The following is a 56,635-nucleotide window of genomic DNA, read 5'->3' as shown; positions in this document are numbered from 1 at the left end:
GGCTGATCTGGGACGTGTTAAAAGATTCGCGGCTCCCTGAAATCGTCGAGCGGAACCGAGCCGTATATAATGAAGAAATCCAAGTCAGCGGAAAGGTGATCATGAGCAGCAGAATTCCGATCGTCATGAAAAAGAAGGTCATCGGAGCCGTCGCCATTTTTCAGGACAGGACGGAAGCGGCGAAAATGGCGGAAGAACTGACAGGTGTGAAAAATTTTGTCGATGCGCTCAGAGTCCAAAATCATGAACATATGAACAAGCTTCACACCATCGCGGGGCTGATTCAGCTCGGAAAATCAGAAAAAGCGCTCCAGCTTGCTTTTAAGGAATCATCAGAACAAGAAAGCGTCACTGATTTTCTTCATCAGACCATTCAGAATGACGCCGCGGCGGGGCTGCTGTTAAGCAAAATCAAAAGAGGAAAAGAGCTTGGCATTTCTGTGAAAATTGATGAAAACAGCAGTTTCTCGGCATTTCCGGAGCATGTCGACCAGCATGACATCGTCGTCCTGCTCGGCAATTTAATTGAAAATGCGTTCGGCGCATTCGAAACAGCGGACACGGAGGACAAACATATTGACATCAGTATCGAGCAAAATGATGAAGTGCTTGCTATATTAATAGAAGACAACGGAAGCGGGATTTCCGATCAGCACATCCCGCGCCTTTATGACAAAGGGTTTACCGTCAATAAAACGGGAGGAACGGGATACGGCTTGTACCTTGTCAAACAAATCGTCGACAAAGGGATGGGCGTTATTGAAGTCGACACACGGCAGGGACAGGGAACGGCATTTTCTATATTATTTCCGATGAAGGGGGAGGAATCATTCGATGGACATCAAGGTGCTGCTTATTGAAGATGACCCGATGGTGCAGGAGGTGAATAAAGAATTTATCACCGGTGTTTCGGGGTTCAGCGTCATCGCCACGGCCGCTGACGGAGACGAGGGAATCAGGCTTATAAAAGATCTGCGGCCCGGGCTCGTGGTATTAGACGTATACATGCCGAAAAAAGACGGAATTAAAACGCTCCAGGAAATCAGAAAACAAAAGCTCGAAGTGGACGTCATCATCGTCTCGGCCGCAAAAGACAAAGAAACAATCCAGCTTATGCTGCAAAACGGTGCGGCCGACTATATTTTGAAGCCGTTTAAGCTGGAGCGGATGAGGCAGGCGCTCGAAAACTATAAACAATATAAACGGAAAATTGAAGAGCATGACACCATGTCGCAAGAGCAGCTTGACATGCTGCTTAAAATTCCGCAAAATCCGTCCCGGGATCTGCCGAAGGGGTTAAATCATTTTACGATGAATGAAATTTTGACCTATATGAAACAGCAGACGGAGCCGCTTTCAGCTGAAGAAGCCGCCAAAGCGCTCGGAATTGCAAGGGTGACGGCGCGGCGTTATCTTGATTTTCTTGAGAAGGACGGCCAGATTAAGCTCGACATTCAATACGGGGGAGTGGGACGGCCGGTTAACCGCTATAAATTCGTCCGCTAGCCGAGACCAAAAAGACCAAAATGTCCGTTATGATCATAAGCTTCCCCTCTTTGTATGAAAACGCTATCATTTTTGTATAGACGCAGCGAGAGGCAAGGGGGAGTAGGGATGAAAATTTTCAAAAATCTTACGGTGCAGGTCATCACGGCGGTGATCATCGGCGTCATTGTCGGACTCGTATGGCCTGATGCCGGGAAGCAGATGAAGCCGCTCGGCGATACATTTATCAATGCGGTAAAAATGATTATCGCACCGATCATATTCCTGACGATCGTGCTTGGCATCGCCAAGATGGGAGACATGAAAAAAGTCGGCAAAGTCGGGGGAAAAGCATTTATTTATTTTGAAGTCGTGACCACCATTGCCCTTATTATCGGACTTCTGGTCGTCAATATCATGAAACCCGGTGAGGGCCTTGATTACAGCAAGCTTGAAAAAGGGGATGTCTCTCAGTACACCCAAAACGGGGGACAGGGGATTGACTGGATTGAATTTATCACTCACATCGTTCCGTCAAATATGGTTGACGCTTTCGCAAAAGGCGACATTCTTCAGGTCTTATTCTTTTCTGTTTTATTCGGTGTCGGCCTGGCGGCGCTCGGTGAAAGAGGCAAAAGCATTATTGATTTCTTCGATAAACTGTCGCACGTTTTTTTCAAAATCATCGGCTACATCATGCGCGCGGCGCCGATCGGCGCATTCGGGGCCATGGCCTATACGATCGGGCACTTCGGCCTTGATTCCATCAAGCCGCTGGCGAGTCTGATGCTGTCTGTATACGTTACGATGTTCCTGTTTGTATTTGTCGCTTTGAATATCATTTGCAAACTATTCGGTTTCAGCTTGTGGAACTATCTCCGTTTTATTAAAGATGAACTGCTCATCGTTCTCGGCACAAGCTCTTCTGAGTCCGTCCTTCCGCGGATGATGGATAAAATGGAGCGTTACGGCTGTTCCAAATCGGTTGTCGGCCTTGTCATTCCGACGGGATATTCTTTTAACCTGGACGGCACCTCGATTTATCTGTCCATGGCGACGGTTTTTCTGGCGCAGGTGTTCGGCGTTGACCTTACCATCGGCCAGCAGGTTACGATCATTCTCGTGCTGATGCTGACATCAAAAGGCGCGGCGGGCGTAACCGGAAGCGGATTTATCGTGCTCGCCTCCACTTTATCGGCGCTTCAGGTTATTCCGCTGGAGGGACTGGCGCTGCTCCTCGGCGTTGACCGCTTTATGAGTGAAGGAAGGGCGATCGTCAACCTGATCGGAAACGGAATCGCCACCATCATCGTAGCCAAGAGCGAAAATGAGTTTGACGAAGCGAAAAGCACACAGGCCGTAAAAGAAATGAAAACGGCGGTATAAAAGGAAAGGAACGGCATGCATCAGGCATGCCGTTCCTTTTTTTCGGCCGCCATGAGTAAAAAAGATAAATTTGTTTAAATTTATTAGGAGGTGGACAAAGACCTTAGCGTCATTTTGTTATATAATTTACAATTAGAGAGTGAAAGATGAAATCTAAGGGCTTTTTGTCCTAGCAGGAGTGTATAAATGGCGGCTATTTTTAAATTTTTTCAGCATCCGGGTGTCAGACGTTTTTCCGTTTTTCTTGTTTTGACTGGGGTGTTAGTTGTATTCCGAAGTATGATTAATTTGATTTTGCTTACGTTTATTTTTACTTTTCTGATGGATCGGCTGGAGACTGTCATCCGGCATGTGTTGAACCATTTTTTCCGGATCAGCCAGAGGGTGGTCATCACCATTTTATATATTGCGCTGGCTGTCGGGGCGACTGTCGGAGGCTTTGTCTTTTACCCGATTGTTGCCAAGCAGATTGAACAGCTGATTAAGCAGATCAAGCACATCGCGTATCATCCCGATGTCATTCCGTTTTATGATGAGATATCGAGCGTGTTCGGCGATATCAATATCGGTTCCTATGTAAAAGAAGGTTTTAATGTACTGTATACATACTTGGCCGATATCAGCACTTTCGGTTTGCAGGTCGTGATGTCACTGATTCTCAGCATGTTTTTCCTGTTCGAGAAAAAGCGGCTCACGGAGTTTATGAAAAAATTTCAGCACAGCAAGCTGTCTGTTTTTTACTACGAACTTGCTTATTTCGGCAGCAAATTTGCGAGAACATTCGGCAAAGTGCTTGAAGCCCAATTTATTATCGCGCTGGTGAACTGTATCCTCACCTTGATCGCATTGGCCATTCTGCATTTTCCGCAGCTGTTCGGCCTGTCCATCATGGTCTTTTTCCTCGGGCTCATTCCCGTTGCGGGTGTGGTGATTTCGCTCATTCCGCTCAGCATCATCGCGTATACGACGGGCGGTGCAGCGTATGTCATCTACATCGTGCTGGTCATTTTCGTCATCCATGCGATTGAGACGTACTTCCTTAATCCGAAACTGATGTCAGCGAAAACGGAACTGCCGATCTTTTTTACCTTTACGGTTCTGATTTTCTCAGAACATTTCTTCGGCATTTGGGGCTTGATTATCGGAATTCCGATTTTTGTGTTCCTGCTTGATATTCTGGATGTCGTCAATAATGAGGACAAGGAAAAAAACGGACCGGTCCCGGATAAGACATAACGTCGGCTCCGGCTCTTCACGAATATATGACTAATGTTATAATGCAGACAGTGCCTATGTACGGGCACTGTTTATTTTTTGTGAAAAAGGAGGAAGGCTGTATGACTGAGCCGATTTTACATATTGAAGGCCTTGACAAAACAATAGGCAAAAAGCACATTTTAAAAAACATCAGCATGGATGTCAGGCAGGGCGAGATCATCGGTTTGCTCGGTCCGAACGGGTCGGGAAAAACCACACTTATCCGAATCATCGTCGGCCTTTTAAAGAAAAACAGCGGCACGATTACAATTAACGGCTTTCAGCACGATGCTGATTTCGAAAAAGCGCTTGAATCCGTCGGAGCGATCGTGGAAAATCCTGAATTCTACCCGTACCTGACGGGGTGGGAAAATCTGAAGCACTTTGCCAACATGCACAAAAACATCAAAGAGGACAGGCTTCAGGAAGTCATCGAGCGGGTCGGGCTCACAAATGCCGTGCATGACAAAGTTAAAACGTATTCCCTTGGCATGCGTCAGCGTCTCGGGATTGCACAGGCCATTCTTCACCGTCCGAATCTGCTCATTTTAGATGAACCGACAAACGGGCTTGATCCCGGCGGAATGAAGGATTTCCGCGATCACTTAAAGGAACTCGCGGAGCTTGAAGGGACGAGCATCCTTTTTGCGACGCATTTATTGCGTGAAGTGGAGGACCTTTGCGACCGTGTCATCATCATTCAAAAAGGTGAGATCAAAACAGAGGTTGTTCTGCGCGGCGCTGCGGAAAAAGAAGAAAAAGCCATCCTCGACATTCAGCCGGCTGACGAAGCATTCGAATGGCTGTCCCAGCAGCAATTTGTTCCGGAGAAAAACGGCGGGAGCATTACCGTCACCGTAGCGAAGAAGGACATCCCGGCATTAAACCGTGCGCTCGTCGGACAAGACTTTCTCGTGTATTCCATCATGCCGTATGCGGAATCGCTGGAGGATGAATTCATGAAAGTGACGACGGCGCTTCAAGAGGAGGGGGAGACGAATGTTTAAATTGACAGCGAATGAGCATATGAAACTCTTTAACCGAAAAGTCTCATTAGTAGCGCTGATTCTGATGGCCGTTCTCCAATTTATTATGGCGCTTGTCATTAAACGGCTTGTCATCAGTTCCGGAACGGATGAGAATTTCATCGGCTATATGGCGTACGCGCCCGGGCTGAATATTCTGCTTGAGGCATTAACAATCGTGATCGCGGCAACGATCATTTCCGCTGAATTTGATAAGAAAACGATCAAATTTTTGTTAATCCGCCCGGTAAAGCGGGAGCGGATTTTTGTATCTAAACTCATTACCGTATTTTTGGTCAGCTTGTACCTGTACGCGGCGTACTATATTCTGTCTCTGCTGTTCGGCATGGCTTTCTTCGGAGTGTCGGTGACATCTGAATCAGGGACGCTTCTTATGAACACCCTGAAAGTAATCGGCACGAACTGGGTCGAGGCGTTTGCGATGGCATGCTTTGGCTTGTTGTGTTCTTCTGTATTCCGAAACAGCGCAACGGCCGTCATTTTGTCATTTATCGTGCTGTACGGCGCAAAATCACTCGTGACGATTATGTCGCTCTTCCAAAACAAATGGGGAAGTTTTCTGCTGTTCGCAAATACTGACCTGACGCAATATATGAGCGGGGCGAAGCCGCTGTTTGCGGGAATGACGCCGTTATTTTCCGCAGGCATTATCATTATCCATATCGTATTCTTTTTAGCCGTCGCTTGGTGGAGCTTTTGCAAACGAGATGTTCGGGTATAAAGTAAAGGAATGACATTTTTGTGAAAAAGATCACGATAAATCAATAATTTATGCTATTTTGATTTATAATAAAGGTAATGACGGAGGTGCTCACTTGAGAAATTTTATTACCGCATTACCGATTGTGTTATTGCTTGGTTTTTCCTTTGTGTCATTCATGTTTCAATTCGAACATCTTGTTTATTTCAGGCTTGCGCTGGGTTTGTTTTCTACAGTGGGGCTGTTTCTCTTATATAAAATGAAGACGGGATTCCGTTATTTCATCATCTACCTGTATGCAAGCTGGATCGTGCTTGCGGCGGTTACCGCGTTTGAAGAGCCGATTTTTTCAAGCTTTTTCTTTGGCGGGCTTGTGATGACGATGGGTTATCTCACATATATGCTGATTTATCTCGGGCTCAAGCAGGACCGCGGCCCGGAAGCAGTCTGAACGCGCTATTCCATGGAATAGCGTGTTTTTTTTGTACAGCCTCACAGTTGCGAAACGGGACTTGAATCTCTATAATACTTATTAACTTTATCGGAATTATAATGGGGGGATTCCAGTGTCTTTATGGATACAGAATGAACGGCAGCGGGAATGGATGGAAAAAATCTGCCTGCTTGCAGACGGATTTCAAAAAACAGCCGCGCTTGATGACGAGGCGGGCCGTTTTCCCGCCGAGAAAATTCAAAGACTGCGCGACGCGGGATATACGGCGTTAACGGTACCTGAGGCCTTCGGCGGTGCAGGCATTTCCGTTTATGATATGGTGCTGTTTCAGGAACGGCTGGCGCGGGGAGACGCGGCCGTCGCTCTCGGGATCGGCTGGCATTTATCCGTCATGGGTGAGCTCGGAGAAGGAAACAGCTGGGATGAAGATGTCTTTTCATTTATCACAGAAGAGGTGAAAAAGGGAGCCGTCCTGAACAGGGCAGCGACGGAACGGCAGACCGGCAGTCCGACGAGGGGAGGAAGACCCGGCACCTCCGCTGTCAAAAAAGACGGAAAATGGGTGCTGAACGGCCGAAAAACCTTTACAACCCTTTCGCTGACTTTGGATTATATGCTTGTGACGGCATGGATTGAAGAAAAACAAACGACCGGTGTTTTTCTCATTCATAAAGATCAGGCAGGCGTTTCAGTCGAAGAAACATGGGATATGATTGCCATGAAGGCGACCGGAAGCCATGATCTCCTTTTAGATCATGTCACGGTCAGTGACGAGCGGCTTGTGGAGCTTATCAGCGGGCCGAGAGCGGCGAAAGTGAATGGTTGGCTGCTTCACATTCCCGCTGCTTATCTGGGCATCGCTCAAGCGGCAAGGGACTATGCCGTCCGGTTTGCATCCGAATATTCGCCGAACAGCCTGAACGGACCGATTAAAGACGTGCCGGCCGTTCAGCAGCGTGTCGGGGAAATGGAGCTTGAATTGTTAAAAGCGAGACAGTTTCTCTTCACGGCGGCGCAAATGTATGATGACCCGAAACGCCGCCCTTTCATCAAAAGCGAGCTCGGTGCGGCAAAACATATTGTGACAAATGCCGTCCTTTCTGTTGTTGATAAAGCAATGAGAATCACCGGCGCAAAAAGCCTGGAGCGAAATAATCCGCTTCAGCGGTATTATCGGGATGCCCGGGCCGGCCTTCACAATCCGCCGATGGACGATGCGGTCATCGGCAAATTAGCGGCGGAAGCCTTTGAGCAATAAAAAAAGAGCCTGAAAAAGGCTCTTTTTATGTATGGCTGTTGTGCCGGAGCAGTTTTTGATGCTTGCGGTCAATTCTGTCATAGATCACATTCATCAGCTTCTGATTATTCATAATGGCCGCCTTGTTTTCTTTTATCAGCTGTTCGTATGTTTTTATTTTACGTTTCGCCATGAGCCTGCACCTTCCTTACATATTTGTATTCGCTTTCTAATTCTCCGAGCGATAATTCATATAAATGCCGTTCCGACTTTTTGTATATTCCGTTATTGATCAGCAAATGGATCAGATGTTTTTTTCGTCCTTCAACTGATGATCTGAGCTGAGGAGAAGACCTCATGATTACCCTCCTAATCAAATGATATTGAGAATCATTATCAGTTAATGAAAGTATACAATGGACATATTCATATGTAAAGGAAAAATACCGCCAATTTTTCGACAAAAAGTTTCCCGGGGAATAATGCTGTCGAATATTGCATTTGGTCAGATCAAAGCTGCTATTTTTCCGCTTTTCCATCCATACTATGAATGAGAATGGAGGAGTCCTTACATGAATGATCAAACGGCAAACTTAAAACGGGGCGAAAAAGGCGCGATTCTTAATATCGCCGCGTACCTCATCCTTGCCGCCGTCAAACTGGTGATCGGCCTTATTTATCATTCCGAAGCGCTCAGAGCGGACGGGTTAAATAACGCCACGGATATTGTCGCATCACTGGCTGTGCTGATCGGGCTCCGGATTTCCCAGCGCCCCGCGGACAGTGATCATGCCTACGGACATTATCGGGCTGAAACAATTTCTTCATTAATTGCGTCTTTTATTATGATGGCGGTCGGTATTGAAGTGCTGATCGGAGGAGCAAAGGCGATTGTCAGCGGAACGGAGGCCGAGCTTCATTGCGGCATGGACGGCGCTCGGAAGCGCGATTGTCATGTACGGCATGTATGTATATAACAGCCGTCTTGCGGATCGGGTTAAAAGTTCTGCGCTTCATGCGGCGGCGAAAGACAGCCGTTCTGACGCCTATGTCAGTATTGGGGCGTTTATAGGCGTCTTAACGGCCCGGCTTCATCTGCCGTGGATTGATCCGGTCATTGCTTTTCTGATCGGAATCATCATCTGTAAGACGGCATGGGACATCTTCAAAGATGCTTCCCACTCATTAACGGACGGGTTTGATCTGAAAGATTTGGAGCCGTATAAACACACAGTGAAAGAAATAAAAGAGGTCAGCAGGCTGAAGGATGTGAAAGCAAGGTATTTAGGGAGCACGGTTCATGTGGAAATGGTCATTACGGTAGATCCGGGACTGTCTGTGAAAGAAGGCCATGAAGTAGCCGATGAAGTCGAATATGCAATAAAACATGAACATGATGTGACTCATGTCCATGTTCATGTAGAGCCTGAAGTCATAAACAAAGATCGTGAAACGAATTAAATATGCTGTGATAAAAACTCTGTGACTTCTTCGGGCGTTTTCGCGTTTGCGCTGTGAAGATGCGCTTTCTTTTCGCCGTTTTTAAAGATCAGAAGGCTCGGTATGCCCATTACCTGATATTTGTCGGCAAGCTCAGGGAGCTCGTCTCTGTTCAGCTCATACCAATCATTTTGATTATATTCTTCCAAAATATCGCCGATGAACATATTCATGCGCGTGCAGTCAGGGCACCAGTCAGCGAAAAATTTCACGATGATTTCCTTGTCGGATTGAATAAGTTCATTAAATTGTTCTGTTGTACTGATTTTTTTCATATGACACATCTCCTTTTCCATGCCATTTTAATATAAAATAAAAAGGAATTACATACAAATGCTTTCATATTCAGAATGCCCAAAAATAATTAGATCATTTTCTGAGGAAAGTGATAAGATAGTAAAGATGAATTGTTGTGGGGGGAATATCCATTGAAAACAAGTCTAGGATTGGTGTACGGCGGAAAGTCAGCCGAACACAATGTATCGCTGCAGACAGCATTAGCTGTAACAAAAGCGCTTAATACTGAGAAGTTTGATATACATCCGATTTACATCACTGAAAAAGGAGAATGGCAAAGAGGCCCGCTGCTGACTGAGCCGGTTTCCAACGTGAAAATGCTTCAGCTGGAACAAAACGGTGAAAGTTTCGCTCTATCAGCATTGAACCGGGAAATGTTTCCTGAAGCGTCGCCTGACGAAAAGGCGCCGATCGATGTCGTATTTCCGCTTCTCCACGGACCGAACGGTGAAGACGGCACGATTCAGGGTCTGCTGGAATTGCTGAACGTTCCTTATGTCGGCAACGGCGTGCTTGCATCATCAGCCGGCATGGATAAAGTCATCATGAAGCATTTGTTCGCTCAAGCGGGGCTTCCGCAGGCGAAGTACGCCGCTTTTTTAAAAAAGGACTGGAAACAGACGCCGGACAGCTGCTTACAGCAGGTTGAAGAGGAGCTGGGATATCCGTGCTTCGTCAAACCGGCGAACCTCGGGTCAAGCGTCGGAATCAGCAAATGCCGAAACCGTGAAGAGCTTGAAAAAGCCTTCGAACTGGCTTTTGAGTATGACCGGAAAATTGTGGTGGAAGAAGGAATCGCCGGCAGAGAAATCGAAATCGGCGTGCTCGGAAATGACGAACCGAAATGTTCCGCCGTCGGTGAAATCGCACCGAAAACCGACTTTTACGATTACAAAGCGAAATATGAAGACGGCGACACGGATTTAATGATTCCCGCGCAAGTGACGGATGAACAATATGCGGTAATCAGCGAGATGGCGATTAAAGCCTTCAAAGCGATTGACGGATCAGGCCTTGTCCGCGCCGATTTCTTCCTGACCAATGACGGTCAAGTGCTCATTAACGAAGTGAACACAATGCCGGGCTTTACGCCATTCAGCATGTTCCCGCTGCTTTGGAAAGAAGCAGGCGTAGATTACAGTGATCTGATCGAACAGCTGGTTGAGCTGGCAAAAGAACGCCATGCCGAAAAACAGCTGATTAAACATACATTTTAATGAAGACGGACACTGCCTGAAGGGGCAGTGTCTTTTCCCGTAACAGACAACATTTTCAGAAAGCGAGGTGCCACCTTTGATAAAGCGAACTGTAAAACGAATCGCCGACATGGTCAAAGGCACACTGACAAATCCTGTATTTGAACAAACAATGATTGAGGGCGCCGCAACCGATACGCGGACTTTGGAAAAAAATCAGCTGTTCATTCCTTTAAAAGGCGAGCATTTTAACGGCCACACTTTTGTGCCTCAAGCATTCGAAAAAGGCGTTTCCGCGGTGTTGTGGGACCGCTCTGAACCGAATCCGCCGGAAGAGCGTGCGGTCATCCTTGTCGATGACACGCTGGAGGCGCTGCAGACATTGGCAAAAGCTTATTTGAAAGAACTCGGCACACGGGTTATCGGGGTGACCGGGAGCAACGGAAAAACGACAACGAAAGACATGCTTCACGCCGTTCTCGGCACTCAGTACCGCGTTCACAAAACCGCCGGCAATTTCAACAACCATATCGGCCTGCCGCTGACCGTGCTTGCCATGCCTGAAGATACAGAAATCGCCGTTTTAGAAATGGGAATGAGCGCGAGAGGCGAAATTGATTTTCTGAGCCGTCTTGCTGAACCGGAAGCTGCCGTCATTACCAATATAGGCGAATCCCACATGCAGGATTTAGGCTCAAGAGAAGGAATTGCGGAGGCGAAACTTGAAATTATAAACGGACTTCGGGAAGACGGCGTTCTGTTTTATTTCGGGGATGAGCCGCTGCTCCGCGAAAAGGCGTACACTTGCCGGACAACGACATACGGCGCAGGCGCTGACAATGATCTCCGCCTGAAAGAAATAAAACAGGCGGAAGAAGGCACGTACTTCAATATCGACGGGATCGACCGTTCTTTCTTTATTCCCGTTCTCGGCAGACATAATGTGATGAATGCCATGGCCGCATACGCCGCCGGCATCTATTTCGGCATTACGCCGGAAAATGCCGCTCTGGGACTGAGCCGCCTGAAGGTGACGGGGATGAGATTGGAACTGGTCAAAACGGAAAACGGCATCTCGATCGTAAACGACGCGTATAATGCGAGCCCGACGTCAATGAAAGCGGCGGTCGAATTAATCGAAACGATGAAAGGCTATCGGAAGAAAATGCTCGTGCTCGGTGATATGCTTGAACTCGGTGATGAAGAAAAAGCATTCCACGAAGAATGCGGAGCTGCGATCAATCCGGCGGAAATCGACCATGTATTTACTTACGGCACACTCGGCGCATTCATCGCTGACGGAGCGCGCCGGCATTTTGAAGAAGGGCGCGTCAGCCATTATCTTGACAAAAAAGAACTGCTTTGCGCCATACAGGAAAAGACCGCTTCCGGTGATCTCCTTCTGTTTAAAGCATCAAGAGGTATGAAGCTCGAAGAAATCGTTAAAGATTTATTAGAGAAGAAATGAAAAAATACCGATCAGCATCATAAAAATATACAAAAATGAAGAAACTAATTCAGGGTGAAATAATTCTGTCCGTATGAAAAAGAAAGGCCGCCGGCTGGGAAATCCCGTCCGGCGCGGGGTCCGGCCTCGTTCGCGGGAAGAATCCGGTCAGGCCGCTTCCGGCCGCCTGACCATCTCGCCTTATTGAAAAACACATAGTGTAATGGTAAGATTAAACGTAAAGTAATTCGGGCTTTGTATACGTATGATCCTGTCCTTTGGATGAAAGGGCAGTTTTTAGTGGTAAATCACGACATTACTGAAACAGCAATCAGAAGGAGTTTGAATAATTTGACTATAACGTTTCAAGATTTCCAATTAAGTTCTGATCTCATGAAATCAATCAATCGTATGGGATTTGAAGAAGCAACACCGATTCAGGCACAAACGATTCCGCTCGGACTTTTAAATAAAGATGTCATCGGACAAGCGCAAACAGGTACAGGTAAAACAGCTGCGTTCGGTATACCCCTTGTTGAAAAAATGAACCCCGAGTCTCCTAATATTCAAGCAATCGTAATCGCGCCAACCCGTGAATTAGCCATTCAAGTATCTGAAGAGTTATATAAAATCGGACAAGATAAGCGTGCGAAAGTGCTGCCTATTTACGGCGGTCAGGATATCGGACGTCAGATCCGCGCATTGAAGAAAAACCCGCATATCATCGTAGGTACGCCGGGGCGTCTTCTTGACCATATCAACCGCCGCACGATCCGTTTAAACAACGTGAACACGGTTGTCATGGACGAGGCTGATGAAATGCTGAACATGGGATTCATTGATGATATTGAATCCATTCTCTCAAACGTGCCGAGCGACCACCAAACGCTCTTATTCTCAGCAACAATGCCTGCGCCGATCAAACGGATCGCAGAGCGTTTCATGACTGAGCCGGAACACGTAAAAGTAAAAGCGAAAGAAATGACTGTGTCCAACATTCAGCAGTTCTACTTGGAAGTGCAGGAGCGCAAAAAATTCGATACGCTGACTCGTCTTCTTGACATTCAGTCTCCGGAACTTGCGATCGTATTCGGCCGTACAAAACGCCGTGTTGACGAATTGACGGAAGCGCTGAACCTTCGCGGATATGCGGCTGAAGGAATTCACGGCGACTTAACGCAGGCGAAGCGTATGGTAGCGCTCCGCAAGTTTAAAGAAGGTGCGATCGAAGTGCTTGTAGCGACTGACGTTGCTGCCCGCGGACTTGATATCTCAGGTGTTACCCACGTTTACAACTTTGACGTGCCTCAAGATCCTGAAAGTTACGTTCACCGTATCGGAAGAACGGGACGCGCAGGAAAAACGGGTATGGCGATGACGTTTATCACACCGCGTGAGAAAAACATGCTTCGCGCGATCGAACAAACGACAAAACGCAAAATGGACCGCATGAAAGAGCCGACGCTTGACGAAGCATTAGAAGGTCAGCAGCAGGTGACGGTTGACCGTCTGCGCACGGCGATCAGCGAAAACAACCTGAACTTCTACATGACGGCAGCTGCGGAATTGTTAGAAGATCATGATGCAGTGACAGTTGTGGCTGCAGCCATTAAAATGGCGACAAAAGAGCCGGACAGCACGCCTGTACGCCTCACTGATGAAGCGCCGATGGTCAGCAAACGCTATAAAAACCAGCGTACTTCTAAGCGCAGAGACGGCCAAGGCGGCGGCTACCGCGGCGGCAAAGGGAAAAACAACAACCGTTCTTCCTACGATAAAAAACGCTCAAGCGACCGCCGTTCTTCAGGTGACAGACGCCAGAAAAAATCATACTAAAACACAGGAAGCGGACCCTTTTACGGGGTCCGCTTTTTTTGATATGCCGGAAAGTGAATCTTTTTTGCAAATCAGCCGTATTTGTATGTATGATAAAAAATGGGAGGTAGGTATGTTGAGAGCACAGCCAAAAAATCGAATCAGTCCAAGCGGCTTAAAAGTCTGGCGTCTTCAGGAAATCATCCTGTCCGCCTTCTGTCTTCTGGCCGTTATAGCAGCAGCTGTTTTAAGCCATTTCTTCCATTGGCCGTATTGGATCACCGGAGTCCTCGGCATCATTTGGGTCATCGGTTCAGTGATATCCGTCTATGCCATACCGAAAATCAGGCACAGGATCTGGCGCTATGAGGTCCATGAAAATGAAATTGATATTCAATCCGGCATTTTTATTGTCAAACGGGTCATTGTGCCGATGGTGAGGGTGCAGCACGTAGATACTTCACAAGGCCCGCTCCTCAGAAGGTACCGCCTGGCCTCAGTCAAAATCTCCACGGCGGCAACCGTTCATTCCATTCCGGCGCTTGATATGGAGGAAGCTGACCGGCTGAGGGATTCCATTTCCCGTCTGGCAAGGGTGACGGAAGATGATGTCTGAGCCGAAACGTCTGCACCCGGCGGCCGTGATTTTGAACTTATTCCATATTATTATCGAAACCATTAAAAACATTATTCTGCCATTTTTTCTCGTCTATATTGTTAATTCCAACCACTTCATCCGCTTTTACGGAGGCATTGCGCTCGCCGTCCTGCTTATCTGGCTGATTACGGCAAGTGTGATCGAGTGGAGAAAATTTACATACCGGATTGAGGATGGAGAATTCAGAATTGAAGAAGGCTTGTTTTTTACGAAAAAGAGATACATCTCCATTGACCGGATTCAATCAATGAATACGAGTGCCGGCATCATTCAGCAGCTGTTTAAGCTTGTTAAGCTTCAAATCGAAACGGCCGGCGACGGGAAAAACGCCGAGGCTGTCTTATCCGCCATTACTGTGGAAGAGGCGGAACGGATCAGAGCGGCTGTTTTTCAGCAAAAAGCGGAGCAAGAAGAACGAGGGGAGACCGCAGCGGAGCAGGAGCCGATGCGCGGGGAAGATGTGCAATCCGTTTACCGCCTGTCTGTGGGTGAGCTGCTTATGGCCGCCTCAACATCCGGGGGGATCGGTGTCATCATTTCAGCGGTATTCGCCCTCTTTTCTCAGCTTGATGAAGTACTTCCGATGGACTGGCTCTATGACAGGTTTTCCTTTCTCAAGCATGCGAGCATCGGCATATACGCCGTGATCATTTTCATAGGATTGTTCATCGCCTGGCTGTTAAGCATCGCCGGTATGATGATCAAGCATGCCAACTTTAAGATAGAAAAAAAGGAACACGAATTGGTCATTACGAGAGGAATTATTGAAAAACATCAAGTGACCATCCCGCTCCGTAAAATCCAAGCCATTAAAATGAAAGAAAATGTGATCAGGCAGTTATTCGGATACGCGACGGTTGCGATTGTCAGCGCCGGCAGTGCGGGGAATGAGAAAGAAGGAGCTCAGACGATTCTGTTTCCGATCATCCGCAAATCAAAGCTCGGTGTGATGCTAAATCGTTTCACACCGGATTACGTACTGGAAGAAAACCGGAATCATTTGCCGAAAAGGGCGCTGCGCCGGTATTTATTCCGCTCCGTTATCTTCTCGGTTTTCGTGATCATTCCGCTTTGTATTCTGTTTAAACCGTGGGGATATGCATCGCTCCTTGTGCTTCCCGTCGAACTGGTGCTGGGCTACGCCTCATTTAAGAGCGCGTCATGGTGCTTAAACGGCGGCCGGCTGCAGCTCACCACACGGCTGATCGGGAAGACGACCACGATTATGCTGAGAAGAAGAATGCAGATGTTTGAAGTCAGCCGCTCCTTTCTGCAAAAAAGAAGGCGGCTTGCATCTGTGGCTACCGCAGTGAAATCAGCTCACCACATGGAGCATGTCATGCTGAAGGACGTCAGCGAGGAAGATGCCGAACGCATCGGGCGCTGGTATTCATATGAAAAAGCGGACGGTTAATACCGCCGCTTTTTTTGCTGCACGCATAAAAAGGAAAGCAAAAATCCGCCTGCCAGTCCGAACAAATGCGCCATAATGTTAATATTAGAATTGATAAACGTCGACAGTACCGCGATGATAAGCAGGGTCATAATCATTTTCGACTGATCCCGGCCGATCAGCTCCTTGCGGAAAACAGTCAGAAACACATACACGCCGAAAAGTCCGAAGATCGCGCCGGATGCGCCGACATGCACATAATCAAGCGGTTCGGCAAGATACGTGCCGATATTGCCGATAATGCCCGATGCGATGTACACAATCAGAAAACGGACTTTTCCGAGCATCTGCTCCAGCGGGGGCGCGAATAAAAAGAGAGACATGGAGTTAAACAAAAGGTGAGTGAAATTCGCATGTAAAAACATCGGTGTCACCAGCCGCCACCATTCTCCCGAGGAAACGCCGTAATTATAGCCGGTCACTGCATCTGACCACATCATGACGGAATGAAGCGGCATACTGAAAAACAGCCACAAGAACGCCTGCAGCGCCAAGATACAGCTGACGGCCGGATAACGTCTGATAAAAGTCTGGAAATTTTCCGTACGTATAAACATCGCAAGCCCCTTTGCATCTGATTTGTTACATATATAGTAACACGTTTATGACATAAACCGTTTTTTAGTACGGACTTTTAGGAGGAATTCACATGATTTTCGGAATCGGAATCGACATCGTTGAACTGCACAGAATTGAAAACATGATCAGCCGGCAGGCGAGGTTTCCGCTAAGAATATTGACGGAGGCTGAATACGCCCGTTTTACATTGCTGTCGGACAAAAGGAAAATTGAATTTCTCGCGGGAAGATTTGCGGCAAAAGAAGCCTTTTCGAAAGCATACGGCACAGGTATCGGCAAAGAGCTCAGCTTTCAGGATATTGAAACCGGAAACGACACGGCGGGCAAGCCGGTGCTGACCTGCGCCAAGCTGGACGGCGCGGCGGTTCACGTCTCCATTACCCATACAAAAGAATACGCCGCGGCACAGGTCGTGATTGAAAGGTTGTCACGCTAGTCTGCATATTAGCCGAAACCCCTTCATATATTTGATAGTGCATTAAGGGAGACAAGTTGTTTGAGGCTTTTATGGTACGCGTCCGTCCGTTCAGGGCGTACCGTTAAAGTCAAACAAGCGATTTCTTCCCTTTACATCAATTGAGAAGAAGGGGTTGGAAAAAGGTGAGAAAAAGCTTTGTTTTGCTTTTAACGGGACTGCTTGCCGTCCTTATTCTTTCGGCCTGCGGCCAAAAATCACAGGAAGATATCGTGAACGGTTTAGATAAGAAGGCGAAAGAATACACCTCGTACAAAGCGAAAGCCAAAATGACCATTCAGACGGGGAGTGATCCGCAAGTATACAATGTGGAAATCTGGCATAAAAAACCTTCCCTGTACCGGGTCTATCTGGAAAATCCGAAAAAAGACCAAAACCAAGTCATTTTACGGAACGCCAACGGAGTCTTTGTCCTTACGCCGTCTTTAAATAAGAGCTTCAGGTTCCAAAGCGATTGGCCGAATAACAGCAGCCAAGTATATTTGTTTGAGTCACTTGTAAAGGACGTGCAGCATGACAAAGACGCCGTCTATTCCGCCAAAGATAAAAAGTACACGTTTGAAACAAAAACAAACTATCAGCACAACAAAATGCTGCCGACTCAGGAAATCACTTTCAACAAAAAGGACATGAGCCCGTCGCTCGTCAAAGTGATGGATACAGACCGAAAAGTGATGGTAAAAGTCGAATTCAAAAGCTTTGAATTCAACAAGCCGTTTGATAAAGACTCTTTTGACGAGAAGAAAAATATGACGCTTTCCCAGATGGACGTCGCCACAAGCGCCAAGCCGTCTGATTCATTTGCGGTCAAAACACCGCTTCAAGTGCCGGCCGGCGTCAAAAAGCTTGAAGAGAAAGATATTTCAACGGCGGACGGCAAACGGATCGTCATGACTTACGGCGGAGAAAAATCCTTCACCCTTATTCAAGAAAAAGCCCATATCGCAAAAGCCGCCTCTGCCGTCACGCTGAAAGGCGAACCGGTTAATCTCGGCTTCACGGTGGCCGCATTATCTGATACGTCTTTAACGTGGACATATGACGGAGTCGATTATCTTCTGTCATCACAGGATCTGACAAAAGATGAAATGGTGGCCGCCGCCAAAAGCATGCAGGGACAGTCGTCAAAATAATGTCAAAAAAGAGGCCGCCGCTGTCGGTCTCTTTTTTGATTCCATTTCACTTTGCAGAATAATTTTAGTATGATAATAACAATATGAATTGAAAATAATGCTAGGAAGTGTATCGAATGAACACAGCATCCTTTTACAGAGAAACGTGGGCGGAAATCAACCTGTCCGCGATTAAAAAAAATGTCACGCATATGAAAAAACACATCGGGCAAAATGTCCATCTCATGGCGGTTGTAAAGGCGAACGCTTACGGCCACGGAGATTTGGAAGTTGGGAAAGCCGCGCTTGAAGCGGGTGCCTCTTGTCTTGCCGTAGCCATACTGGATGAAGCGATTTCATTGAGAAAACGGGGCATTACAGCGCCGATTCTCGTGCTTGGCGCCGTGCCGCCCGAATATGTACAAGCAGCTGCCGAGTATGACGTAACACTCACGGGGTATTCTGTTGAATGGCTTCAGGAAGCTGCGCGCCACCTCGGAAGTGCGACATTGCCGTTTCATCTGAAAGTCGACACCGGCATGAACAGACTCGGAGTCAAAACGGAGGAAGAAATCCAAAGCGTGTTAAAAATCCTCAGCCAAAATCCCGGTTTAGTCTGTAAAGGCGTTTTCACCCACTTTGCTACCGCGGATGAGAAAAACAGAGATTATTTCCTCTTCCAGTTTGACCGCTTTAAAACATTGATCGCTCCGCTCCCTTTAAAAGAATTGATGGTGCACTGCGCGAACAGCGCCGCCGGACTTCGCCTTAAAAAAGGCTTCTTTAACGCGGTTCGTTTCGGCATCAGTATGTACGGGCTTCGTCCTTCTGCTGACATCCAAAGCGAAATTCCGTTTCAATTAAAGCCGGCTTTTGCGCTGCACTCTGTGTTATCCCATGTGAAAAAGATCCGCAAAGGGGAAAGCGTCAGCTACGGCGCAACATATACGGCAGAGAAGGATCAATGGATCGGAACGGTTCCCATCGGATATGCAGACGGGTGGCTCCGCAAGCTGAGCGGCACGTCTGTGCTGATCGGAGGCAAACGGATGAACATCGCGGGAAGAATCTGCATGGATCAATTGATGGTCGAATTAGATCACTCTTATCCGCCGGGCACCAAAGTCACCCTGATCGGCAGCCAGAAGGAAGAAACGATCACGATGGATGAAATCGCAGGGCGGCTTGAGACGATTAATTACGAGGTCCCTTGTACCATTAGTTCCCGCGTTCCCCGTATGTTTTTGGAAAATGAGAGTATAATGGAAGTAAGAAATCCTTTACTGCAAGATAATACAAACAAGTAGCCGTCATCCGGAAAAAGAGAATTTATAAAACAGCTTTGCTTGACGTTTGAATAATGGTATCATTATGTCTGGATGGATGAATTGGTCGTATCCGTAAGTTTGGTGGAGGTGTATGTTTTTTGTCTGAATCCAGCGCAAGAACCGAAATGAAAATCAGCTTGCCCGAAAACTTAGTAGCTGAATTGGATGGTGTAGCGATGCGGGAGAAACGAAGCAGAAACGAACTGATATCACAAGCAGTGAGAGCGTATGTCAGCGAACGGACAACTCGCCATAACCGTGATTTGATGAGACGCGGGTATATGGAAATGGCGAAAATCAACTTGAATATCTCTTCTGAGGCTCACTATGCTGAGTGCGAAGCAGAAACGACCGTTGAGCGCTTAGTCAGCGGAGGATAATCATTTTGATTGTAAAGCGCGGCGATGTTTATTTTGCTGATTTATCTCCTGTTGTTGGCTCAGAGCAAGGCGGCGTACGCCCGGTTTTAGTGATCCAGAATGATATCGGAAATCGCTTTAGCCCGACTGCTATTGTTGCAGCCATAACAGCCCAAATACAGAAAGCGAAATTACCAACCCACGTCGAAATTGATGCAAAACGCTACGGTTTTGAAAGAGATTCCGTTATTTTGCTGGAGCAAATTCGGACGATTGACAAGCAAAGATTAACGGATAAAATAACTCATCTGGATGATGAAATGATGGATAAGGTTGATGAAGCCCTGCAAATCAGTTTGGCACTCATTGATTTTTAGTCATATTTTGGTTGCTCATATAGAGCAACTTTTTTTGTTTTCGAAAAACATAAGCGCTATAATAAAGAGATAATCAAACAAAATTTGTTGTTTTGTGTCGGGAGGTCAGTGAAACCCATGTCGAATCAGAAAGTGTATCAGTTCATTATTGATCAGCATGATGAACTGCTTGATACTTGGACAGCCAAACTAAAAGAAGTAGGCAATCAGGAAGACTATCAGCTTACGAATCACATATGTGAAAATATTTGTAAAGACTATATAGACATTCTTTTATTATCGACTAAAAATGACGAGGCTACGGAAGAGCAGATCAGTGAACTCGCACTGCGCGCCGTTCAGCTCGGCCTGTCACTGAAACTTCTTTCAGCCACCCTGTCAGAGTTTTGGAAACTGCTTTACGAAACGATGGTCGACCTTAATATGGCCGATCAGGACAGAGCAGATTTGATTTTGGAAATAGACAGCTTTTTTAATCCGATCAACACGGAAATTTTAAATCAGTATTCTATTTCCTGGGAAAAAACGGTTACTTTGCAAAAAATCGCGCTTCAGGAATTGTCGGCTCCGCTGATCCCGGTATTTGAGCATGTAACGGTCATGCCGCTTGTCGGGACGATTGATACGGAGCGTGCAAAGCATATTATGGAAAATCTGTTAAACGGCGTCGTAAAGCACCGTTCACAGGTTGTATTAATTGATATTACGGGCGTGCCGGTCGTTGATACGATGGTGGCGCACCATATTATTCAGGCATCAGAAGCGGTGCGGCTTGTCGGCGCGAAATGTCTGCTCGTCGGAATCCGTCCGGAAATCGCGCAGACGATCGTTAATCTGGGAATTGATTTGTCGCAGGTTATTACGAAGAATACCCTTCAAAAAGGAATTCAAACAGCGCTTGAAATGACAAATCGAAAAATCGTTTCATTGGGGGAATAACATTGTGAGACATCCAAAAATCCCGATCCTGAAACTGTATAACTGCTTATTGGTATCCATCCAATGGGAGCTTGACGACCAGACAGCTTTGCATTTTCAAGAAGATCTGCTGAACAAAATCTATGAAACCGGCGCAAACGGGGTCGTCATTGACCTGACATCCGTTGACATGATCGATTCATTTATCGCGAAAGTGCTCGGCGATGTCATCACCATGTCTAAATTGATGGGTGCAAAGGTCGTATTGACGGGAATTCAGCCGGCTGTGGCGGTCACATTGATTGAACTCGGAATCTCACTTGAGGAAATCGAAACGGCGCTCGATTTAGAGCAAGGGCTTGAGACATTGAAGCGGGAATTGGGGGAATAGCGATGAACGACCAATCCTGTGTGAAAATCATGACAGAATGGGATATCGTAGCCGCCAGACAGCTTGGCCGCAACGTTGCGAAGGAATTAGGCTTCGGCACGGTGGACCAGGCCAGAATCACGACGGCTATCTCAGAATTGGCCAGAAACATTTACTTATATGCAGGCAAGGGCCAGGTCAGCATAGAACAAGTAAACGACAGAGGGAAAAAAGGCCTTAAAATTATAGCAGAAGACAAAGGACCCGGAATCCCCGACATCCGTAAAGTGATGGAAGACGGCTTTTCAACGTCAGGCGGACTGGGAGCGGGGCTTCCGGGCGTCAAAAGGCTGATGGACGAATTCAGCCTGCAATCTGTTGCAGAGGAAGGAACAGAGATTCAAGCCGTAAAATGGCTTCGGTAGGAGGTTAGAACGTGGATTTCAGGGAGGTTATAGAGCAGCGGTATCATCAGCTGCTTAGCCGATATATAGCCGAATTAACAGAAACATCTTTATATCAAGCCCAAAAATTCAGCCGAAAAACGATTGAACATCAGGTTCCTCCGGAGGAGATCATCAGCATCCACCGAAAAGTGGTAAAGGAACTGTATCCGGATCTGCCGGAAGATGTTTTTCATTCGCTGGATTTTTTAATAGAAGTCATGATTGGCTACGGGATGGCTTATCAGGAACACCAAAGTCTGCGAGATATCCAGCAGGAGCTTCGTTCAGAAATTGAAATTGCTGCAAATGTTCAGCAGACGCTGCTGGGCACAAAAATTCCTGAAGAAGAAGAGCTGGATATCGGGGCGATCAGCGTCCCCGCCAAGCAAATGAGCGGGGACTATTATCACTTTGTCAAAGACAAGGAATCGATTAACATCGCGATAGCCGATGTCATCGGAAAAGGAATACCCGCCGCATTGTGCATGTCGATGATCAAGTATGCCATGGACTCTCTTCCGGAGATCGGCATTCACCCCTCCCAAGTGCTGAAAAATCTTAACCGCGTTGTAGAACAGAACGTGGACTCAAGCATGTTTATCACCATGTTTTACGCAAACTACAATACGAAAAATCACCAATTTACATATGCTTCTGCGGGGCATGAACCGGGCTTCTACTACTCTGAAAAAGAAAAAAAGTTTTATGATCTGGAGGCAAAAGGATTGGTGCTGGGAATATCCCAGGATTTTGATTACAGCCAATATGAACAGCACATGGACGAAGGAGACATGATCGTTCTTTTTTCTGACGGCGTCACCGAATGCCGCACCGAAAACGGTTTCTTAGAACGCAGCGACATTCAGCGCATGCTGGAAGAACATATGGACTGCTCCGCGCAGGATATGGTCAAAAATATTTACGACAGCCTGCTGAGACTTCAGGACTTTCAGCTTCATGACGATTTTACGTTAATTGTTTTGAAAAGAAAGGTTTAAAAAAACAGCAGCACGGGTAAAAAGCCATTAGCACGAGTAAGGATAACTTTCAGAGGTGATACGATGAATTTAACGGTAGATATGAAGGAGAATCTTTCAGATATACAAATCAATATCGCTGGAGAAATCGATGTATACTCAGCTCCGGTGGTTCGTGAAAAGCTGATGCCCCTGGCAAACGAGGGGAAGGACATGAGAATCTGCTTAAAAGATGTAAATTATATGGACAGTACGGGTTTAGGCGTTTTTGTAGGCGTGTTTAAAACGGTGAGCAAGGAAGGCGGCTCTCTGAAGCTTGAGAATCTTTCCGAACGGCTCGTCCGTCTGTTTGAAATTACGGGGCTTAAGGACATCATCGACATTTCGGCAAAGTCAGAAGGTGGCGTGCAATGAGTACATCAGTTGATTATATAGAGATGAAAATTCCGGCCGAACCGGAATATGTAGGAATCGTCAGGCTTACGTTATCAGGTGTCGCAAGCAGAATGGGCTATACCTATGATGACATTGAAGATTTAAAAATCGCTGTCAGCGAAGCTTGTACAAACGCTGTCCAGCATGCATACAATGATGAAAATAAGGGAGAAGTATCCGTGCGGTTCGGTGTGTTTGAGGATCGGCTGGAGGTCATTGTCGCCGATCAGGGAGACAGCTTTGATTTTGATCAGAAGCAGCAGGATCTCGGGCCGTACACACCTTCGCACACAGTCGATCAATTGTCAGAAGGAGGGCTCGGTCTGTATTTAATGGAAACGCTCATGGATGAAGTCAAAGTTCAAAGCAACTCTGGCGTAACCGTGGCGATGACAAAGTATTTAAATGGGGAGCGAGTTGATCATGGCACAACCATCAAAAACTACGAAACTAACTAAAGATGAAGTTGATCGGCTCATACGCGACTTTCAAACACATGATAATAAAGAAGCCCAGGAAACACTCGTCGAGGTGTATACCAATCTCGTCGAAATGCTGGCAAAGAAATATTCAAAAGGAAAAAGCTTTCATGAAGACCTCCGCCAGGTCGGGATGATCGGACTTCTCGGAGCCATTAAACGGTATGATCCCGAGGTCGGCAAATCCTTTGAAGCATTTGCGATTCCGACCATCATCGGCGAGATCAAACGCTTCCTCAGAGATAAAACATGGAGCGTACACGTCCCGAGACGGATTAAAGAACTCGGGCCGCGCATTAAAATGGCGGTGGATCAGCTGACGACAGAGACGCAGCGGTCGCCGAAAGTCGAAGAAATCGCAGCCTTTCTCGATGTGTCAGAAGAGGAAGTGCTTGAAACGATGGAGATGGGAAAAAGCTATCAGGCGCTTTCTGTCGATCACAGCATCGAAGCGGATGCGGACGGAAGCACCGTCACAATTTTAGATATCGTCGGGTCGCAGGAGGAAGGATACGAACGCGTCAACCAGCAGATGATGATCAAAAGCGTGCTTCATGTGCTGTCCGACCGCGAAAAACAGATTATCGATCTAACATTTGTGCAAAATAAAAGCCAAAAAGAAACAGGGGACATTCTCGGAATATCTCAAATGCACGTCTCGCGCCTGCAGCGGAAAGCGGTGAAAAAACTGAGAGAGGCCTTGATTGGAGATCCCTCCATGGAGCTAATGTAATGATTCAGGTTGAAGAAAATGAACATGTTCAAACTCTCGTATACCAATTAAATAAAGAAGGCAAGTCCATATGCGGAGACAGCTTTTTTATGAAGGCGAATGAAGAAGAATTAGTTTGCGCGGTAGCGGACGGTCTCGGCAGCGGATCTCTTGCCAACGAATCCTCGTCAGCCATTAAAGACATCGTGGAAACGTATGCGGATGAGGATGTGGAAAGCATCATTGAGCGCTGCAATCAAGCGATGAAAAACAAAAGAGGGGCGACTGCCTCCATCTTGAAAATCAATTTCATCAAAAGGGAATTGACATACTGCTCGATCGGCAACGTCCGTTTCTTCCTGCACTCCCCATCAGGCGAAGTCTTTCATCCGCTGCCGATTTCGGGTTACCTCTCAGGCAAACCGCAAAGATACAAAACGTATACGTCATCATACGAAAAAGGGGCGACATTCATCATCTACACGGATGGGCTTGAGGTTCCGCATATCCGCACCTGCTTAAAGCAGGGACACTCAATAGAAGAAATATCAAAATCACTTCATCCGTACACAACATCCAGACGTGATGATTTGACCTATATTCTCGGGCAGCTTTTATCGTAAGGCTGCTTTTTTTATGTTCCGCCGTTTTTTGATACACTAGAGAAAGAAAGAAGAGATGGAGGCTTTTGTGATATGGAAACGTTAGCCCTTTTGAAAAAACAAATTGCTGAAGAAACAGCGTTATCCCAAAAACATGTCGAAAGTGTCATCCGCCTGCTGGAAGACGGCAATACCGTCCCGTTTATTGCGCGGTACCGAAAAGAGCAGACCGGCTCAATGGACGAGGTGCAGATTCAGGCAATCTCCGAGCGGTGGCAATACATACAAAACCTGACGCAGCGGAAAGAAGAAGTCATCAGATTGATCTCCGAGCAGGACAAGCTGACGGAAGGGCTGAAGCAAAAAATCGAGCAAGCGGTCAAGCTTCAGGAAGTCGAGGATTTATACCGTCCCTTCAAACAAAAACGGAAAACAAAAGCCACCGTCGCCAAAAGCAAAGGTCTTGAACCGCTTGCGGACTATATTCTTTCTCTCCCGAAAGAAAACCGCCTTCACGACGTCGCTGATCAATATATCAGTGCAGAAAAAGAAGTCGCTTCAAGAGAGGAAGCTATTGAAGGCGCGAAGCACATCATAGCCGAACAAATCTCGGATGATCCTCATTTCAGAAAGTGGATCCGCCAGGAAACGTATAAAAAAGGAATTCTCACTTCCGCGGCAGGCAAGTCAGCCGCAGATGACGAGAAAAACGTCTATGAAATGTACTACGAGTACGAAGAGCCGATCCAAAAGGTCGTTCCTCACAGAGTGCTTGCGATGAACCGCGGTGAAAAAGAAGGCATTTTAAAGATTGCGATCGAACCGCCCGCCGATCAGATAAAAGCTTATTTAGAAAAGCAAATCATCAAACACCGTGAAACACCTGTGAAAGAAACGCTGAAAGAAGCCATTGAGGACAGTTACAAGCGCCTGATCCAGCCGGCTATTGAGCGTGACATCCGCAAAGAGCTGTCAGAAAAAGCAGACGCCCAGGCGATCCATATTTTCGCTGAAAACCTGCGTAAGCTCCTGCTGCAGCCGCCGATGAAGGGAAAAGTCGTGCTCGGCGTCGATCCGGCCTTCCGTACGGGGTGCAAACTGGCAGTCGTTGATGAGACGGGAAAAGTGCTGAAAATCGACGTCATTTACCCGCACGCTCCCGTAAAAAAAACAGCGGAAGCCCGAAAAAAAATCAAAGAATTGCTGGACCGGTACGAAGTCGAGGTTGTGGCGATCGGAAACGGCACGGCATCACGGGAGACAGAGCAATTCGTCGTTGATGTGCTGAAAGAAACAGAGCGGGACATTTATTATGTCATCGTCAATGAGGCCGGAGCAAGCGTGTATTCCGCGTCGGAAATCGCCCGTGAGGAATTTCCGGATTTTCAGGTCGAAGAGCGCAGCGCCGTCTCCATCGCGCGAAGATTGCAGGACCCGCTGGTGAAGCATTTGCGATTCCGACCATCATCGGCGAGATCAAACGCTTCCTCAGAGATAAAACATGGAGCGTACACGTCCCGAGACGGATTAAAGAACTCGGGCCGCGCATTAAAATGGCGGTGGATCAGCTGACGACAGAGACGCAGCGGTCGCCGAAAGTCGAAGAAATCGCAGCCTTTCTCGATGTGTCAGAAGAGGAAGTGCTTGAAACGATGGAGATGGGAAAAAGCTATCAGGCGCTTTCTGTCGATCACAGCATCGAAGCGGATGCGGACGGAAGCACCGTCACAATTTTAGATATCGTCGGGTCGCAGGAGGAAGGATACGAACGCGTCAACCAGCAGATGATGATCAAAAGCGTGCTTCATGTGCTGTCCGACCGCGAAAAACAGATTATCGATCTAACATTTGTGCAAAATAAAAGCCAAAAAGAAACAGGGGACATTCTCGGAATATCTCAAATGCACGTCTCGCGCCTGCAGCGGAAAGCGGTGAAAAAACTGAGAGAGGCCTTGATTGGAGATCCCTCCATGGAGCTAATGTAATGATTCAGGTTGAAGAAAATGAACATGTTCAAACTCTCGTATACCAATTAAATAAAGAAGGCAAGTCCATATGCGGAGACAGCTTTTTTATGAAGGCGAATGAAGAAGAATTAGTTTGCGCGGTAGCGGACGGTCTCGGCAGCGGATCTCTTGCCAACGAATCCTCGTCAGCCATTAAAGACATCGTGGAAACGTATGCGGATGAGGATGTGGAAAGCATCATTGAGCGCTGCAATCAAGCGATGAAAAACAAAAGAGGGGCGACTGCCTCCATCTTGAAAATCAATTTCATCAAAAGGGAATTGACATACTGCTCGATCGGCAACGTCCGTTTCTTCCTGCACTCCCCATCAGGCGAAGTCTTTCATCCGCTGCCGATTTCGGGTTACCTCTCAGGCAAACCGCAAAGATACAAAACGTATACGTCATCATACGAAAAAGGGGCGACATTCATCATCTACACGGATGGGCTTGAGGTTCCGCATATCCGCACCTGCTTAAAGCAGGGACACTCAATAGAAGAAATATCAAAATCACTTCATCCGTACACAACATCCAGACGTGATGATTTGACCTATATTCTCGGGCAGCTTTTATCGTAAGGCTGCTTTTTTTATGTTCCGCCGTTTTTTGATACACTAGAGAAAGAAAGAAGAGATGGAGGCTTTTGTGATATGGAAACGTTAGCCCTTTTGAAAAAACAAATTGCTGAAGAAACAGCGTTATCCCAAAAACATGTCGAAAGTGTCATCCGCCTGCTGGAAGACGGCAATACCGTCCCGTTTATTGCGCGGTACCGAAAAGAGCAGACCGGCTCAATGGACGAGGTGCAGATTCAGGCAATCTCCGAGCGGTGGCAATACATACAAAACCTGACGCAGCGGAAAGAAGAAGTCATCAGATTGATCTCCGAGCAGGACAAGCTGACGGAAGGGCTGAAGCAAAAAATCGAGCAAGCGGTCAAGCTTCAGGAAGTCGAGGATTTATACCGTCCCTTCAAACAAAAACGGAAAACAAAAGCCACCGTCGCCAAAAGCAAAGGTCTTGAACCGCTTGCGGACTATATTCTTTCTCTCCCGAAAGAAAACCGCCTTCACGACGTCGCTGATCAATATATCAGTGCAGAAAAAGAAGTCGCTTCAAGAGAGGAAGCTATTGAAGGCGCGAAGCACATCATAGCCGAACAAATCTCGGATGATCCTCATTTCAGAAAGTGGATCCGCCAGGAAACGTATAAAAAAGGAATTCTCACTTCCGCGGCAGGCAAGTCAGCCGCAGATGACGAGAAAAACGTCTATGAAATGTACTACGAGTACGAAGAGCCGATCCAAAAGGTCGTTCCTCACAGAGTGCTTGCGATGAACCGCGGTGAAAAAGAAGGCATTTTAAAGATTGCGATCGAACCGCCCGCCGATCAGATAAAAGCTTATTTAGAAAAGCAAATCATCAAACACCGTGAAACACCTGTGAAAGAAACGCTGAAAGAAGCCATTGAGGACAGTTACAAGCGCCTGATCCAGCCGGCTATTGAGCGTGACATCCGCAAAGAGCTGTCAGAAAAAGCAGACGCCCAGGCGATCCATATTTTCGCTGAAAACCTGCGTAAGCTCCTGCTGCAGCCGCCGATGAAGGGAAAAGTCGTGCTCGGCGTCGATCCGGCCTTCCGTACGGGGTGCAAACTGGCAGTCGTTGATGAGACGGGAAAAGTGCTGAAAATCGACGTCATTTACCCGCACGCTCCCGTAAAAAAAACAGCGGAAGCCCGAAAAAAAATCAAAGAATTGCTGGACCGGTACGAAGTCGAGGTTGTGGCGATCGGAAACGGCACGGCATCACGGGAGACAGAGCAATTCGTCGTTGATGTGCTGAAAGAAACAGAGCGGGACATTTATTATGTCATCGTCAATGAGGCCGGAGCAAGCGTGTATTCCGCGTCGGAAATCGCCCGTGAGGAATTTCCGGATTTTCAGGTCGAAGAGCGCAGCGCCGTCTCCATCGCGCGAAGATTGCAGGACCCGCTGGCCGAGCTTGTGAAAATTGATCCTAAATCCGTCGGTGTCGGGCAATACCAGCATGATGTCAGCCAAAAACATTTAAACGAATCTCTCCGTTTTGTCGTAGAGACCGTCGTCAACCAAGTCGGGGTGAATGTCAATACAGCATCAGCCGCGCTGCTTCAATATGTAGCCGGGTTATCCAAAACCGTTGCCGGCAATATCGTTAAAAAAAGGGAAGAGCTCGGAAAATTTACAAACCGCAAAGAGCTGAAAGAAATCCCGCGTCTCGGCGCAAAAACATATGAACAGTGCATCGGCTTTTTGAGAGTGCCCGGAGGACGGGAGCCGCTCGACCGCACCGGGATACACCCGGAAAGCTATAAAGAGACAAAGGCGCTGCTCAAAAAACTGCAGCTCACTGCGGATCAGATCGGAAGCGCGGACGCAAAAGAGAAAATAAGCGCATTGCCGCTGTCTGAAACGGCTGAAGAACTCGGTATAGGGGAGATTACGCTTGCGGATATTTGCGGGCAGCTGACAAGGCCGGAGCGAGACCCTCGTGACGAAGTGCCGAAGCCTTTGCTGAAAAAAGACGTTCTGCAGCTTGAGGATTTAAAGGAAGGAATGGAATTGCAGGGCACCGTCCGCAACGTTGTAGACTTCGGCGCTTTCGTCGATATCGGCGTCAAGCAGGACGGGCTTGTGCACATTTCAAAACTGAGCAATCAATTCGTCAAACATCCTCTCGACGTCGTATCGGTCGGAGACATCGTCACCGTATGGGTCGAAGGGGTGGACGTGCAAAAAGGCAGAGTGTCGCTGTCTATGGTAAAATAAAAGCACTGCTTACGAGCAGTGTTTTTTTCTGTAGAAATACCAGCACTGGTTCAGCAGTTTGATTTGGTAATTGTCCTTTTCTAAAAACGCTTTTTGCATTTGTTTCATCAGCCAATTCGGCATGGCTCATTCCTCCTCAGCTTTTAGTTAGAGGTCGGTTTTAACACATTGTATGCGAACGGTGAATTGTCCCGTTCAATGTTTTTAAAGCGGGGTGCACATATGGATAACGAACAACTTCAAAAGCTGACGGAAGACATCTCTGCACAGGATTTCGGAAAGCTGTTCCGTCACCGGGCCTTTTTCAATGACCGGCTGAAAACGACAGGCGGCCGCTACATGCTGTCTTCCCATAACATCGAATTAAACCGCAAATATCTTCTCGAACATGGGCAGAGCGAGCTGATAGGCATCATCAAACACGAGCTGTGCCATTATCATCTTCATCTTGAGGGAAAAGGGTACAAGCACAGAGACAAAGATTTCAGAGACCTGCTTCAGAAAGTCGGAGCGCCGAGATTCTGCACGCCGCTGCAAACCAAAAAGACACAAAAGAAAACATATATGTATAGTTGCACGGCCTGCGGCCAACAGTATATAAAGAAGCGGGCAATGAACCCGGAAAGATATGCCTGCGGAAAATGCAGAGGAAAAATCAAAAGAATTTTTTAAAAAGGCTTGACTCATTTCAATGATCTGTGTTAAATTATAAAAGTCGTTGAGAGACAACGATACTTTCTCGAAAAAATAAATGTTGCTTCTTGACACAATATGTCGCATCATTTATAATGAAGAAAGTCTGATTATTCCACAGTAGCTCAGTGGTAGAGCTATCGGCTGTTAACCGATCGGTCGCAGGTTCGAATCCTGCCTGTGGAGCCATATGGAGAAGTACTCAAGTGGCTGAAGAGGCGCCCCTGCTAAGGGTGTAGGTCGCGTAAGCGGCGCGAGGGTTCAAATCCCTCCTTCTCCGCCAGATAAGTTCTCAACCAGACGGCCCGTTGGTCAAGCGGTTAAGACACCGCCCTTTCACGGCGGTAACACGGGTTCGAATCCCGTACGGGTCACCATTTACCTTCGTTGGGCTATAGCCAAGCGGTAAGGCAACGGACTTTGACTCCGTCATGCGTTGGTTCGAATCCAGCTAGCCCAGCCATTTTATTTAAAATTTTTGAATCACTTTTAGAGCGAGCCATTAGCTCAGTTGGTAGAGCATCTGACTTTTAATCAGAGGGTCGAAGGTTCGAGTCCTTCATGGCTCACCACTTGTCACGCGGGTGTGGCGGAATTGGCAGACGCGCTAGACTTAGGATCTAGTGTCTTACGACGTGGGGGTTCGAGTCCCTTCACCCGCACTTTCTTTTCAAAGTGATGATGATCATCACTAGCTTATATGCTTAGTGGAAAGACAGCTTCATAGCACGCGGTCGTGGCGGAATGGCAGACGCGCTAGGTTGAGGGCCTAGTGGGTGAATAACCCGTGGAGGTTCAAGTCCTCTCGGCCGCATCAATGATACCAAGGGTTTAGACGCCCTTGGTATTTTTTGTTTGCAGAAAATTTGTCTGTTACTGCCCACTTACTGCCCAGTTACTTATAGTAAGTCGTCTAGTTTGATGCCCTTCGTTTTTTATTTTACTTATCTTGGTGAGTGGTCAAGGTTTCTTTACTCCCATTTACTGTCCGGAAAATATGAAAAAACATCAAAAAAGGTGTAAATAATGATAATGAGCGCTGTATAACCCTTAAATATAGGACAGGATAATATTTCATAAAAGAGCAGGAAAAGCAGGAGCAGAAAATTGGAGAAAAGTAATTACTAATCGGTTTGATTTGCATCATATAGGATTTAATACAAAAACCTTTTATTTCTGGAAAAAGAGAAGATGAAAAACCTGGAGTGAATTTATCTCCAAAGTATAGAAAGTAAGGAATCTTTTAAAAAACTAAAAAATGATGAAATTACGGAAAGGTAATGAGTGATTACCTTTCCGTAATTTGTTAATTATTTCTTTGAGCAATTTTATATTTCATCTTAACACTGCCACCTTTAGCCGTTGGTGAAGCTGTAAATGTGTAATTGTATGTCCAACCAAACCAACCATTTTTAACCTCAGCAGAAATGTTGCCTTGCTTGCCTGGTGCGATGGTTCTTGAGACTTTTCCATCAATTGATATTTTTATGTCATTACTCCCGTTATTTGAAATCCAGAAGTTCACTTGTGCTCCGTCATTCTCATCTAATTCGAACTCCCGACTCCAGCTTGATTGATCAACAGAGCCCTCTGAAACCTCCTTGTCTAGAGCTTTGAATACCCCACTTGTAACTGCATAATTTTTCGGCGATACACTTGTAGTCGACTCCGCAAAAGCAGGTATAGTACAAGTTCCAACAATTACACCAGCTATCAGAGTCGATGTTACTCCTTTGAAAATGGATTTAAGATTCACGATCAAGCACTCCTTTTAATTTCATTTATTACACATACATATTCCGCATGCACAATACAAATAATACCATGTAAAATAATTACAGTAAACGTTCTTTTGGATAATAATGTTTGTAACTCAACTTTTGTACCCCAAACATCCCAAATCAGACAAGTAAACCTTGATATAGCTAGGTAAGTGGAAATTGCGATCTTCTTATTGAGGTACTGCTACTAGCAAAGATTTTAGATACCCGCAAAACGCAAAAACTATCGCACCTAGTGGGCGAGACTTCATTACTTCTCTTATTAGTGGTTTCTTAGGTCTTAGCTGAAATTACAAATTTAAAGGTAATATTTTCAGTGATTTTTGAAAACAGGTGGAAATGAAGATAAAGAATGCTTTATTTATAAGGTTTATGTAATACTTGATACGTTTTCATTAGGTTGAGAGCCCAGCGGGTGAATAACCCGTGAAGGTTCAAGTCCTCTCGGCCGCATCCCAATGATACCAAGGGTAATAGAGAGACCCTTGGTATTTTTTTGCGCTTATTTTTAAATGATCTACTGCCCACAAACTGCCCACTTACCTAAAGTTCAAAGTGATCAAAATACTCAAACTATCTGGACAATACTTTGCTTGGTTCTTATTTGTCGATAGTCGCAGTAACGAAAGCACTAAACAACACATTAAACAGATTCTTTTGATATGACGGACACATATGACAGTTTGCGATTGTCAAAATTCAATGTATTACCCTTGTTCAACTTACCAAGTTCAGTTAAAAGTTTGTTAAAATTGTGATAAATGTATGAAAGGATTAAATGTTCATGTCGAAACATTAGGATTACAGGGAAGGGGAACAAATACATGTCGATTTACCATAAAGTAATTGGAGATGGATATCCGATCGTTATGTTGCATGGTTGGACACTTGACCATCAGGTGATGTTAAATGCAATGGAACCGTTATTCGAGAAACGAAGCGGTTGGAAGAGAATATACATAGACTTACCAGGTATGGGACATTCTAAGCCACAACCGTCTATTCAGAACTCTGATGATGTTTTAGAAGCGATATTGCGTCTTTTGGACGAGATTATTCCTGATCAACAGTTTATTGTTTGTGGTAATTCATATGGAGGGTACATTGCCAGAGGTATCGTTCGTTCACGTAAGGAAACAGTTCGTGGATTACTGCTGATGGCACCATTAACTATACCCGAATTCGATGAAAGGGTAGTACCGCAGAAGACTGTTCTAAAAAGAGACAGCGACTTGATATCACATTTGTCTTCAGAGGAGGCGGATGAATTTTGCTCTATGGGGATTGTGCAAGGTAAAACTGAATGGGAGAGGTTTCGGGATGAAATTTTACTTCCATCTAAACAAACAAATTATGAATTCGTAAACAACATTCGTCAAAATGGATATGGGTTTACCTTCGATATTTCATCTAAACTTGAGTATCCCACGCTAATTATCACAGGGCGTCAGGACAATGTAGTCGGATACCACGATGCATGGCGGCTACTCGAAGATTACCCAAGGGCAACTTTTGCAGTACTTGATATGGCTGGTCACAACCTGCAAATCGAACAAACCGATGTATTTAATTCATTGGTTCACAACTGGTTAAACAGACTTGAGTCGGAAAATTTTTGGTTGGTATAACTTCCCACAAGTGTGAGTTTACTGAGTTTACTGTTACAATCACCAATTAATTAAACAATAATTAAGATAAGGAATATTGGGATTCCCTATAATGTTTAGTGATTATTGGTATTTACTGTCATTGAGGGTAATTTAATCATTGATCAAAAATAAAACCATTATTTCATACCCGGTGCTACTTATTTCTGTTGTAGTCTGTATACTGATTAATAGGTAAAGAAAGTCGAAAAGGTATACGAAATTCTTCATACAAATTAAAGTTTTGAATGAAAGAGCAGGAGTAATCCTGCTCTTTTTCTTTCTAATTGGGCTGGATTAAACGCAGACGGTTATTCCTTGGGAAAAACAAAAAAAATTCTTCTATCCATTGACTAGCTGGGCTTTAGCCGGGTTTCTATCACCCTGTTGAGCTTGTCAGATTTTAAAAAGATATGGTACGTTTATAGTGTTTTGTTTCACCTGATTGTGGGGTAATAAAGATAGAATCAGTAAATAAAGACGTAATGGAAGAACTAAAATAAAGGTTTAGGATACTTTGAAGAAATAAAAGTTTTTTTTCGATTGTGATAATATTCACAATAGAGCTGTATGAAGGGGAATCATTTCTCCAAATAGTCTGCAGAAAATACCAACCACAGCCCAAGGATATATCACTAACCGCTTTGCCTGGTATTATCTGTTGGATGTTTCTCTTTTTGTTGCTTTTTGTATTATTTTTAGTCCAATCGGCAAAAATAAGTTAAGGAAACCAGCGAAAAAACTGAATTTCATCCTTCTTTCCTGGTTTACAATGTTATTTGGCGCTGATATGGATATTAGTCGAGTCTTTTAAGATACAGTTGAACCAATCATCCACTATGCCGTTAGCTCTCCATCAGGTGAAACAGAAACCCCCAGACTTTAGAGAAGATTTACGCTATACATTCTGGGACTGCATGCTTGGACCGTTTATACGCTTGTATAATGTGGATTTGATAATTAAGGAGTCGATATTATTAAATGAAGTTTAACAAGAAAAAAATTAACGTTGTAGACATTCAAAAAGCGAAGAAAAGCGTGTTTGCTACAGGGATAGGAAACGCGATGGAATGGTTTGATTTTGCTTTATATTCTTATTTGGCAGTTATTATTAGTAAAAACTTTTTCAGTCCGGTTCAAAACGATGAATTAAAGTTAATATTTACTTTTGCTACATTTGCAATTGCCTTCTTACTTAGACCGGTAGGCGGAATTATTTTTGGTAAAATGGGTGATAAATTTGGTCGGAAAATGGTATTAACAATTACTATTTTAATGATGGCTTTATCTACTTTAATAATTGGTGTGCTTCCTACCTATGATCAGATTGGTGTATGGGCCCCTATATTATTACTCTTTGCCCGTATTCTGCAAGGCTTTTCTGTGGGTGGAGAGTACGCTGGGGCAATGGTATATATCGCAGAATCTTCTCCAGATAATAAACGTATAAGGTTAGGCAGCGGTTTAGAAATCGGCACATTATCTGGTTATATAGTAGCTTCTGTTTTAGTTACAGTACTTTTCTGGACTTTATCTGATGTTCAAATGAATAGTTGGGGATGGAGAATTCCTTTCTTCTTAAGTATTCCAATAGGATTATTTGGTTTATATTTGAGAAGTCATTTAGATGAATCACCAATATTTGAAAATGACATCTCTGAAAACCAAGAACAACAACCCGGTTTATTAGAAGTCATTAAAACATATAAAAAAGATATCTTTTTATGTATCGTATTTGTGGCATTTTTTAATATAACCAATTACCTATTGTTAGGGTATATGCCTTCTTATTTAGATGAGAACCTTGGTATAAGTGATAATATAAGTACACCGGTTACAGCAATTGTATTGATTATTATGGTACCGTTCGCTTTAACTTTCGGTAAACTAGGAGATAAATTAGGAAATAAAAAAGTTATATCAATTGGATTAGTATTAGGAATTGTATTTTCGATTATCTCTTTTCAATTTCTTAATATGGGGAATATAACATTCTTATTTATAGGACTTTTAATGTTAGGTATTGTATTATCTGTATACGAAGGCACTATGCCAGGATCTTTACCTACGTTGTTCCATACTGACATTAGATATCGTACATTATCCTGGACATTCAACTTATCAGTTTCTATTTTTGGTGGAACAACACCTTTAGTTGCTTCTTGGTTAACCCATGTGACAAGAAACAATTTGGCGCCGGGTTTCTATTTATTAGCAGTTAGTTTAATTGGCTTAATAGTTGTGTTAACCTTATTTAAAGATACTTCAGGTAAATCTTTAAAAGGTTCTTACCCAACAGTTGCGTCTAAAGCTGAGTTTCAAGAAGCTGTTGAAAATCCAAAAGATGCACTGTGGTGGAAAATGGAACAAACAGAAAAGGAATGAAAAAAACATCCATTTAATTGACCGGCTACTCGAAATACAGACTCAGAATAAGCTGGGATTATCCGAGCAGTAATGACTGCAGCTCTTTTATATTCTGGAGGGCTTACTGCTTTGCAAAAGCAGTGTTGCTATTTCGATCGTCATTATTTTATTGGTTTTGTCCTAATAATAAAACATTGACGCAAGAACGAAGAGAAATTAAAAGGTCCGAGCAATACAGCAAAATAAGAAGCAAGAAGCTTTGTTATGCCAGTTCTTCTCCCGAAGGAGAGCTGGCTTTTTATTTTCTATATGGAGTCCAAAGCAGAAAACGAGAACTTGTACGCTAATTAATAATCCTATTGTTTTTATCAATAAAGGTTTTTTGGATATGAAGAGGGTGAACTGGTGAAAAAATGGAGTTTGTTGTGGAGTTAGCTTTTCAATTAGGGGGACATCTCAACAACAAAATAATAACCAGCCCGATTAAAAAGCTCATCAAAAGTTCCATTATTCCAATATACGATCCACTCAATTATTTGAGTGGATCTGTTTGTTTTTTATTTATTTATTTGCAGCAGTCTCTATGTGACGAAACAATAAATGGATTAAAACCCTTTACGCAGCCAGGTTGCGGCGAGATCAATTGCTCCGCGCGCAGCTTCAGTTTTAGCTAAGGCGTTGAGCATCACGAAATCGTGAATGATACCTTGGAAACGTACGGCAGTGACCGGAACACCAGCTTCACGAAGTTTATTGGCATATGCTTCTCCCTCGTCACGAAGTACATCAGCTTCAGCTGTGATAATCAATGCAGGTGGAAGCCCTTGAAGCTGCTCAGCAGTTGCACGCAGAGGTGATGCTGTAATTTCAGCACGCTCATTCGAATTGGTTGTGTACTGATCCCAAAACCACATCATCGCATCCTTGCGCAAAAAGTATCCCGCAGCAAACTGCTGATAGGATTCCGTATCGAAAGAAGCGTCTGTTACCGGATAGAAAAGTAATTGTTGCCGGATATTCAAGTCACCTCGTGCTTTGGCCATTAGCGTGACAGCAGCAGCCATATTGCCTCCAACACTATCACCTGCAATTGTTAGACTCTCGGGAATCATGCCGTTCTCACGGCCATTTTCAGATGCCCACTTCACTACTGCATAGATTTCTTCAATGGCTGTCGGATATTTTGCTTCTGGAGATAAGGTGTAATTTGGAAAGACAATAGCAGCTTGTGCTCCGACTGCTAGCTCACGGATGAGCCGATCATGTGTATGCTCATTACCAAATACCCAGCCGGCCCCATGAATGTACACGATGACAGGAAGGTGCGCAGGCGCATTCTGCGGGCGCATTATTCTTACTGATACCTGTCCGCTCGGTCCTCCTGAAATCATAATATCTTCAATATCAACTGGCAGTTTATCAATTGGGTCAGATTGAACCTCATCTACAGCTTCTCGTCCTTTCTCAGGTCCAAGGTCGAATAGATAGGGTGGGTTCGCGGTTGCTTCTGCAAATTCTTGAGCTGCTTTTTCTAATTGTACTTTCTTTAACATCAATCTCACTCCTTATTTGAAGACTGGTCACCTATATGTTTTAATCAAATTTTTTTATTCTATTGCCTATTGATCTTGGCATCTTTCGTCTTACATTGCTGTTGTAATGATTTGTACATCAATATTTCCGCGAGTGGCTTTAGAATATGGACATACTTGATGAGCTGCATGTGTTAATTCTTCCGCTTGCTCTTGAGATACCCCTTGAATTTCCACCTCCAGAACAACTCCGATTTTATAACCATTATCACTTTCATCTTTTAATAAACTTACTTTACCAGTAACAGCTGATTCGATTTTTAATCGTTGTCTTTGGGCCACTAAATGAAGAGCACTGTCATAACAAGCTGAATAGCCTGCCGCAAATAATTGTTCTGGATTTGTAGCCGTGGATACTTGATTTGGTTTTGGCATAGCTAAATCCAAATCAATAATAAGATCATTAGATGTTACATGACCTTCTCTTCCGCCTTTTGTTGTAGCTTCTGCTGTAAAATATACTGTCATCATCAAACACTCCTATAAATTAAATTTAACACAATTGAATTTTAATCAATCTAATCAGCGTTGTCAATTAAATTTTTTAAAATTAAATTTCCCTCAATTGAAATTCGCATTTAAAATCCTCTAAATGATTGATTAGACTAAAATAAAGAAAAGTTCGGCAGTTTAAAGTTAGTGTACATAATAACCATATTGAGAAAATAGGAGATCATATTATTGGTGATAGATTCTTTCTGATTTTGCATAAGTTATGATTAATTAAATTGTCAGTCATTCAATTTCACTTAATGTAATTCTTATGCTATTATGTGTAGTAATGAATATAAATATTGTGAGGGATTTAACATGAAGAATGATGATAAATTACTGTTAAGTAATCATCTATGTTTTGCGATTTATGCAGCTTCCCGTGAAATGATAAAGTTATACCATCCTCTCTTAAAAGAATTAGGAATTACGTATCCACAGTATTTGGTTCTTCTTGTTTTATGGGAGAAGGAAAAAATATCTGTTAAAGGTTTAGGCGAAGAATTATATCTGGACTCCGGAACATTAACTCCAGTTTTAAAACGACTTGAGGAGCGAGGTCTTATTATAAGAGAGCGTTCAAAAGAGGATGAACGAAGTGTAATTATTACGTTAACAACTGAAGGGAATGAGTTTAAAGAAAAAGTCACAATGATACCTAATGCAGTATTTGATAAAACCGGTTGTAATGAAGAAGAAATTAAAAGTTATAACAAGGAAATTCGTAATTTACTTCACATGCTGACAACTGAGCAATAGTTTTATGAATATAGATGGCGGGCCCAGCGGATGAATAACCTGCGGAGGTTCAAGTCCTCTCGGCTGATCCTTATGATACCAAGGGTTTTGACACCTTTGGTATTTTTTGTTTATAGAAATTTATCTGTTACTGTCAAGTAATGCGAGCAGATTCAGATGAGTACAAAAGAGATAACGCCATAATTCGTGTATATGATGACGGGAAGTATATTCAGCTTGCGTTTTAGCAGCCAGAAGAAAATTCTCGCAAGCTTACTGCTTAAAAATCCATTTTTTTTTAATCAAAAAATCAATATCAATTCGGGGCTGGATTCAATATGATCCAGTCCCTTTTTGTTTTATTGATTTTTCTTATCCCCAGTCTTATAAAAGATTTTCTGTGAATCATTTAACAATTATCGGCCGATTTTTCTTTTTCGATAATATCCTTTACCACATCCTCAATTGTTATATGTCCAAGAGCTTTTTCCAAGGCAGATTGGGCGATTTCAAATATTGGACCAATTGTACTTTGAATGTTCCGACCTACAGGACATTGAGGATTGGGATTTTCATGTATACTAAACAATTCTTTATCTTGAACAACATTAACTGCTCTATAAACATCAAGTAAGGTGATTTCAGTTAAATCCTTCGCTAATTCAGCTCCTGCAATACCTGGCCGTACATTTACTAAACCTGCTTTTTTCAGCATTCCCATAATTTTTCTTATTAAGGCGGGATTTGTATTTACACTTCCAGCTAAAAATTCAGAAGTGCTAATTCCGTCTTCATTTATTTCAATAAGAGCCAATATATGAATTCCTACAGCAAAACGGCTGCTAATAGACATGATTTCTTCACCATCCTAATTACTTTACACTCTTTATAGTACACTTGTAACTGAATGTATTACAAGTTTATTTCACTCTAATATGCTCAATTAACAAGATGATAAAAGTATTGACAAATAAATAAGGTGTAACTAAAATTATTACATGTAATCAATATGGTTACATTTAAAATTTTGAATGATTAGGAGGACTTTAAATTGAAAATTGGAATCATTGGTGCAACCGGAAAAGCTGGAAGTCTTATCTTGAAAGAAGCGGTAAGCAGGGGACATGAAGTAACTGCAATTGTAAGAGATGCTGCAAAACTTAAAGAGGAAAAGGTTTCAATCATTGAAAAAAATATAATTGATCTTACATCGGATGATCTAAAAAAGTTAGATGTAATAGTTAATGCCTTCGGAGCTCCATTAGGAGAAGAACAGGCACATGTAGATGCTGGCCGGGCATTAATTAGGGCATTAAAAGGAATGGGTACAAGGGCCGTAATTGTAGGCGGAGCAGGGAGTCTTTATGTAGACGAAAATAAAACTGTCAGTGTAATGGATACACCTGATTTCCCGGAGATTTTTATTCCAACAGCTAAAGGGCAAGGTCGTAACTTGCAAGAGCTAAAGGATACTTCTGATATTAACTGGACATTTATCAGTCCTTCAGCGGTATTTGACCCAGACGGGAAAAGAACTGGGTTTTATCAGTCAGGAAAAGATCATCTTCTGGTGAATTCGAAAGGCGAAAGTTATATCAGCTATGCCGACTATGCAATTGCAGTATTGGATGAAATTGAAAATCCAAAACATATTAATGAACGCTTTACAGTTGTTGGAGAAGCTGAATAAGTTATTGAGTAAGAAACAAAGGGTGCCATTAGCGTCATCGCTAATGGCATTTTCCTTTTAAGAATGTACGCAGACATTGAAAACTTTGCAATCAGAGTAGCTGATTATTTTTATGAAAAAGGGGATTTATCATGTTCCAATGAATATTATCGAGCTGATGACAGAGCAGGTGCTTAGTGAGTTGGATCAAAAAAATACGTATAAATAGCTCTGACTAAAACCTTTGCGGGTTAGTTAGAGCTTTTGTAAACCCACTCGTTTTCATGAGTGGGCTTTTTAAAAATACACCTCTCAACATGATATTTATTATTAAGTACGGTAAGGGGTCCGTCAAAACTTCTAAATTACAAATGAAGGTTCTCACTAAAAAACCTGCCGCACGTTTAACAAATAAAACATGAATGAACATATTATTAATTTGCAGTTATTTCCGTTTCGTGCTATGATAAAGGAGAATTATTTTTGTTCGTGTAAAGGATAGTATGAATATCGACTTTTCGTCTTGATGATACTTTGGGCAAGGATAGTAATACAATGTGTAATACACTAGGAGGCAACAAAAATGGAACAAGGTACAGTTAAATGGTTTAATGCAGAAAAAGGTTTTGGATTTATCGAACGTGAAAATGGAGACGATGTATTCGTACACTTTTCTGCAATCCAAAGTGACGGATTCAAATCTTTAGACGAAGGTCAAAAAGTAACGTTTGACGTTGAGCAAGGTGCTCGTGGAGCTCAAGCTGCTAACGTTCAAAAAACTGCTTAATCTTCAATCGTTTATACAAACAGGCTCTTTATATAGGGCCTGTTTTTTTATGTTCTCTGTATCATACTGAATAAAAAACCCTACTCAACGTTCGAGTAGGGACAGATGCTACAAGGTAAGAAAAAGGTTTAAAACCTCAAAGGATTGTTTACAGTATAACATACCGGATTGACGATATGTGGAATATATATAAATGATTTGTTTTTATGTTCTCAAGGTAACTGTATGTTATTCTTTGTTACATTTCGCATATCTCTTCTATGAAAAGAAGATAAACAACTGCTATTCACTGTCGCAAGAGATGTAAGAAATTCTTAAAGATAAAGAGGGGAGTGGTTGTTTTTTCTTCCGGAAATAATCACTTAGACCTAAAACAATGAAAGCCCTGCCTCTCTTCCATCCTTACGGCTCCTTGTCCGTGCCAGTGTGAATCAGGATTACAAAAATCAAGTGACTATTTCATCGAGAATTCAAGTGTTCGTTGAAGAAAAAATAAAACAGATTAGATTGAGGAGTAATAAAAGCGGTTAATGTTTAAAAAGTAAGTTGAAGAAGTTGAATGTCTAATCGTAATATTCTGAAAAATTATCTATCATTAACCTTAACAGAAACTTTTTATTTGTTTTTCAGTGATTCCTTTAATGACTTCCAGTTCACTAATCAAAAATTCATATGCATTATCCAACATTTTTTTTTCGCTTGAATTAAGTGCTTTTTCTTTCTTCATTCGCATTAAATCACGTACAACTTCAGCACCTTCTTGTATTTCACCCGTTTTTATTTTGTTCGTGTTTACTATATACCTTTGCTTCCACGGCAGTAACCTATCTGATTCTCCATGCTGAAAAATGTGTATAATGTGTTTTAATGCACGTATATCAGTAACTGGCCGTATATTTGAACTCGATATTTTACGCGTTGGAATCATAACTGTCATATTACTGATTGACATTCTTATGACATAATACTGTTGTTTTTCCTCTAAGAATTGTTTTTCTTCTATGGCTTCAATTGTACCTGCTCCGTGCATTGGATAAACAATGTTATCGCCAATTTGAAACATATAATCCACCTCCATATATGGGAACTTAACTTAAGGTTACCATATATGGAGTGAGATATCAAATTTTTAATAATAACATGATCGTTTATTTGTGTCAATAACTTTTTTTAAAAAAACAACATCAAAACAAGAGGGAACCTGCGGGATTCTTAAAAAAGGGAAGGTCAATTGGTCGAGGTATATCTTGGAATCTCGACTAATTAACAGAGATCAGTTTTTCGTTGAAAATGAGTTATTAAATATCCTTTAGGAGTTCATGTCTTGACATCAATGACACGTTTACTAATCTATATGGGCACAATTTAATCACCGATTTTTAACCATCATTCATGAAAACATAGTAATGAAAACAAGCTTTCATAACCTTAGTGTATCTGCCATTCTTCTGCGTGCGGCGGAATTAGATATGATAATTCGATTAATGAAATGATAAAATAGGAGAAGAAAGCCAGAAAAGAAATGAGTGCAGATTCAGATGAGAAACACAAGAATAACTCATCATGATCGTATTCGTACACATTTTTACAGAGGAGGACAATTATGATTGGAATACTGGCAGGCATGGGGCCAAAATCTACTGGGCCATTTGTAGATAAAGTCGTAGACGAGTGCCAAAAAATATATGGAGCAATACATGACATGGATTTTCCTCATATGATGATTTATTCCTGTCCGACACCTTTCTACATGAATAAACCTCTCAATCATACGGACATGGAAAATGCAATTATTAAGGGTGCTGTAAAGCTTGAAAAAACGGGTGTTGATTTTATTGCCATTCCATGTAATACCGCACATCTCTATTTTAATCAAATAAAAAAATCGATTTCAGTCCCTTTACTAAACATGATTGATGAAACCATAAAAAAAATACCTAAAGGCTCAAAAAAAGCAGCTCTTTTAGCCACCGTTCCTACGGTTCAATCCGGAATATTTCAAGAAGCGTTAAACAGAGAAGGTTATTATTTTTTACATCAAGATAGTTGGCAAATCTATGTCAATCAAATAATAGAAAAGATTAAACGAGGTCAAATCGATGAGGCTGGTACATTATATGATGAATTACACCATAACTTAGCAGAAAAGGCTGATACGGTTATCATTGCATGTACGGATTTAAATATGGTTACGGATCAAAAAAGAAGCAGGCTTACCTTTGTTGATTCATCAGCCTGTCTCGCTCAAGCCATTGTAAATAAGTATGTATCATTAACAAAATAAGTCATCTGATTTATCAGCAAATTCAGGGCGCTTTTTTTCCTTTAAAGCGCCCGGCTTCGGCAGATACATGATCCTCAATTACTTCTTTGAATGGAACTTCCCCGCGTTATTGTTCTTTTAACCTTGAATACTTTCGATACGCTTTATAGAAACTGCAGCCAAATAGAACAGCCATAAGGGCGGGAAGCGATCTCAAAAGGACAAATGGAGTTTCAAATAAAAATGCTTTCCAAAACATTGCGCCTTCCATACTCCACAGACCTTCAGCTAAATACAAACCTGAATCCTTGTAAATCAAATAAGAATAAAACAAGCACAGTAACCCAAAACAAGATGAAAAACTCATTAGTCTTTTATAATAATTACTCTTTGACTGGCGATCCGAAAAGATTTCATTTTGATCATCATTTTCTTTTTGCCAATACCGAGTTCCGCTAAGCGATGGGCTGTTTATATAAACCCAGCCGAAGTCTTCATAGATCTCTTTGTAATCTTTAAATTTTTTCTTTGATAAATAATCTTGATAATCCAGTCTCATCACATATTTTTTGTCGGTTTTTTCGAAAGTGTATATTCCTAATCCGCTGATATTTGTACAGCGATAGCCTTTTTGTAATTGCTCGTTCAGCCATTGCTCCTCTTTTTCAATATCAAAAAACATCTTAAATTTCTTCATTCGATTCACTTCCTTCGTGCAGGGATAAAATATGCAGTAACCTGTTTTGTTCCATCTTCAAAATGGCGCTTCCTTCCGCAGTTATCTTATAGACTTTTCTCCGGCCTGATTCTCCAACAGGCTCAATCCAGCCATGCTTATTCAAGTTTTCAATCGCGCCGTATAATGTGCCGGCCGCTAAAATAACAGTTCCGTTACTCATCTTTTCGATCTTCTGCATGGCGGCATAGCCATGAAGCGGCTCACGCAGAGCTAATAAAATATAATGCATGGTTTCAGACAGCGGTAATAATTTATGTTTCATATCCTCATCCTCTATTCAGTTCGACTATATAGTTAAACTTAATACAGTACAACTGAATAGTCAATGGTCTTTTCAAAATTTGTAAAAGGAACTTGAAAATCAAATCTAAAAAGTCGCTTTCTTTACGTATGGGAAGCGACTTTTTGTATGTCCATATTAACGTCAAAAGAATGTATCCCGGTACGTAACTGTTTTCCGATGTAACAGTGTCGTTTATTTTCAATGTGTTTTTTTACGGTAAGAAAATCATCAAATTGAAAGGGGATGAAAATTAATAGTTGACTCAAGCAACTGTTTCGATTACGATGGAAAAAGTTGCTTAAGTCAATCTTTTGGAGGAGGTTCATCAATTTGGAAACAAAACGTGTTTTGGCATTCAGACAATTTAATAGATTTTATACAGATGTTTTGGGTTTTCTGAATGAACATATTTATGACAGTCCATTCTCTTTAACGGAAACCAGGATTTTATACGAAATTTATAATACGCCCGATTGTACAGCAAAAATCATTCAAGAAAGGTTAGACCTGGACAGAGGATATGTAAGCAGAATTATCAGAAAATTTGAAGAAGAAGGCTTCATTTACAAGCAAAAATGCAGAGAAGACGGACGCAACCATTTCCTTTATGTCACCGAGTCAGGGAAAAGTATTTATAAAAGCCTGGAGAAAAAAGCCAATCAGCAAGTTGAATATATCCTTGAACGCATAGACAAAGAGGAACAAGAAAAACTTGTACATTCAATGGAAATCATTCAAAACATTTTGCAGCATTCTTTTTATGATAAAGAATCTCCGATTTCAATAAGAGACTATTATACTTCAGAGGATGTCAAAAACATAATTGAGAAACAGCGATTATTTTATGCCGAATCCCATGGCTGGGATGAAACATTTTTATCCTATCTTCACGATACGTTTAAAGCGGATATTGAAAAAATATGGGTGGCAGAAAGCGGGAATCAATTTGCGGGTTGTATCGGCTTAGTGAATGACGATGAAAAAACAGGTCAGTTAAGGTGGTTCTTAGTCGATCCGTCATTTCAAAGAAAAGGTGTCGGCAGCCGTCTGATTAAGGCACTTGTTCAATATTGTAAAGAAAATGGATACGAGCGTATATTTCTTTGGACGGTAAGAGACATGTCAACAGCCCGGCCATTGTATAAAAAGAATGGATTCGAAATTACAGAAATTCATGAAGAAAAACCTTTATGGGGATCAAATTTAATAGAAGAGCGCTGGGATTTGGAATTATAAAGTGAGGGGGGATAGGATGCGAATAAAATATCACTATGCATGGATCATTGTGTTTGTCACTTTTTTCACCTTTTTAGCGGTTCAAGGCGCGCGTCTTTCATTTGGAGCTTTTGTTGAACCATGGGAAAAAGATTTTTCTATGAATAGAGGAACAATCTCACTTATTTCCACTCTGAGTTTTATCATATATGGCATATCTCAGCCCATAATAGGGAGGCTGGTTGATAAATTAGGTCCCCGAATGATTTTGTCAGTCAGCACTTTCTTGGTCGGGATCAGCTTTGTATTGACTTCTTTTATGAATCATCCATGGCAATTATTTATCCTTTACGGAATTGTTATCTCCGTCGGTGTCGGAGGGGCATCTAATGTAGCCGCAACAGTTGTTGTTACAAATTGGTTTAATGAAAAACGCGGACTTGCTTTTGGAATTATGGAGGCAGGGTTTGGCGCTGGTCAGATGCTTCTTGTTCCCGGCTCTCTCATTTTGATTCAATGGTTTAACTGGAAGTTAACTGTAGTGATTTTGGGTCTGCTTTTAATGGTTATTGTGTTTCCTGTCATACTGTTATTTTTACGAAATCATCCCGGCGAGATGGGGTTATCTCCTATGGGCGGTTTTATGAAAGCAGAAGCTGAAAGTGAACAGCATACGGCCCGCTCTTCTGTTTGGGCTGTGTTTTGCAAGAAACAATTCTGGTTTTTAATATTACCTTTTACTATATGCGGTTTTACAACTACAGGGCTGATGGATACTCACCTTATCCCTTTTTCTCATGACCATGGATTTTCAACAAGTGTAACCAGTGCTGCAGTTAGTGTATTGGCGGGATTTAATATATTGGGGATAATCATTTCAGGAATTGCGGCAGACCGTTGGAGCAGTAAAAAGATGCTTATTCTTTTATATGCCATACGCGCATTATCAATTTGTATCCTGTTATATAGTCATCATCCGGTCATATTACTTATTTTTGCCACCCTTTTTGGACTAGTTGATTTTGCAACTGTAGCCCCTACTCAAATGTTAGCCACGCAATATTTTAAACAATATTCAGTTGGTTTTATTTTAGGCTGGTTATTCCTGAGCCATCAGATAGGATCAGCGCTGGGAGCTTATGTACCGGGTTTTCTCTATAGTGAAATGGGTAACTATGATCTTTCTTTTTATTTCTCAATTATTATTTTGTTGGGAGCGGCAATATTTACTTTCTTACTGCCTGAAACGGTTAAAATAAAAAAAGAGCAAAAACCGACCGATTCAGCTTCAAATGAAACAGTATCCCAGCGTGTGAATAACCCGTGAATGGTCCAAATCCTCTCAGCCGCATTAAAAATACCAAGGGTTTGAGTCCCTTGGTATTTTTTGTTCATTGTATGATGATGTAAACTTCTTGCTTATTTAGCGCTGTCGTTCCAGTTTTTCTCTATAAATGTATTCGCAGGCTGTAAGTTGGTTTTGTTCGCAATATCAATGACAGCGGGAACCACGGAAGGGTCTGTTTTGGAGAAGTTAGGAATCCGCGGATCTAACCGGAAAAAGCGATCTCCCAGCAGATTCGCGCTGACCATGGATTCATAGTAGCCATTTCCGCCGGAGATCATCTGAAGAAATGGCAGTAAAGGTTCATTAGGCGACCTGTCCAAAAGGACTCCCCAATTTGGAGGAAGGTTCTTCAGATTTTCGGGACGTATGTTATCCGCACTTACCATTCCCCATCCCCTCGTATCTCTTCTTAACCGAGTCGGGGCTTCACCTGTCCCGATGGATAGCGCCGCAATTTGATCCAATGGCACGTTGGCTTTACCAACCGCAAACGCGATACTCGCCGTACTGGGGTTCGTTGCCACTACATATCCGTCCACGTAGTTTTGATAGGCGCGCTGTGTCGCGGGAGCACCGCTGCTCCGCAGTATGACATCACTCACTTTCTCATTTAAATAGGGAGAGCCGGGAAAGTTGTGAAATAATACGGGCGTCCAACGATCCAGTGCCGGGGAGTATAATTTGAATGAAGGGACAACAATTCGTTTTCTTACATCTTTAAGACGAAGGCCCGGCGGGAAAAAGTTTCGTACCGCTTTAATAAAACCGGAATATGGTAATTGCTGATTAAAAACAGGTCCGCCCGGCCGGGAAGTGCTGAATGCGGGCAGGATTTCATCCTCAAAATACTGAAGTGTTTCCTTCGGAGATCTTCCGCTTGCTAATGCCAGGGCAGTAAATGAACCGATTGAATTTCCCGCAAATACATGGGTTCGGCTTATTAATGCCGGATTTTCTTCAGCCAGTCTGTTCAATAGTTGTAAACTTAAAGCACCTAAGGTACCGCCCCCGTCAAAGGTCATGATCCGATATTTTGCCAAAGCTGATTTCTCCTTTCTGATGAAAACTATCATTCAGTATATGTTCAGCCAGAGTCTATTGTATGGATGAATGAATATCTCCTTATCTTAAAAATGGTTTGATTATCAATCCAGCGAGTCGGGAAAGAATATGTTTTTTATTTGAAGAGGTTTTTTCCGGGAAGAAGGAGAATTATTATTGAAAAATAAAAGGGGGAAAATACTTGAATACAATTGACCTTATTGTTTTACATTTTGAAGAGGTAAGACGGCGAAGCATCAAGTTATGGACAGCTATACCTGAGGAAAAAATGGACTGGCGCCCGGATTCCGAAGCAATGTCGTGCAAGGAAATGATAAGACATGTATTAGAAGCGGAATTTCTTTATCATCACATTTTACTAAAACAAATGAATGAGTCTTCATTGGAATCCGAAAACCCGTATGAATCAAAAACGTTTAACACAGTAACCGAAGAATTAGAATTTGCCAAACCGTATCGGGCCGCGTTTTTGACATTCATCAAATCGTTAAACGAAACAGATTTAACAAATATAAAGATTGACAGGTCTGATGTTGGATATATTCGCGGACTGGGAGACATGTTATTAAGAATCGCTTACCATGAGTCCGTACATACGGGTCAGCTTTTAGATTACCTCAGAACTGCTGAGGTTGACAGGCCTTTAATTTGGGACTAGTTAAATGATTGAGTTTTACATGGGAAGGGGAAAGAATGGAATATAAACCGATTAATTTCCAAGAGAAATTATCTGCATTCCAAGATCAATGGTCTCCAAAGGTAATCGCTGAAATGAATGATTATCAATTTAAACTTGTTAAAGTACAAGGGGATTTTGTTTGGCATAAGCATGACGAAACAGATGAAGTCTTTATTGTTATTAAGGGACATTTAATCATTGAATTTCGTGATGGAGAAGTAAAATTAAATGAAGGTGAAATGTTTGTCATTCCGAAAAATGTTGAACATAAACCTTATGCAGAATCAGAGTGTAACATTTTGCTTGTGGAACCTAAAGGTGTTGTGAATACCGGGCAGGAAATAACTGATCAAACAGCTGAAAATGATGTCTGGGTCTAGCCTGTAACAAAAAAACGATCAAAAATCCGAAAGACCGAATGACGATTAGAGAAAATGATCAAACCAATTAAGAATAATTTAAGGTTAAATATTGAAAAAATTTGTTAATATTATAATACATTGTTTGGAAATGCAATCATTTTATAAGGAGTTTTCTAATTGCGTTGGAGTAAATGGTTCAATATTTTTTGCATAGCAGCATTGGGATCAATATATGGCTATAAATTGTTTAGTAACCAAGAAGTCAGTACGGCTCGTGTAATCATAGCTGCTGCAATTATCTTGTGGAACATTGTCGGACTTTTTAGCAAAGAACCAGTAAAACAAACACAGCAAGCAAACTAAAAGCCAAAAAACACTTTCCAATCGTTCAATAAAAAGTTGGTACAGAAGGATGCTGCAGCGCGCAGCATCCTTTTTCGTAGTCTCCCTTTTTACGCTGCTTATTATATACGTCAAAATCATTCAAGTTTCATCAAGCATCCAGAATCTGTTGTATCGATAAATGAAAATTCCCTAAAATGTGCCGGTTCATCATCATACCAGTCCAAGCTGCAGTTCTTTCTTTACATAGTATGTAGAGATTAAAAAACGAGAGAAGGAGTGGCGGTAATGTATTATAACGAAGGTGAAGATCAACAGTACGTTCCGAAGAAAAAGCCATACAATGAAGCCTCTGACCTTGGTCATGATTTTGATATGGCGGACGACGCAGCAAGAGCGGAAGCGGCAAGAGAAGCAGAAGCGAGAGCCAGAGCGGAAGAGGCAATAGCAAGAGCGGAAGAAGCAAGAGCCAGAGCGGCAGAAGCAGCAAAAGCAGCAGCAGAAGCAAAGGTAGAAGCGGCAAAATTAGCAGCCAAAGCGAAATGTAAAAAACGTCATAAGAAAGAGAAAAAACATGATTGCAAACGTAAGCACAAGAAGAAAAAATAAGAGCTTTTAATCATGTAAAAGATAAGATTCAATGTGTATTGATTTTATCCGTACAGGGGTGCAAAAACGATAAAGATAAAGATTCTTGTCGGGGGATCAAACAGAAAGATTGCTCAGCCGGTGTCTCAGCAGAACCACGCATGGCAGGGCAAACATAATGTTCTATGGACTTCCATAGTCAGGTCGGGATATCACGCCGATAAATGTAAGTGCCTATCATGACAAAAAGGCAGGAGAGACAAGAGTTTCGGCAGGTTGCCGCTCTTGTCTTTTTTGTTTTTTTCTCATCTTCGCGTATATGTATCTATTTTTAAGTTTGCAGAACACCTGTCTAAGAATTTGTCCAATTCCTGCATATACTGGTATCGGAATCAAATGCTTATTGGGAGTGAAATAGATGGGATCAGCACAGTTAACGGGACGTGTCATCTTCAAAGGGGACCCCGGCTATACACAGGCGGTTAAGAATTGGAACCCTTATGTTGATGTCTGTCCGCTTGTCTTTGTTTTTGCACAAAATTCATACGATGTAAGTAATGCTATTAAATGGGCTCGTGAGAAGAATGTGCCTTTGCGTGTCAGAAGCGGCCGCCATGCTCTGGATAAAAATCTTTCCACGGTAAGTGATGGGATTGTTATTGATGTGAGTGACATGAATAACGTTTTCTTAGATGAAAAAAACGCGATAGCCACCGTTCAAACCGGCATTCACGTCGGCCCGCTTGTAAAAGGTTTAGCTCGGGAAGGTTTTATGGCCCCGTTCGGAGACAGTCCAACCGTCGGAATCGGAGGAATCACGATGGGAGGCGGATTTGGAGTGCTTTCACGATCGATCGGCCTGATAAGTGATAACCTTCTCGCACTGAAAATGGTAGATGCCAAAGGCAGGATCATTCAAGCAAATCATTCCCGCAATGAAGATTTACTGTGGGCTTCCAGAGGCGGCGGGGGAGGCAATTTCGGATATAACACCCAATATACATTCAAAGTTCACCGTGCGCCTAAAACCGCAACCGTCTTTAATATCATTTGGCCGTGGGAACAGTTAGAAACGGTATTTAAAGCGTGGCAAAAATGGGCGCCGTTTACAGACGAACGATTAGGATGCTACCTTGAGATTTACAGCAAAGTAAATGGTTTGTGCCATGCGGAAGGATTGTTCCTCGGTTCAAAACCGGAGCTGATTCAATTATTAAAACCTTTATTAAATGCCGGAACGCCGGCACAAACAGTAATCAAAACACTATACTATCCGGATTGTATAGATTTCTTAGATCCTGACGAACCGATTCCCGGCAGATCTGATCAGAGTGTTAAATTCTCCTCGGCGTGGGCGCTCAATCTTTGGCCGGAAGAACCTATTGCAGTAATGAGACAATTTTTAGAAAAAGCGACTGGGACAGAAACCAATTTCTTTTTTATCAATTGGGGCGGCGCGATAAGCAGAGTTCCAAGCAGTGAAACAGCCTTCTATTGGCGCCGTCCATTATTTTATACGGAATGGACGGCCAGTTGGAAAAATAAATCACAAGAAGCTTCGAATCTTGCATCAGTTGAAAGAGTGCGTCAGCTGATGAAACCATATGTAACAGGTTCTTATGTCAATGTTCCGGATCAAAATATCGAGAACTTCGGAAAAGCATATTATGGCTCAAACTTTGCAAGGCTTCAAAGAATAAAGGCGAAATACGATCCCGAAAATGTATTCCGTTTTCCGCAAAGCATCCCGCCATCGTATAAATAGGTTGATCGTTGTGGGAAACAAATTAAAAAACACACCAGAACATTCAGGTGTGTTTTTATTGTTGCTATAAAATTTGGTTATTCACTTGCATCCCAGTGCGGATTCCAAACGATTTCCCATAAGTGCCCGTCGGGGTCTTGGAAGTGAACGGCGTATCCGCCACAAAAAGTATCATGAGCGGGATCAGTTATCGTAACGTTTGATTCATGTGCGATGTCTTTGCGGTCCCAAAGGGCAAGTTTCCGTCACGTTTGCAAGTCGTTCAAATCTGTACCGGCTGTTCCTTCTGTAGGCAGACCCAAGCCATCGCGATAGAAGTGCAGCGATTTTTCTAAATTGTCTGCGCCTAAAGTAATTGCTGTAATCCGCGGCTTCATAGCAATGCAACCTCCCAAGCTAAGCTAATGATAAGAAACATTTTCATTGAAAATATTTTGACATTTCAGTAAAGAACCTATATATTCATATATGAGCACATAATCATATAAGGTTATTTTTGTGTCCGTGTTAGAATGCTTCATAGCAGAAAAGAAATAATAAATACAGTGTATGAGATAAGGAGGAGATTTTTATGGGTCACAATCACAATCACGCTGGCGGATCCAATAAGAAGGTTTTATTGATCTCTTTTATCATGATTACAGGTTATATGATAATAGAAGCGATAGGCGGATTTTTAACCAATAGTTTAGCGCTTTTGTCAGATGCAGGCCATATGCTGAGTGATTCAATCTCATTAATGGTTGCTCTGATTGCTTTTAAATTGGCCGAAAAAAAGGCAAGTCATCATAAGACATTCGGCTACAAACGATTTGAAATTCTTGCAGCTGTGATAAACGGTGTTGCATTAATATTGATTTCCCTTTATATCATTTATGAAGCAATCAAACGTTTCTCTCATCCGCCGGAGGTAGCAACAACCGGCATGCTGACGATAAGTATCATCGGGTTAGCTGTGAATATATTGGTCGCTTGGATTATGCTGAACGGCGGAGATACAAAGAATAACCTGAACATTAGAGGAGCTTACTTACATGTGATAAGTGACATGCTCGGATCTGTAGGTGCCATACTGGCTGCGATCCTTATCATCTTCTTCGGGTGGAGCTGGGCAGATCCAGTGGCCAGTGTCATTGTGGCTATTCTTGTTCTGAAAAGCGGTTACCATGTGACGAAAGACTCCATTCACGTATTAATGGAAGGAACTCCGGAAAATATCAATGTCACTGACATCATTCATACAATTGAAGAGACAGAAGGAATTCAAAGCATTCATGATTTGCACATATGGTCTATTACAAGCGGATTGAATGCTCTTTCCTGCCACGCTGTTGTTAACGATCAGCTGACCATTTCTGAAAGTGAAAGTATTTTACGCAAAATTGAACATGAACTTGGTGATAAAGGCATTACACATGTAACCATTCAAATGGAAACAGCTGCGCATAATCACGACAATACGATTCTTTGTCAGGCCCAAACTGAGAATCCGCGTGACCATCATCATCATTAAAGGAGGAGATAGGACTCACTTTGTCTGCTGACAATTAAGATAAAACCGGAGGGGGGATTCATATGTACGACACGATAGTAATCGGAGCCGGTCAGGCAGGAATCTCAGTAGGATATTATCTAAAGAAGTCGGAACAAAAGTTTATCATTTTGGATAAAAGTCATGAAGTGGGGGAAAGCTGGAAAAACCGGTATGACTCATTGGTTTTATTTACTTCTCGAATGTACAGCTCTTTGCCGGGAATGCAGCTTGAAGGAGACAAGCATGGACTCCCTTCAAAAAATGAAATTGCTGCTTATCTGAAAAAATATGTTGAAAGATTTGAAATCCCGATCCAATTACGGACAGAAGTAATAAGTGTCCAAAAATTAAACAACTATTTCTTAATAAAAACAAACCGGGAAGAATATCAAACGAAGAATCTTGTGATGGCCGCAGGTCCTTTTCATGCCCCTAACATTCCATCAATATCAAAGGATCTAGCCGGTCATATTCATCAATTACATTCTTCACAATATAAACATTCAAAACAACTGGCGCCTGGGAATGTACTGGTAGTCGGCGGCGGGAATAGCGGGGCTCAGATAGCTGTTGAATTATCCAAAGAAAGAGTTACATATTTGGCTTGCAGTAGTAAACCGGTTTATTTTCCTTTATGGATTGGAAAAAGAAGCATTTTTTGGTGGTTTGATAAATTAGGAGTTTTACATGCAAGTCATACATCAATATTAGGCAAGTTCATTAAAAAGAAAGGCGACCCCATATTTGGGTATGAATTAAAACATGCAATAAGACAGAAGAAGATCATCTTAAAACAAAGAGTCATAGCCGGAAAGCAAAATGAAATCATTTTTAAAGACTCATCTTCAATAGAAGTAAACAATGTTATTTGGGCAACTGGTTTTAAGAATCCGCTTTGGTGGATGAAAATAGAAGGTGTTTTGGATAAGGAAGGCCGAATTATACATCACCGGGGTGTTTCAGCTGCGGAGGGATTGTACTTTATTGGTTTGCCTTGGCAGCATAGGCGAGGTTCAGCGCTGCTTCAAGGTGTAGGAAATGATGCTGAATACATTGTAAAACAAATGAACGGTGGATAGACTGAGGAGAGCAGTAACTTACGGGTTTACTGCTCTTTTTTGTGTTGAATAAGTCCATTTATGTGACTGTGGCTGTTTTAATCGGCTTGTGGAACAGAAAACACAATATCTCTTGGTTGTCGGACTGGTGAGTGCATACCCCGGGCAGATTTAAGTTTCTCGGCTGCAACAGTGTTACCAAGAGTTACAGGCCTTTGGTATTTTTTATGCAAACGGGTTTTGTGGCCAAAACGATTCTGCTAACTTCAGTCTTTTAGGCTGAACAAGAGAATTCCTTAGTGTGGCACACTCTCATTACAAAACGCATAGGATAATATCACAAAAATTTAAAATTGCGGGGATGAAAAATGTATTATATACCTTTTTCGCATCAATGTTATTATTGTGTGAACGTACCGATGTATAGCGATGGAAGATCTGTTTATTGGACTGTTCCAAATAACTATGATCCTTCATACGAAGATAGAAACCTTCTCTTGAAAGATTATGGACCAAAACCATTTGTCGTGAATATCAATAAAGCCGCAAAACAAAACAATACGTTCCGTACGGCCCTATGGACAGGAAAGCATTTTCAAATTACTTTGATGAGTCTTGGTATTGGAGAAGATATCGGTTTGGAGATCCATCCTAACGTAGATCAATTCTTACGGATTGAGCAAGGCCGAGGGCTAGTTAAAATGGGCAAGAGTAAAGATCATTTAAGTTTCCGAAGAAATGTCTATGATGATTATGCCATTGTTGTCCCTGCCGGCACGTGGCACAATGTGATTAATACGGGTAATACGCCGTTAAAACTGTATTCAATTTATGCTCCTCCCAACCATCCGTTTGGTACGGTTCATGTGACAAAGGCCGATGCAGCGGCTGCGGAAGATTAGTATAGGATTTCAGAGGACTTTGCTGCTGCAAAGACTATAAAAAAATCGTATTGGGACAGCATGATCAAATATAGCGATTGAATGGCTGAAACACAAAATATTAACGTTTCAGCTTGTCATAGTGCAGTTGATGCGATGCTTTATTCCACAACTACTCAACAGCAAATGTGGTTTTTTGTCTGACCATTTTAATTGATTGGCAGTCAGTGAAAATGAGTTTGTAATAAATTTATCCTTGCTCCTCCTATAAGCGGCTTTAACAGCCAGGTTTCTGTTTCTCTTCAAACCATTTGCGAAGCTGATTAATATGAGCTTGATGATATCTATTATGGTCTGCCATATGCCATATTCCCCATTGAATGGTTGCTTGTTTATCTGCTTCATAATCTACTGTGTGATTCAGCTGATCGTCAGTTAGCTGATAACAAACAGACTTAAACATGCTGAATACTTCTTCATAATCAGTGAGAATTTGTTTTAATGAAACACCGGAAATGAAAGGGATCTTATTGTTCTGATCTAACATTGGTCCATACTTCTCTTCAAGCTGCTTTGGTATCGGTTCACCCTTTATTCTGAATATCCAGTTGAGATCAACATATGCTAAGTGTCTTATTAGCTGAGCTGTACTATTGTATGTTTGATTTGGTCCTTTATAATCGATCTCCTGCTGTGACATGTCTGACACAATGGATATTAAGCGGCAGTAATTTTCATTAACGGCAGAATACAGCATTCCCACAAGATGATCCATGTGCGGTTCACCTTTTAAATCTAAAATCATTAACCCCACCTCAGCATAATTTTTATA

59 protein-coding genes, 7 tRNA genes and 7 pseudogenes (1 of these 73 running past the window's edge) are annotated in these 56,635 nt (G+C 42.9%); 58 read left to right on the top strand and 15 right to left on the bottom strand.

The genetic code is table 11. The features are described from left to right. The 8 genes from G9F48_RS17100 to G9F48_RS17065 all read left to right on the top strand — a co-directional run. On the top strand, window positions 1–860 hold the 3' portion of the coding sequence (locus tag G9F48_RS17100) for an ATP-binding protein (RefSeq protein WP_165409847.1). 763 nt of this gene lie to the left of the window's left edge; 860 of the gene's 1,623 nt are visible here — the last part of the coding sequence; the start codon falls outside the window, past its left edge; its stop codon occupies window positions 858–860. Next, entirely contained in the window at window positions 835–1,506 is a 672-nt protein-coding gene (locus G9F48_RS17095) for a response regulator (RefSeq protein WP_003156219.1), read from the top strand. Before G9F48_RS17100 ends, G9F48_RS17095 begins: the two co-directional genes overlap by 26 nt. A 108-nt stretch (window positions 1,507–1,614) precedes the next feature. Then, window positions 1,615–2,871: a C4-dicarboxylate transporter DctP gene (dctP, locus tag G9F48_RS17090; RefSeq protein WP_058906576.1), complete on the top strand. Its 1,257-nt coding sequence runs from the start codon at window positions 1,615–1,617 to the stop codon at window positions 2,869–2,871. A gap of 186 nt (window positions 2,872–3,057) precedes the next feature. Then, window positions 3,058–4,107, top strand: a complete 1,050-nt coding sequence (locus G9F48_RS17085) for an AI-2E family transporter (protein WP_156735904.1) — start codon at window positions 3,058–3,060, stop codon at window positions 4,105–4,107. Window positions 4,108–4,208: 101 nt separating this feature from the next. Then, window positions 4,209–5,135 carry an ABC transporter ATP-binding protein gene (locus tag G9F48_RS17080; RefSeq protein WP_069013422.1) on the top strand — a complete coding sequence of 309 codons (927 nt, stop codon included), beginning with the start codon at window positions 4,209–4,211 and terminating at the stop codon, window positions 5,133–5,135. Further along, the gene (locus G9F48_RS17075) at window positions 5,128–5,895 is read left to right on the top strand and encodes an ABC transporter permease (protein ID WP_007410217.1); all 768 of its coding nucleotides are present in this window, start codon (window positions 5,128–5,130) and stop codon (window positions 5,893–5,895) included. Before G9F48_RS17080 ends, G9F48_RS17075 begins: the two co-directional genes overlap by 8 nt. Window positions 5,896–5,989: 94 nt before the next feature. Then, window positions 5,990–6,325 (top strand): hypothetical protein, encoded by a 336-nt coding sequence (locus G9F48_RS17070; RefSeq protein WP_003156210.1) that lies wholly within the window; start codon window positions 5,990–5,992, stop codon window positions 6,323–6,325. A 115-nt stretch (window positions 6,326–6,440) separates the two neighbouring features. After that, window positions 6,441–7,586 carry an acyl-CoA dehydrogenase family protein gene (locus G9F48_RS17065; RefSeq protein ID WP_165409846.1) on the top strand — a complete coding sequence of 382 codons (1,146 nt, stop codon included), beginning with the start codon at window positions 6,441–6,443 and terminating at the stop codon, window positions 7,584–7,586. Between the two features lie 25 nt (window positions 7,587–7,611). Here G9F48_RS17065 and fbpB read toward each other — a convergent pair whose 3' ends face one another. Further along, a complete protein-coding gene (gene fbpB / locus G9F48_RS17060; RefSeq protein ID WP_003156206.1) occupies window positions 7,612–7,758 on the bottom strand; it encodes a Fur-regulated basic protein FbpB in 147 nt (48 codons plus the stop codon). Beyond that, window positions 7,745–7,924, bottom strand: coding sequence for a Fur-regulated basic protein FbpA (locus G9F48_RS17055; RefSeq protein WP_007609570.1), 180 nt, complete (start codon window positions 7,922–7,924; stop codon window positions 7,745–7,747). The genes fbpB and G9F48_RS17055 overlap by 14 nt, the downstream gene beginning before the upstream one ends. A gap of 213 nt (window positions 7,925–8,137) precedes the next feature. On the opposite strand from G9F48_RS17055, the pseudogene G9F48_RS17050 reads away from it, so the two are divergent. Then, window positions 8,138–9,026, top strand: a pseudogene (locus G9F48_RS17050) (cation diffusion facilitator family transporter). Here the strand turns inward: G9F48_RS17050 and G9F48_RS17045 are convergent. Beyond that, the gene (locus G9F48_RS17045) at window positions 9,023–9,340 is read right to left on the bottom strand and encodes a thioredoxin family protein (protein WP_003156200.1); all 318 of its coding nucleotides are present in this window, start codon (window positions 9,338–9,340) and stop codon (window positions 9,023–9,025) included. The pseudogene G9F48_RS17050 and the gene G9F48_RS17045 overlap by 4 nt on opposite strands. Window positions 9,341–9,493: 153 nt before the next feature. Between G9F48_RS17045 and G9F48_RS17040 the strand changes: the two genes are divergently transcribed. The 5 genes from G9F48_RS17040 to G9F48_RS17020 all read left to right on the top strand — a co-directional run bounded on the left by G9F48_RS17040 (window position 9,494) and on the right by G9F48_RS17020 (window position 15,892). Then, complete coding sequence (locus G9F48_RS17040) at window positions 9,494–10,579, top strand: D-alanine--D-alanine ligase (protein ID WP_156735903.1); 1,086 nt, start codon at window positions 9,494–9,496, stop codon at window positions 10,577–10,579. Window positions 10,580–10,655: 76 nt separating this feature from the next. After that, window positions 10,656–12,026 (top strand): UDP-N-acetylmuramoyl-tripeptide--D-alanyl-D-alanine ligase, encoded by a 1,371-nt coding sequence (locus tag G9F48_RS17035; protein WP_165409845.1) that lies wholly within the window; start codon window positions 10,656–10,658, stop codon window positions 12,024–12,026. 330 nt (window positions 12,027–12,356) lie between these two features. Next, complete coding sequence (gene cshA / locus G9F48_RS17030; protein WP_003156196.1) at window positions 12,357–13,841, top strand: degradosome RNA helicase CshA; 1,485 nt, start codon at window positions 12,357–12,359, stop codon at window positions 13,839–13,841. A 115-nt stretch (window positions 13,842–13,956) separates the two neighbouring features. Then, window positions 13,957–14,436, top strand: a complete 480-nt coding sequence (locus G9F48_RS17025; RefSeq protein WP_003156195.1) for a PH domain-containing protein — start codon at window positions 13,957–13,959, stop codon at window positions 14,434–14,436. Further along, window positions 14,426–15,892 carry a PH domain-containing protein gene (locus G9F48_RS17020; protein ID WP_165409844.1) on the top strand — a complete coding sequence of 489 codons (1,467 nt, stop codon included), beginning with the start codon at window positions 14,426–14,428 and terminating at the stop codon, window positions 15,890–15,892. Before G9F48_RS17025 ends, G9F48_RS17020 begins: the two co-directional genes overlap by 11 nt. On the opposite strand, the gene G9F48_RS17015 is transcribed toward G9F48_RS17020, so the two are convergent. After that, window positions 15,889–16,488: a rhomboid family intramembrane serine protease gene (locus G9F48_RS17015; protein ID WP_003156193.1), complete on the bottom strand. Its 600-nt coding sequence runs from the start codon at window positions 16,486–16,488 to the stop codon at window positions 15,889–15,891. The genes G9F48_RS17020 and G9F48_RS17015 overlap by 4 nt on opposite strands. A gap of 92 nt (window positions 16,489–16,580) precedes the next feature. On the opposite strand from G9F48_RS17015, the gene acpS reads away from it, so the two are divergent. The 17 genes and pseudogenes from acpS to G9F48_RS16930 all read left to right on the top strand — a co-directional run bounded on the left by acpS (window position 16,581) and on the right by G9F48_RS16930 (window position 29,919). Beyond that, entirely contained in the window at window positions 16,581–16,946 is a 366-nt protein-coding gene (acpS, locus tag G9F48_RS17010) for a holo-ACP synthase (RefSeq protein ID WP_156735898.1), read from the top strand. A 164-nt stretch (window positions 16,947–17,110) separates the two neighbouring features. Then, window positions 17,111–18,118, top strand: coding sequence for a LolA family protein (locus tag G9F48_RS17005; protein ID WP_003156191.1), 1,008 nt, complete (start codon window positions 17,111–17,113; stop codon window positions 18,116–18,118). A 116-nt stretch (window positions 18,119–18,234) separates the two neighbouring features. After that, complete coding sequence (gene alr, locus G9F48_RS17000) at window positions 18,235–19,404, top strand: alanine racemase (protein WP_156735897.1); 1,170 nt, start codon at window positions 18,235–18,237, stop codon at window positions 19,402–19,404. A gap of 119 nt (window positions 19,405–19,523) precedes the next feature. Then, on the top strand, window positions 19,524–19,805 hold the full coding sequence (gene endB / locus G9F48_RS16995) for a type II toxin-antitoxin system antitoxin EndoAI (RefSeq protein WP_003156188.1): 282 nt from the start codon (window positions 19,524–19,526) through the stop codon (window positions 19,803–19,805). A 5-nt stretch (window positions 19,806–19,810) separates the two neighbouring features. Then, window positions 19,811–20,161: a type II toxin-antitoxin system endoribonuclease NdoA gene (gene ndoA / locus G9F48_RS16990; RefSeq protein WP_003156187.1), complete on the top strand. Its 351-nt coding sequence runs from the start codon at window positions 19,811–19,813 to the stop codon at window positions 20,159–20,161. 117 nt (window positions 20,162–20,278) lie between these two features. Next, window positions 20,279–21,100, top strand: a complete 822-nt coding sequence (locus G9F48_RS16985) for an STAS domain-containing protein (protein WP_003156182.1) — start codon at window positions 20,279–20,281, stop codon at window positions 21,098–21,100. Between the two features lie 4 nt (window positions 21,101–21,104). Next, window positions 21,105–21,470: an RsbT antagonist protein RsbS gene (rsbS, locus tag G9F48_RS16980; RefSeq protein ID WP_003156180.1), complete on the top strand. Its 366-nt coding sequence runs from the start codon at window positions 21,105–21,107 to the stop codon at window positions 21,468–21,470. 2 nt (window positions 21,471–21,472) lie between these two features. Then, window positions 21,473–21,874 (top strand): anti-sigma regulatory factor, encoded by a 402-nt coding sequence (locus tag G9F48_RS16975; protein WP_003156178.1) that lies wholly within the window; start codon window positions 21,473–21,475, stop codon window positions 21,872–21,874. An 11-nt stretch (window positions 21,875–21,885) separates the two neighbouring features. Continuing rightward, window positions 21,886–22,893 (top strand): PP2C family protein-serine/threonine phosphatase, encoded by a 1,008-nt coding sequence (locus G9F48_RS16970; RefSeq protein ID WP_003156177.1) that lies wholly within the window; start codon window positions 21,886–21,888, stop codon window positions 22,891–22,893. A 63-nt stretch (window positions 22,894–22,956) separates the two neighbouring features. Further along, window positions 22,957–23,286, top strand: a complete 330-nt coding sequence (gene rsbV / locus G9F48_RS16965; RefSeq protein ID WP_156735896.1) for an anti-sigma factor antagonist RsbV — start codon at window positions 22,957–22,959, stop codon at window positions 23,284–23,286. Further along, window positions 23,283–23,765, top strand: coding sequence for an anti-sigma B factor RsbW (rsbW, locus tag G9F48_RS16960; protein ID WP_007609591.1), 483 nt, complete (start codon window positions 23,283–23,285; stop codon window positions 23,763–23,765). Before rsbV ends, rsbW begins: the two co-directional genes overlap by 4 nt. Further along, window positions 23,731–24,519: an RNA polymerase sigma factor SigB gene (gene sigB, locus G9F48_RS16955; RefSeq protein WP_003156171.1), complete on the top strand. Its 789-nt coding sequence runs from the start codon at window positions 23,731–23,733 to the stop codon at window positions 24,517–24,519. Before rsbW ends, sigB begins: the two co-directional genes overlap by 35 nt. Further along, window positions 24,519–25,121 carry a PP2C family serine/threonine-protein phosphatase gene (locus G9F48_RS16950; RefSeq protein WP_003156170.1) on the top strand — a complete coding sequence of 201 codons (603 nt, stop codon included), beginning with the start codon at window positions 24,519–24,521 and terminating at the stop codon, window positions 25,119–25,121. Before sigB ends, G9F48_RS16950 begins: the two co-directional genes overlap by 1 nt. Window positions 25,122–25,193: 72 nt before the next feature. Next, a pseudogene (locus G9F48_RS16945) lies at window positions 25,194–26,570 on the top strand (Tex-like N-terminal domain-containing protein); the annotation flags it as partial. After that, window positions 26,537–27,085: pseudogene (locus G9F48_RS16940) on the top strand (sigma-70 family RNA polymerase sigma factor); the annotation flags it as partial. The pseudogenes G9F48_RS16945 and G9F48_RS16940, both read left to right, overlap by 34 nt. Next, entirely contained in the window at window positions 27,085–27,687 is a 603-nt protein-coding gene (locus G9F48_RS16935) for a PP2C family serine/threonine-protein phosphatase (protein WP_003156170.1), read from the top strand. The pseudogene G9F48_RS16940 and the gene G9F48_RS16935, both read left to right, overlap by 1 nt. A 72-nt stretch (window positions 27,688–27,759) precedes the next feature. Further along, entirely contained in the window at window positions 27,760–29,919 is a 2,160-nt protein-coding gene (locus tag G9F48_RS16930) for a Tex family protein (protein WP_138091661.1), read from the top strand. A 9-nt stretch (window positions 29,920–29,928) separates the two neighbouring features. On the opposite strand, the gene cmpA is transcribed toward G9F48_RS16930, so the two are convergent. Continuing rightward, window positions 29,929–30,042, bottom strand: coding sequence for a cortex morphogenetic protein CmpA (cmpA, locus tag G9F48_RS16925; protein WP_003156164.1), 114 nt, complete (start codon window positions 30,040–30,042; stop codon window positions 29,929–29,931). A 99-nt stretch (window positions 30,043–30,141) separates the two neighbouring features. Here cmpA and G9F48_RS16920 point away from each other — a divergent pair, with 99 nt between their 5' ends. The 8 genes from G9F48_RS16920 (at window position 30,142) to G9F48_RS16885 (ending at window position 31,426) form a co-directional block, all read left to right on the top strand. Next, window positions 30,142–30,591, top strand: a complete 450-nt coding sequence (locus tag G9F48_RS16920; RefSeq protein ID WP_165409843.1) for a SprT family protein — start codon at window positions 30,142–30,144, stop codon at window positions 30,589–30,591. 135 nt (window positions 30,592–30,726) lie between these two features. Continuing rightward, window positions 30,727–30,801: transfer RNA gene (locus G9F48_RS16915), tRNA-Asn, on the top strand. Between the two features lie 3 nt (window positions 30,802–30,804). Continuing rightward, a tRNA-Ser gene (locus G9F48_RS16910) sits at window positions 30,805–30,895 on the top strand. Between the two features lie 19 nt (window positions 30,896–30,914). After that, a tRNA-Glu gene (locus tag G9F48_RS16905) sits at window positions 30,915–30,989 on the top strand. An 11-nt stretch (window positions 30,990–31,000) separates the two neighbouring features. Then, window positions 31,001–31,075, top strand: a tRNA-Gln gene (locus tag G9F48_RS16900). Between the two features lie 33 nt (window positions 31,076–31,108). Next, window positions 31,109–31,184, top strand: a tRNA-Lys gene (locus tag G9F48_RS16895). 8 nt (window positions 31,185–31,192) lie between these two features. After that, window positions 31,193–31,274: transfer RNA gene (locus G9F48_RS16890), tRNA-Leu, on the top strand. Between the two features lie 68 nt (window positions 31,275–31,342). Beyond that, window positions 31,343–31,426, top strand: a tRNA-Leu gene (locus G9F48_RS16885). A 492-nt stretch (window positions 31,427–31,918) separates the two neighbouring features. Here G9F48_RS16885 and G9F48_RS16880 read toward each other — a convergent pair. Then, entirely contained in the window at window positions 31,919–32,368 is a 450-nt protein-coding gene (locus G9F48_RS16880) for a hypothetical protein (RefSeq protein WP_165409842.1), read from the bottom strand. Window positions 32,369–32,963: 595 nt separating this feature from the next. On the opposite strand from G9F48_RS16880, the pseudogene G9F48_RS20115 reads away from it, so the two are divergent. The 4 genes and pseudogenes from G9F48_RS20115 to G9F48_RS16865 all read left to right on the top strand — a co-directional run. Beyond that, window positions 32,964–33,151 (top strand): annotated as a pseudogene (locus tag G9F48_RS20115) (hypothetical protein); the annotation flags it as partial. A gap of 66 nt (window positions 33,152–33,217) precedes the next feature. Further along, complete coding sequence (locus G9F48_RS16875) at window positions 33,218–34,021, top strand: alpha/beta fold hydrolase (protein WP_165409841.1); 804 nt, start codon at window positions 33,218–33,220, stop codon at window positions 34,019–34,021. A gap of 595 nt (window positions 34,022–34,616) precedes the next feature. Next, window positions 34,617–34,982, top strand: a pseudogene (locus G9F48_RS20110) (BCCT family transporter); the annotation flags it as partial. 38 nt (window positions 34,983–35,020) lie between these two features. Next, window positions 35,021–36,424, top strand: coding sequence for an MFS transporter (locus tag G9F48_RS16865; protein WP_165409840.1), 1,404 nt, complete (start codon window positions 35,021–35,023; stop codon window positions 36,422–36,424). A gap of 587 nt (window positions 36,425–37,011) precedes the next feature. Here G9F48_RS16865 and G9F48_RS16860 read toward each other — a convergent pair. Next, entirely contained in the window at window positions 37,012–37,959 is a 948-nt protein-coding gene (locus tag G9F48_RS16860; RefSeq protein ID WP_060563134.1) for an alpha/beta hydrolase, read from the bottom strand. Window positions 37,960–38,049: 90 nt separating this feature from the next. Then, a complete protein-coding gene (locus G9F48_RS16855; protein ID WP_060563135.1) occupies window positions 38,050–38,469 on the bottom strand; it encodes an organic hydroperoxide resistance protein in 420 nt (139 codons plus the stop codon). 339 nt (window positions 38,470–38,808) lie between these two features. Here G9F48_RS16855 and G9F48_RS16850 point away from each other — a divergent pair, with 339 nt between their 5' ends. Beyond that, window positions 38,809–39,249 (top strand): MarR family winged helix-turn-helix transcriptional regulator, encoded by a 441-nt coding sequence (locus G9F48_RS16850; RefSeq protein WP_165409839.1) that lies wholly within the window; start codon window positions 38,809–38,811, stop codon window positions 39,247–39,249. 140 nt (window positions 39,250–39,389) lie between these two features. Then, window positions 39,390–39,473, top strand: a pseudogene (locus tag G9F48_RS19990) (cystatin-like fold lipoprotein); the annotation flags it as partial. Window positions 39,474–39,637: 164 nt separating this feature from the next. Here G9F48_RS19990 and G9F48_RS16840 read toward each other — a convergent pair. Continuing rightward, window positions 39,638–40,081: an Rrf2 family transcriptional regulator gene (locus tag G9F48_RS16840; RefSeq protein WP_025853722.1), complete on the bottom strand. Its 444-nt coding sequence runs from the start codon at window positions 40,079–40,081 to the stop codon at window positions 39,638–39,640. A 198-nt stretch (window positions 40,082–40,279) separates the two neighbouring features. On the opposite strand from G9F48_RS16840, the gene G9F48_RS16835 reads away from it, so the two are divergent. Then, window positions 40,280–40,918 (top strand): NAD(P)-dependent oxidoreductase, encoded by a 639-nt coding sequence (locus G9F48_RS16835; RefSeq protein ID WP_165409838.1) that lies wholly within the window; start codon window positions 40,280–40,282, stop codon window positions 40,916–40,918. 562 nt (window positions 40,919–41,480) lie between these two features. Next, complete coding sequence (cspC, locus tag G9F48_RS16830; protein WP_003156143.1) at window positions 41,481–41,684, top strand: cold shock protein CspC; 204 nt, start codon at window positions 41,481–41,483, stop codon at window positions 41,682–41,684. Window positions 41,685–42,285: 601 nt separating this feature from the next. Here cspC and G9F48_RS16825 read toward each other — a convergent pair. Further along, window positions 42,286–42,747: a CarD family transcriptional regulator gene (locus G9F48_RS16825; RefSeq protein ID WP_060563139.1), complete on the bottom strand. Its 462-nt coding sequence runs from the start codon at window positions 42,745–42,747 to the stop codon at window positions 42,286–42,288. A 540-nt stretch (window positions 42,748–43,287) separates the two neighbouring features. Here G9F48_RS16825 and G9F48_RS16820 point away from each other — a divergent pair. Continuing rightward, window positions 43,288–43,968, top strand: coding sequence for an aspartate/glutamate racemase family protein (locus G9F48_RS16820; RefSeq protein ID WP_165409837.1), 681 nt, complete (start codon window positions 43,288–43,290; stop codon window positions 43,966–43,968). Window positions 43,969–44,074: 106 nt separating this feature from the next. Here the strand turns inward: G9F48_RS16820 and G9F48_RS16815 are convergent, their stop codons facing one another. Beyond that, the gene (locus tag G9F48_RS16815) at window positions 44,075–44,644 is read right to left on the bottom strand and encodes a DUF2812 domain-containing protein (RefSeq protein WP_165409836.1); all 570 of its coding nucleotides are present in this window, start codon (window positions 44,642–44,644) and stop codon (window positions 44,075–44,077) included. Continuing rightward, a complete protein-coding gene (locus tag G9F48_RS16810; protein WP_014304415.1) occupies window positions 44,631–44,948 on the bottom strand; it encodes a PadR family transcriptional regulator in 318 nt (105 codons plus the stop codon). Before G9F48_RS16810 ends, G9F48_RS16815 begins: the two co-directional genes overlap by 14 nt. A 351-nt stretch (window positions 44,949–45,299) precedes the next feature. Between G9F48_RS16810 and G9F48_RS16805 the strand changes: the two genes are divergently transcribed. Next, a complete protein-coding gene (locus G9F48_RS16805) occupies window positions 45,300–46,205 on the top strand; it encodes a bifunctional helix-turn-helix transcriptional regulator/GNAT family N-acetyltransferase (RefSeq protein WP_102422365.1) in 906 nt (301 codons plus the stop codon). Between the two features lie 16 nt (window positions 46,206–46,221). Then, entirely contained in the window at window positions 46,222–47,511 is a 1,290-nt protein-coding gene (locus G9F48_RS16800) for an MFS transporter (protein ID WP_165409835.1), read from the top strand. A gap of 92 nt (window positions 47,512–47,603) precedes the next feature. On the opposite strand, the gene cotR is transcribed toward G9F48_RS16800, so the two are convergent. Continuing rightward, window positions 47,604–48,572 carry a sporulation hydrolase CotR gene (gene cotR, locus G9F48_RS16795; protein WP_165409834.1) on the bottom strand — a complete coding sequence of 323 codons (969 nt, stop codon included), beginning with the start codon at window positions 48,570–48,572 and terminating at the stop codon, window positions 47,604–47,606. Window positions 48,573–48,775: 203 nt separating this feature from the next. On the opposite strand from cotR, the gene G9F48_RS16790 reads away from it, so the two are divergent. From G9F48_RS16790 to G9F48_RS16770, 5 genes are all read left to right on the top strand, one after another. Further along, the gene (locus G9F48_RS16790) at window positions 48,776–49,252 is read left to right on the top strand and encodes a DinB family protein (protein ID WP_165409833.1); all 477 of its coding nucleotides are present in this window, start codon (window positions 48,776–48,778) and stop codon (window positions 49,250–49,252) included. A gap of 35 nt (window positions 49,253–49,287) precedes the next feature. Further along, window positions 49,288–49,653, top strand: coding sequence for a cupin domain-containing protein (locus tag G9F48_RS16785; protein WP_094247209.1), 366 nt, complete (start codon window positions 49,288–49,290; stop codon window positions 49,651–49,653). A 159-nt stretch (window positions 49,654–49,812) separates the two neighbouring features. Further along, a complete protein-coding gene (locus tag G9F48_RS16780; RefSeq protein WP_165409832.1) occupies window positions 49,813–49,998 on the top strand; it encodes a hypothetical protein in 186 nt (61 codons plus the stop codon). Window positions 49,999–50,265: 267 nt separating this feature from the next. Then, window positions 50,266–50,586: a hypothetical protein gene (locus G9F48_RS16775; RefSeq protein ID WP_165409831.1), complete on the top strand. Its 321-nt coding sequence runs from the start codon at window positions 50,266–50,268 to the stop codon at window positions 50,584–50,586. Between the two features lie 397 nt (window positions 50,587–50,983). Then, entirely contained in the window at window positions 50,984–52,330 is a 1,347-nt protein-coding gene (locus G9F48_RS16770) for an FAD-binding oxidoreductase (RefSeq protein ID WP_165409830.1), read from the top strand. Window positions 52,331–52,407: 77 nt separating this feature from the next. On the opposite strand, the pseudogene G9F48_RS19830 reads toward G9F48_RS16770, so the two are convergent. Next, window positions 52,408–52,707: pseudogene (locus tag G9F48_RS19830) on the bottom strand (VOC family protein). A 194-nt stretch (window positions 52,708–52,901) separates the two neighbouring features. Here G9F48_RS19830 and G9F48_RS16760 point away from each other — a divergent pair. The 3 genes from G9F48_RS16760 to G9F48_RS16750 all read left to right on the top strand — a co-directional run bounded on the left by G9F48_RS16760 (window position 52,902) and on the right by G9F48_RS16750 (window position 55,824). Continuing rightward, complete coding sequence (locus tag G9F48_RS16760; RefSeq protein WP_165409828.1) at window positions 52,902–53,843, top strand: cation diffusion facilitator family transporter; 942 nt, start codon at window positions 52,902–52,904, stop codon at window positions 53,841–53,843. 62 nt (window positions 53,844–53,905) lie between these two features. Then, on the top strand, window positions 53,906–54,943 hold the full coding sequence (locus G9F48_RS16755; protein WP_165409827.1) for a flavin-containing monooxygenase: 1,038 nt from the start codon (window positions 53,906–53,908) through the stop codon (window positions 54,941–54,943). A gap of 347 nt (window positions 54,944–55,290) precedes the next feature. After that, on the top strand, window positions 55,291–55,824 hold the full coding sequence (locus G9F48_RS16750) for a cupin domain-containing protein (RefSeq protein WP_070081417.1): 534 nt from the start codon (window positions 55,291–55,293) through the stop codon (window positions 55,822–55,824). A gap of 256 nt (window positions 55,825–56,080) precedes the next feature. Here G9F48_RS16750 and G9F48_RS16745 read toward each other — a convergent pair whose 3' ends face one another. Next, on the bottom strand, window positions 56,081–56,608 hold the full coding sequence (locus G9F48_RS16745) for a DinB family protein (protein ID WP_238785822.1): 528 nt from the start codon (window positions 56,606–56,608) through the stop codon (window positions 56,081–56,083). Window positions 56,609–56,635: the final 27 nt, after the last annotated feature.

This window comes from Bacillus sp. EKM420B, assembly GCF_011065565.1.
Classification (GTDB): Bacteria; Bacillota; Bacilli; order Bacillales; family Bacillaceae; genus Bacillus; species Bacillus velezensis.
Note: the sequence above shows the minus strand (reverse complement) of the source record. Positions and strands in the feature narration are given on the sequence as shown.

Excerpts from the sequence above, each read along its gene's own strand:
- G9F48_RS17095 (WP_003156219.1), top strand. The coding sequence starts at position 835 with ATGGACATCAAGGTGCTGCTTATTGAAGATGACCCGATGGTGCAGGAG.
- dctP (WP_058906576.1), top strand. The coding sequence starts at position 1,615 with ATGAAAATTTTCAAAAATCTTACGGTGCAGGTCATCACGGCGGTGATC.
- G9F48_RS17085 (WP_156735904.1), top strand. The coding sequence starts at position 3,058 with ATGGCGGCTATTTTTAAATTTTTTCAGCATCCGGGTGTCAGACGTTTT.
- G9F48_RS17080 (WP_069013422.1), top strand. The coding sequence starts at position 4,209 with ATGACTGAGCCGATTTTACATATTGAAGGCCTTGACAAAACAATAGGC.
- G9F48_RS17075 (WP_007410217.1), top strand. The coding sequence starts at position 5,128 with ATGTTTAAATTGACAGCGAATGAGCATATGAAACTCTTTAACCGAAAA.
- fbpB (WP_003156206.1), bottom strand. The coding sequence starts at position 7,758 with ATGGCGAAACGTAAAATAAAAACATACGAACAGCTGATAAAAGAAAAC.
- G9F48_RS17055 (WP_007609570.1), bottom strand. The coding sequence starts at position 7,924 with ATGAGGTCTTCTCCTCAGCTCAGATCATCAGTTGAAGGACGAAAAAAA.
- G9F48_RS17045 (WP_003156200.1), bottom strand. The coding sequence starts at position 9,340 with ATGAAAAAAATCAGTACAACAGAACAATTTAATGAACTTATTCAATCC.
- G9F48_RS17020 (WP_165409844.1), top strand. The coding sequence starts at position 14,426 with ATGATGTCTGAGCCGAAACGTCTGCACCCGGCGGCCGTGATTTTGAAC.
- G9F48_RS17015 (WP_003156193.1), bottom strand. The coding sequence starts at position 16,488 with ATGTTTATACGTACGGAAAATTTCCAGACTTTTATCAGACGTTATCCG.
- acpS (WP_156735898.1), top strand. The coding sequence starts at position 16,581 with ATGATTTTCGGAATCGGAATCGACATCGTTGAACTGCACAGAATTGAA.
- alr (WP_156735897.1), top strand. The coding sequence starts at position 18,235 with ATGAACACAGCATCCTTTTACAGAGAAACGTGGGCGGAAATCAACCTG.
- G9F48_RS16985 (WP_003156182.1), top strand. The coding sequence starts at position 20,279 with ATGTCGAATCAGAAAGTGTATCAGTTCATTATTGATCAGCATGATGAA.
- G9F48_RS16975 (WP_003156178.1), top strand. The coding sequence starts at position 21,473 with ATGAACGACCAATCCTGTGTGAAAATCATGACAGAATGGGATATCGTA.
- rsbV (WP_156735896.1), top strand. The coding sequence starts at position 22,957 with ATGAATTTAACGGTAGATATGAAGGAGAATCTTTCAGATATACAAATC.
- rsbW (WP_007609591.1), top strand. The coding sequence starts at position 23,283 with ATGAGTACATCAGTTGATTATATAGAGATGAAAATTCCGGCCGAACCG.
- sigB (WP_003156171.1), top strand. The coding sequence starts at position 23,731 with ATGGCACAACCATCAAAAACTACGAAACTAACTAAAGATGAAGTTGAT.
- G9F48_RS16950 (WP_003156170.1), top strand. The coding sequence starts at position 24,519 with ATGATTCAGGTTGAAGAAAATGAACATGTTCAAACTCTCGTATACCAA.
- G9F48_RS16935 (WP_003156170.1), top strand. The coding sequence starts at position 27,085 with ATGATTCAGGTTGAAGAAAATGAACATGTTCAAACTCTCGTATACCAA.
- G9F48_RS16930 (WP_138091661.1), top strand. The coding sequence starts at position 27,760 with ATGGAAACGTTAGCCCTTTTGAAAAAACAAATTGCTGAAGAAACAGCG.
- cmpA (WP_003156164.1), bottom strand. The coding sequence starts at position 30,042 with ATGCCGAATTGGCTGATGAAACAAATGCAAAAAGCGTTTTTAGAAAAG.
- G9F48_RS16920 (WP_165409843.1), top strand. The coding sequence starts at position 30,142 with ATGGATAACGAACAACTTCAAAAGCTGACGGAAGACATCTCTGCACAG.
- G9F48_RS16875 (WP_165409841.1), top strand. The coding sequence starts at position 33,218 with ATGTCGATTTACCATAAAGTAATTGGAGATGGATATCCGATCGTTATG.
- G9F48_RS16865 (WP_165409840.1), top strand. The coding sequence starts at position 35,021 with ATGAAGTTTAACAAGAAAAAAATTAACGTTGTAGACATTCAAAAAGCG.
- G9F48_RS16860 (WP_060563134.1), bottom strand. The coding sequence starts at position 37,959 with ATGTTAAAGAAAGTACAATTAGAAAAAGCAGCTCAAGAATTTGCAGAA.
- G9F48_RS16855 (WP_060563135.1), bottom strand. The coding sequence starts at position 38,469 with ATGATGACAGTATATTTTACAGCAGAAGCTACAACAAAAGGCGGAAGA.
- G9F48_RS16850 (WP_165409839.1), top strand. The coding sequence starts at position 38,809 with ATGAAGAATGATGATAAATTACTGTTAAGTAATCATCTATGTTTTGCG.
- G9F48_RS16840 (WP_025853722.1), bottom strand. The coding sequence starts at position 40,081 with ATGTCTATTAGCAGCCGTTTTGCTGTAGGAATTCATATATTGGCTCTT.
- cspC (WP_003156143.1), top strand. The coding sequence starts at position 41,481 with ATGGAACAAGGTACAGTTAAATGGTTTAATGCAGAAAAAGGTTTTGGA.
- G9F48_RS16825 (WP_060563139.1), bottom strand. The coding sequence starts at position 42,747 with ATGTTTCAAATTGGCGATAACATTGTTTATCCAATGCACGGAGCAGGT.
- G9F48_RS16820 (WP_165409837.1), top strand. The coding sequence starts at position 43,288 with ATGATTGGAATACTGGCAGGCATGGGGCCAAAATCTACTGGGCCATTT.
- G9F48_RS16815 (WP_165409836.1), bottom strand. The coding sequence starts at position 44,644 with ATGAAGAAATTTAAGATGTTTTTTGATATTGAAAAAGAGGAGCAATGG.
- G9F48_RS16810 (WP_014304415.1), bottom strand. The coding sequence starts at position 44,948 with ATGAAACATAAATTATTACCGCTGTCTGAAACCATGCATTATATTTTA.
- G9F48_RS16800 (WP_165409835.1), top strand. The coding sequence starts at position 46,222 with ATGCGAATAAAATATCACTATGCATGGATCATTGTGTTTGTCACTTTT.
- G9F48_RS16785 (WP_094247209.1), top strand. The coding sequence starts at position 49,288 with ATGGAATATAAACCGATTAATTTCCAAGAGAAATTATCTGCATTCCAA.
- G9F48_RS16775 (WP_165409831.1), top strand. The coding sequence starts at position 50,266 with ATGTATTATAACGAAGGTGAAGATCAACAGTACGTTCCGAAGAAAAAG.
- G9F48_RS16770 (WP_165409830.1), top strand. The coding sequence starts at position 50,984 with ATGGGATCAGCACAGTTAACGGGACGTGTCATCTTCAAAGGGGACCCC.
- G9F48_RS16760 (WP_165409828.1), top strand. The coding sequence starts at position 52,902 with ATGGGTCACAATCACAATCACGCTGGCGGATCCAATAAGAAGGTTTTA.
- G9F48_RS16755 (WP_165409827.1), top strand. The coding sequence starts at position 53,906 with ATGTACGACACGATAGTAATCGGAGCCGGTCAGGCAGGAATCTCAGTA.
- G9F48_RS16750 (WP_070081417.1), top strand. The coding sequence starts at position 55,291 with ATGTATTATATACCTTTTTCGCATCAATGTTATTATTGTGTGAACGTA.
- G9F48_RS16745 (WP_238785822.1), bottom strand. The coding sequence starts at position 56,608 with ATGATTTTAGATTTAAAAGGTGAACCGCACATGGATCATCTTGTGGGA.